Genomic DNA, 57,671 nt, shown 5'->3' with positions numbered 1-57,671 from the left:
GACGAGCCGGATGAACGTGTCGGCGGTCGAGTGGCGGTAGAAGTCACGGGGCGCGATCCTCGGCAGCCCCCGCTCCTGCATGGACCTGAGCACCCGCAGCACGAGCAGCGAGTTGCCACCCATCAGGAAGAAGTTGTCGGCCATGGACACGTCGGCCCTCAGGTGCCGGCTCCAGATGGCCAGTACCTCCGCGGCGAGGTCGTCGGTCGCGGCCGGGCCCGGCGGGGTGGCCCTGACCTGCTCGTCGGCCCGGCCCGGGGCGGTCGGCGGCGGGAGCCGGTCGAGGTCCGGCTTGCCGTTGGTGGTGAGCGGCACCGCGGGGATCCGGGTGAGCGTGGCGGGGACCATGTAGTCGGGCAGGATGCGGCGGGCGTGGTCGAGGATCCGTGCGGTGTCGGCGTCCCGGGCCTCCCCCGCTGCCCCGGCCCTCCCTGCTGCCTCGGCCTCCCCTGCTGCCCCTGCTGCCCCGACCTGCCCGGCCGCTCCGGCCAGGACGACGTACGCGTCGATCCGGCTGCTCGCCGGATCGTCGGGAGCCGCCGCGGTGGCGACGACGACGGCCTCGCTCACCGCCGGGTCGGCGGCCAGCACGGACCGGATCTCGCCCAGTTCGATCCGGTGTCCGCGGATCTTGACCTGCTGGTCCAGCCGTCCGAGGTGGTCGAGGCGGCCGTCCGGGCGCAGCCGCCCCTTGTCCCCGCTGCGGTAGAGGCGTTCGCCCGTCACATCGTCGGTGACGAACCGCTGGGCCGTGAGCTCCGGCCGGCCCAGGTAGCCCGCCGCGAGTCCCGCGCCGCCGACGTGGATCTCGCCCGCCGCCCCCGGTGGCAGGACGCGTCCGCGCGCGTCCCGCACGGAGACCGACCAGCCGGGCAGGGCACGGCCGACCGACCGGGAACCGGCCGCCAGCTCGGCCGGGGTGATCGTCTGGGCGGTCACGTGCACGGTGGTCTCCGTGATGCCGAACATGTTCACCACCCGGCACCGGGTGTGGGAGTGCCCGGCGAACCAGGGGGCGAGCACCCCCACGTCGAGCGGCTCTCCGCCCAGCACCAGCAGCCGCACCGACAGTTCGCCCTTCCCGGCCCGGTCCACGCGGACGAGCTGGGCGAAGGCCGACGGGGTCTGGTTGAGCACGGTGACCCGCTGCTCGACCAGGAGCCGGTGGAACTCCTCGGGGTCGCGCGCCGTCCAGTGCGGGACGACGACGAGTCGTCCGCCGCTGAGCAGGCAGCCCCAGGTCTCCCAGACCGAGAAGTCGAAGGCGGTGGAGTGGAACAGCGTCCACACGTCGTCGGGGCGCGGTGCGAAGTCCGTACCGGTCGCCGCGAGCAGGGCGGTCACATTGCGGTGCGGGACGACCACGCCCTTGGGGCGGCCGGTGGACCCGGACGTGTAGATCACGTAGGCGTCGTCGGCGGGGGTTCCCTCCCGTCGGTCTCCACCGCCCCCGGGCACACCACGGGCACTCAGCTCGTCGAGGCCGACGACCCGGACGTCCTCGACGGCGGGAAAGGACTCCGCGTCGCCGACGACGAGGGGCAGTCGCGCGTCCTCGACGACGTACCGCAGCCGCTCCGCCGGGTAGCGGACGTCCATCGGGACGTAGGCGCACCCGGCTTTCAGGACGCCGAGCATCGCGACGACCACCGAGGCGTCGCGGTCCAGGCAGACACCGACCTTGCTCCCCCGGGCGACCCCGAGGGCGCGCAGGCCTGCCGCGACCCGGTCGGCGCACTCGTCGAGCTGCCGGTACGTCAGCTCTCCGCGCTCGTCGGTCAGCGCCACCGCGTCGGGGCGCCGGCGCGCCGCCTCCTCGAAGCACTCGTCGATCCGCCGGTCGGCGCCGGGGCCCGGAGCCCGGCCCACGCCTCCCCGGCGCAGGACCTCCGCCTCCTCCTCCGGGGTCAGGAGCGGCACCGTGGCCGGTACGGTCGCGCCGGAGTCCGTCGCGAACCGGGCGGCCAGCCGCTCGACCGCGGCGCAGAAGGTGTCGGCCACGTCCGGGGAGAGGACGCCCTCGTCGAACCAGCAGGACGCCTCGACCGCGCCGTCGGGGTGCTCCAGGAGGTGCACGGTGACCGGGAAGACGGGGGTTAGGCAGGGCAGGTAGGTGCCACCGGCCCAGGCCTCGGCGTGGACGACGCCGACCGCCGGGAGCGCCGGCCCCGGGGCCGCACCGGGTACGGAGTCGAGTTCGGCTTCGGCTTCGGCTTCGGCTTCGGCGAGCCGGTCGGCGACGCACTGCTGCTCGTCGATCTGCCGGACGCTCAGGCGCGCGCGCTCCGCCCGTCCGCGCGCCACGTCGAGGTGCCCGATCGCCACGGTGTCCGTTCCGGCGTACCTGGCGGTGGTGAGGGCGAGGGCCTCCAGGAGCAGCCGCGCGGTGCCCCGCTCGCGGCCGGGTACGGCGAGCGGGCGGGCGCTGACGGTGCCGCTGCGGTGCCGGTCCCCCAGGCCCCAGTCGGCCGGGGCGACGGGGGCGGACGGGGCGGTCGCGGCCCACGGGGCGGACGGAGTGGCCGGCGCGCCGGCGGACGGCGGCTCCACCGCCGCCCCGGTGAGCAGGGCCTCGGCCACCTGCTCCAGCAGCGCGCGCGGCACGACGTGGCGCAGGGCGACCAGGACCAGGTCCGCGGTTCCGTCGGCGTACGTCAGCCGGACGGCTCGGAGCGGGGACCGTTCGTCGCGGACCGGGCGCAGCAGCTCCCGCCGGGCCCGGGCGGTCGCCCGCGGGTCGTCCCGGGTCGTCGGGACCCTGGTCTCCCAGAGCCGGGGCGAGCCGAGCTCCGGCCGACGGCGGGCGGCCTGCGCCAGCCGTCGGCCGGTGTCGTCCGGGCCGGGGGTTCCGGGCGTGCCGGGGGTACCGGGCGTGCCGGGGGTACCGGGGGTACCGGGCGTGCTGGAGGTACCGGGCAGCCGGGCGATCACCCCGTGGCAGGCCCGCCCCTGCGCGGGCAGCCGCAGGCCGGACGGCGCTCCGGGATGCGTCCGGTCGTGGCCGGCTCCGGTGCGCGGTCCGGCCACGGGCGGGGGCGGTGTCGCTTCGGTCTGTGCAACCACGGTCGGCCTCCTGCCGAGCTCTGAGCGGTCCGGTGCCGTCACCGGGTGGTGAACCCGCCGTCGACGGTGAGCACCGTTCCGGTCACCCGGCGGGAGTCGTCCCCGGCCAGCCAGAGCGCCGCCCCGGCCACGTCGGCGGGTTCGACGAGGGCGTTCATGGGCTGGTCGCGGAGGAACGCCTCCTCGTGGCCCTCGGCCGGCAGGTCGAGCGAGCGGGCGATCTCGGTCAGCATCCGGCCCTCGACCAGCGGGTCGTCGCGCACCGAGCCGGGGCAGAGCGCGTTGACCCGGATCCGGTGGGGCGCGTAGTCCAGGGCCGCGGCCTTGGTCAGGCCGATGAGTCCGTGCTTGGCGGCGACGTACCCCGCGAAGTAGCGGTAGCCGACCAGTCCGGCGGTCGAGGAGACGTTGATGATGCTGCCGGACCCCTGCTCGACCATGCCGGGCGCGACCGCCCTGATCATCCGCCAGGCGCCGGAGAGGTTGACGTCCAGCATGAGCGCCCAGTCGCGCTCGCTCGTCTCGTGCACCGGGCGGCCGGACGGTGCCGCGATGCCGGCGTTGTTGACCAGCACGTCGATCCGGTGGAAGCGCTCCAGCGCCTCGTCGACCGCCGCCTGCACGCCCGCCGGGTCGCGCAGGTCGACCGCGGCGGTGACGACCGCGCTGCCGTGCTCCTCGCACAGCTCGGCCGTGTGGTCCAGCTGGCTGCGGCTGCCCAGGGGGTAGTCCACGCCGTCCAGGTCGTCGGCGAGGTCGAGGAGCACCAGGTCGGCGCCCTCGCGGGCGAAGCGGACGGCGCACTCGCGGCCGAGCCCGCGGGCCGCTCCGGTGATCACGGCGGTCCGGTCCCTCAACTGCATGCCCGCCGCTCCTCCGTCCCGTGCTCCGTCCGGCCCCGGGCGACGGCCCGCAGCAGGGCTTCGGGCGAGTCGACCAGGTACATGTGGCCGCCGGGCAGTTCGAGGTAGCGGAACTCCCCCTTGGTGACGTCCTGCCACTGCCGGGCCTGCTCGGCGGTGACCAGGACGTCCTCTGCGCCCCGCAGCGAGGTGACCGGGACGCGGAGGGGCTCGGTCGAGCTCGGCGTGTAGTCCTCGTGCATGGCGACGTCGGCGCGGAGCACCGGCAGCAGGACCTCCCGCAGGTCCGGGTCGTCGAAGGCCTCGTGCCGGTAGCCGGCGAACTCCTGGACGCGGGCCAGGAATTCGGTGTCGTCCAGCCCGGTGGCGCGGGCCTCGCGCCCGTTCGCCGGGCCGGGGGAGCCGCTGACGTACAGGTGCTCCAGGCCGCGGTCGCCCTGTCGGTCGAGTTCGAGCGCGATCTCGTAGCTGAGCACGGCGCCGAGGCTGTGGCCGAGGAGCGCGAACCGCCGGCCCCCGGTGAGCTCGGCGACCCGGGGGGCGAGCAGGGCGACGGCCTGGGCCACCTCGGTGAGCGGATCGTCCAGGAACAGCTCCTCGCGCCCGGGCAGTTGGAGCGGCAGCACCGTCAGGCCGGGCACCGCGAGGTCGGACCAGGCGCGGTAGAACCCGGCCCCGCTCCCGGCGAAGGGCAGGCACACGAGTGGCAGTTGCTCGATCGACATGGTCTCCTCGTTCTCGGGTCAGGGCTCGAACCCCGGAAGCCCACGGCTCGGGGCACGCAACGCACGGCTCCAAACGCCGGGCTCCGGTTCAGCAGGTCAGGAAGGCTCCGGCGCCCCGCCGCCGCCCGTGCTCCGGACGCCCCGGCTTCTCCACGAACCTCCTGAGGTAGTTCGCCCCCTCGGTGCCGCCGGATCCGGTGAGTTCGGGGGTCAGGTACCGGACGGCGAAGCCGTAGTGCCGCCCGCGCCAGCGCCGGAGCACCCGTAGCAGCGCGTCGAGGTGGTGCGCCACCTCGGCGTCCCCGGCGGCCCGCAGCCGGGCGCCCTGCTCCTGCCACTCCTCGGCGAGGACGCCGCGCAGCTCGGCCAGGTGCCGGTAGCCCCCGAGGACCGCGTCCTTCTCCGGGTCGAGGCCGTAGAGCACGATCTCCATGGCGTGGTAGTTCATCGACTGCACGGCGCTGGCGTCCCCGGTCTCGGCACGGAACTCCATGAAGCGCTCGGGCGACATCGTCCACAGTGCGCTGAACACGCCGTTCAGCAGCTCGGCCGTCAGGGTGGCCTGCCGGAGCCTGGTGCGGGCCTCCCGCCGGTCGTCCGCGCAGGTCTCGGCGGCCCGCAGCACCAGGGAGCGGACCAGGAAGAAGACCATCTCGCAGGCGTGCACGGAGCGCAGGAAGAGGTGCTCGTCGTGCTTGTCGGACTGCGGGAAACCGGTGCACTCGGCCAGCACGAAGCTGTTCCAGCGCGCCCGCGGGTCGGCCTCCCGGGCGCGCAGCACCTCCTCCAACGGGACCTTCCCGTCGGGGTCGAAGGTGAGGGCGCGCACCCGGTCGAGCGGGGCCCGCAGCCGGTGCCGGCGCTCGGCCGAGGTCGCGGGGTCGATCGCTCCGGCCGGGGCGGCCCGCTCCACTTCGAGCAGGGCGGTCAGCGAGACCGCCAACGCCTCGGCGGCGCCGGTCAGTCGGTCGTCCGGCCGCTGGGCCAGGAACCAGTCGAAGACGTGCAGGTCGGTGTAGCGGTAGTACCTCGGTATCTCGGTCGTCCGGCTGAACGGCCGGGTCAGCAGTGCGAGCAGGTCCGCCTCGCCTTCCGTCTCCCCGTCGGCGGGCGCCGGGGGCCGGTCGTAGGACCCGGCCAGCTCGTCGAGCCGTTCGGGTGCGAGCGCCGCGCGGCCGTGTGCCCGCTGGATCCTGACGATGTGTGCGCAGCGTTCCGGTAGGCGCGGTTCCACGGGGTCACCTCCTTTGGTTCGACGAGGGGTTGGAGCCGGGCTCGGACGGGGTCTACGGTCGGCGGGCCGTCACGAGGTGCTTGTCGCCGTCGGAGCGGCGCACCTCGCAGGCGGTGAACCCGGCGGCCTCCAGCAGTTCGGTGTACTCCCGGGCCGAGCGGTGCCGCCCCTGGGTCTCCACGTGCATCGACAGGTTCATCACGGCGGCGCCGAGCGGGCCGTCGCGGTCCTCGTCGAAGAGCCGGTCCATCACCAGCACCCGGCCGCCGGGCGCGCAGGCCCGGTGGGCCGAGCGCAGCAGGTCGAGGCAGGTGGCGTCGGACCAGTCCGACAGGACGTAGCCGAAGGCGAAGCAGTCGCCCGGGGGCAGCGGGTCGCGGAAGAAGTCCCCGGCCCGGAAGTCCAGCCGGTCGTCGAGTCCGTGCTCGCTCCGCTTGGCCTTGAGGAACGGCTCGACCTCGGGCAGGTCGAACACGGTGGCCCGCAGGGCCGGGTGGCGGCGCAGTGCGGCGACGGCGAAGGGCCCGTTGGCCCCGCCCACGTCGACCAGCGTGGTCGCCGTGCCAAGGTCGGCGAGTTCGGCCAGGCGCTCGGAGGCGTGGTGGCTCAGCTGCCACATGGCCGCCAGGAACCGCTCGGTCGACGCGCCGTCCCGGTGGATCCGGCTGAACGCGTCCGGGAGTTCCGCGTCCACGGCGTCCTTGCCGCGGGTCAGGTACGCGTCCAGCAGGTCCAGCTGACGGGAGGCGTCGGTGACCAGGTGCTCGACGAAGCCGCCCAGGTACCGGGGGCCGTCGGGGGCGAGGAAGTCCGCCGTCCCGGCGGGGAGTTGGTACCGGCCGCCACCGGCGTCGGCGAGCACTCCGGAGACCTTGAGCAGCAGCATCAGCCGTTCCAGGGTCTCGGCGTCGAGCCCCAGCTCGGCGGCCACGGCCGGCGCGGCGGCCGGGCCGTGGCGCAGCAGGTGGGTGAAGACGCCGTGCCGGTCGGCAAGCCGCAGCGCGTGGGTGCCGTGGATGCCGTAGAGCGCGTTCTCCAGGGGAGGCGGGATCATGTCGTCACTCCGATCGTCACTCCGAAGAAGTCGTCGACCTCGGCGGCGATCCGGTCCAGGGCAGGCTTGCGGAGCAGACTGCCGTGATTGCCCTCGACCCGCCGCAGGGTCAGTTCGGCGGGCAGGCCCTGCCAGCCGTTGTGCTCGTCGTCGAACAGCGCCGGGGCGACTTCGTCCCGGTCGGTGGGCTTGAACAGCAGGACGGGGAAGTCGACCGCCGTCGCGCGGTTGGCCCGCAGCAGCCGGTCGCTCTCCCGGGCGTCCTTCTCCATGAAACGGTCGAAGTGCTGGCCGTTGCGGCGCTGGTGTGCGAGCACCTCGTCGATGTCGAGGGCGGCGAGCGCGTCGGCGCGCGGCCCCCAGTTGTGGGCGTCGAGGATCACGACTCCGGCGACCGGCTCCCCCGCCCGCTCCAGGGCCTGGCCGATCTCGTAGGCCAGCGTTCCGCCGAAGGACCAGCCGAGCAGCCGGTACGGGCCGGCGGGTTGCCGGGCCCGCAGCAGCCGGGCGTAGTCCTCGGCCATCTCGCGCAGCGTTCCGTAACGGTGCTCCAGGTCGTCGAGGTGGGGGTGGTTGACGCCCACGCAGGGGGTGGCGGGGAGCAGCTCGGCCAGCGGCTGGTAGCAGTAGGCCGTGCCGCCGGCCGGGTGGATCATGAAGACGGGCGGTTCACCGGTGGCCGGTGCCGTGGCGGCGCCGTTCCCGAGGTCGAGCAGGACGGGCAGTCGCGGCGGACTGCCGCCCGCCCGGCCGACCAGTTCGGCGAGCCGCTCGACGGTGCGGCTGTGGAAGACGTCGGCCACCCGGACCTCCGGGCCGAACTCCCGCTGGATCTCCCGGGCCAGCCGGACGGCGAGCACCGAGGTCCCGCCGGAGGCGAAGAAGTCGTCCCGCAGGCCGGGCGCGGCCCCGCCGAGGACGGTTCGCCAGAGCCGCCGCAGCGCGTACTGGACCGGGGTCATCATCACCGGGTCGTCCGGCCGGGCGGTGGTCGTCCCGGCGGCCGCCAGTGCGCGCAGCGCGGCGGTGTCCACCTTGCGGTTCGGGGTGAGCGGCAGCTCGGCGAGGACGAGGTACTGGGACGGTCGCAGGTACTCGGGCAGTTGCTCCTCCGCCCGGCGGCGGGCGGCGTCGGCCAGGCCGGCCGCGGCCGGGCCGGCCTGCTGGAGGAAGGCGACCAGCCGGGCGTGCGCCCCCGAGCCGACGGCGGTCACCACCGCCCGTTCCACACCGGCCAGTCGGGACAGCGTCGCCTCGACGTCGCCCGGTTCGATCCGGAAGCCGCGGATCTTCACCTGGGCATCCCGGCGGCCGAGGAACTCCAGGGTGCCGTCGGCGCGCATCCTGGCCAGGTCCCCGGTCCGGTACAGCCGCTCGCCGGTCTCCGGGTCGGTGCCGAAGGCCGCCGCGTCCAGGTCGGGGCGCCCGAGGTAGCCGACCGCGAGCCCGGCCCCGGCCAGGTGCAGCATCCCGACGACGCCCCGGGGCACCGGTCGGCCGGCGGCGTCCAGGACGGACGCCCGGGTGTTGGGCAGGGGGCGGCCCAGGTGCACGCGTTCGTGCCGGACCAGCCGGGCCGCCGTGCTCCAGATGGTGGCCTCGGTGGGGCCGTAGACGTTCCACGCGGTGTCCGTCAGCTCGGTGAGCCGGTCGGCGAGCGGCTGGGGCAGGGCCTCGCCGCCGACGACCGCGGTGAGGCCCGGGGGCGCGGCCCATCCGGTGTCGAGCAGGCCCTGCCAGGTGGCCGGGGTGGCCTGGAGGACATCGGCACGGTGGTCGTCCAGCCAGGTCCGCAGGGTCTCCGGGTCCCGCTGGGCCTGCTCGTCCGCCACGATCACGGTGCCCCCGGCGGTGAGCGGGAGGAGCAGTTCCAGGACGGAGATGTCGAAGGCGGTGGTGGTGATCGCCAGCAGGCGGTGGCCCGGGCCGGTGCCGAGCACCTCGGCCATCGCCCGCAGGGTGTTGGCCAGGCTCCGGTGGGAGACCGCCACGCCCTTGGGGCGGCCGGTGGAGCCCGAGGTGTAGATCGTGTACGCGACGGCGTCGGGCTCCGGCCCGGAGAGCCCGGTGAGTCCGGTGAGTCCGGTGAGTCCGGTGGCCCCGGGCGCCCCCGGCGCCCCGTCGGCCCGGGTGAGGTCCGCCCAGCTGACACCCGGCAGCCCGGCGGCGCCCGGGTCGCCCAGCGCCAGGCGGGCGCCGCAGTCCTCGACCACGTGCGCCGTGCGCGCGGCCGGGTGGGCCGGGTCGACGGGGACGAAGAAGGCGCCGGCCCGCAGGATCCCGAGCAGCGCGGCGGGCAGCCGGCGGTCCCGGGGCAGGGCGACGACCACCGGGTCCCCGGGGCGCACGCCGTGCCGGTGCAGGCCGGCGGCGACCCGGTCGGCCAGCTCTGACAGTTCGCGGTAGCCGAGCCGCCCGGTCGCGTCCTCGACGGCGGTGCGCCCGGGGTCGCGGCGGACCCACCCGGCGACCAGGTCCGTGGTCAGCTCGGGCCCGTAGTCGCGGACCGGGCCGGTGCCGAGGTCGCGCAGCGCGGCGCGGCCCGCCGGGGGCAGCAGGTCGAGGTCGCGGACCGGGCCGTCGGGCCGGGCGACGACGGACCGCAGGAAGGTCTCGAAGCCCTCCAGCCACTGCGCCACGGTGTCCGGCGCGAGGATCGCGGTCGCGTGGTCGGCCCTCAGGTAGGGCCCGTCGACGCCGCCGGTCTGGACATGCAGGGACAGGTCGAACTTGGCCGTGTCGGCGTCCAGGGTGAGCAGTTCGGCGGTGGTCCCGGCCAGGTCGAGCGGCTCGGGGAGCCGGTCGGCGAGGGTGAACATGGTCTGGAAGACCGGGGTGCGGCCGAGGTCGCGGGCCACGTCCAGGTGGTCGACCAGGAGCTCGAACGGCAGGTCCTGGTTCTCCTGGGCGGTGACGACGGTGTCCCGCGCCCGGGCGACCAGGTCGACGAAACGTTCGGTGCCCTGGTGGCGCAGCCGCAGGGCGAGCGAGTTGGCCATCAGCCCGACCAGCCGGTCGCTGCCCACGTAGTGCCGGCCGGCCACCGCCGTGCCCACCACGACGTCCTCGCTGCCCGCCATCCGGCCCAGCCACACCTGGAACGCCGTCAGGTACAGCACGAACTCGGTGACCCCGCGGTCGGCGGCCAGCTTCCGCAGCGCCGTGCTGAGGTCCTGTGCCAGCGGGCGGGTCACGGTGGCGCCGCGGTAGTCCTGCTCGGGCGGCCGGGGGTGGTCGGTCGGCAGGTCCAACCGCTCGGGGGCGCCCGCGAGTTCGGCCTTCCAGTGGACCAGCTGCTGGTCCAGCCGGTCGGAGCCGATCTCCCGCTGCCAGCTGGCGTAGTCGACGTAGCGCAGCGGCACCGGCGCCGGCTCCTCGCCGCGGGAGAGCACGGCCAGTTCCGACAGCAGTTGCTCCACCGACCAGCCGTCGACGGCGATGTGGTGCAGGCAGAGCAGCAGGACGGCACGCTCCTCGCCCAGGTCCACCAGCCGGGCCCGCAGGTTCTCCCCGGCCGTGAGGGCGAACGGCCGGGCCAGGTCGGCGGCGGCCAGGCGGCGCCACTCCCGCTCCCCGGCCGCGCGGTCCAGGCCCCGCAGGTCGCTGACCTCGACCCGGACCGGCTCGGCCGCCAGGACCCGCTGGACGGGCCGGCGGTCGGTCTCGACGTACGCCGTGCGCAGCACCTCGTGCCGCCGCACCAGCGCGGTCAGCAGCCGCCCGACCTCCTCGGCCGACACCCGCCCGGTGAGCCGGAGCGCCAGCGGCACGTGGTAGGCGGGGTTGCCGTCGGTGAGCCGGTCCAGGAACCACATCCGGGCCTGGGCGAAGGACAGCGGCCACTCCGGCCGGTCGGTGGCCCTCGGGAGGGGCTCGGCCGGTGCCCGCCGCTGCGCCGGGTCCACGGCGTCCCGGGCGGCCAGTGCCTCGTCCACGGTCTCGGCGAGGTCGCGCAGCGTGCTGCGCTCGAAGAGCCGGCGGACCGGCAGGTCGACGCCGAAGCGGGCGCGGATCGCGTGGCCGACCTTGACCACCAGCAGCGAGTTGCCGCGCAGCAGGAAGAACGAGTCGTCCGGGCCGACCGTCTCCACGCCCAGCAACTCGGTCCAGATCCCGGCCAGTTCCCGCTGGGTGGCGGTGCGCAGGGCGGCGGCGTCCGGGCCGAGCAGGCTGTCGGCCCCGGGCCGGGGCAGGGCCCTCGGCTGGAGGGTCAGGCTGCGCGGGTTCAGCGGCAGTTCGTCGAGCAGCACGTACGCCTCGGGCGCCAGGTGGGGCCCGAGCCGCTCGGCGAGGTGGTCGCGCAGCTCCAGCCGCAGCCTGGCGCGGGCCTCCTCGCCGCCGGGACCGGCGGGACCGCCGGGACCGCCGGGACCGCCGGGACCGCCGGGGCCCACGGGGCTTGCGGGGACCACGTAGGCGGTGAGCCGGGGGCCGTCCGGGCCCGCCGCGTCGGCGGTCACGGCGGCGGCACGCACCTTCCGGTGCGCCGTGAGGGCCCAGGCGATCCGGTCCAGGTCGACCCGGTGACCGCGCGGCCCGGTCCGGTCGCCGCGGCGGCCCTCGAACACCAGGTTGCCGTCGGGCAGGAACCGGCCCAGGTCGCCGGTGCGGTGGATCCGCGCCGGAGCCCCGTCCGGGCCCTGCGAGCGGACGGTGGACCGCTTCGCGTCCTGGTCCGGGCCGTTCGGGTGGCCGGGCGCCAGGCCCTCGCCGGACACCCCGATCTCACCGACCGCACCGGGCGGGAGCGGGCGGCCGTCCTCGTCCAGGACGTGGATCCCGACGCCGGGCAGGGCCGTGCCCACCGTCCGGGCGGGGAACCCGGGCCGGTGGACGAAGCTGGTGCTCGTCACGGTCGACTCGCCGACGCCGTAGGTGTCGGCCACCACCGGCACCCGCGCCGCCCACCTGGTCAGCAGCTCGGGCGGGCACGGCTCGCCCCGCAGCAGCAGCACCCGGACGGTGGGCAGCGCGTCGTCGGGCAGCGCCCCGGCGAGGGAGGGCGGCAGGGTGACCACGGTGGCCCCGGGCTCGCGCAGCGCCGCGACGATCTCGTCCGGGCGGTCGTGGACGTCGCGGGTCGGCGGGAGCCGCAGTGCGGCGCCGTTGGCGAGCGCGCCGGTCCACTCCCCGGCCGAGGCGTCGCAGGTGGCGGCGGCGAGCTGGAGGACGACCGCGCCCGGTCCGACCCCGAAGGCCTCCCGGTGGTGGGCGGCGAGGTTGGCCAGCCCGCGGTGCGGCAGCCGGACTGCCTTGGGCGGCCCGGTGGTTCCGGCGGTGAGCACGAGGCAGACCGGGTCGTCGGGGTCGACGTCCAGCCCGAGGTCGGTGCCGTCCAGCGCGGCCAGTTCCGGTTCGATCCGCTCCCAGAGCAGCACCGGGACGCCCGGGCCGGGGTCGACCGCCAGGGCCTCGTGCGCCAGCAGGAGCGCGGCCCGCGCACCGGTCGGCCAGGTCTCGCCGTCGGCGACCGGGTCGCCCGGGTCGACGGACCGGTAGGCGGCGCCGGCCTTGGCCGTCGCCAGCCAGGCGACGACCCGTTCGACCGAGCGCTCCATGCGCAGCGCAACGACGTCGCCGCGCCCGACCCCGGCGGCGCGCAGCCTGCGGGCGAGCCGGTTGGCGGTGGCGTTGAGCCAGCCGTAGTCCCAGGTGCGCTCGCCCCGGTGCAGCGCCACCACCCGGGGGCCGCTGGCGGCCCACTGTTCCACCGCCGCGTGGACGGTGCGCGGCCGGAGCGGCTCGGGCCGGGGCCGGGGCCACCCGGCCATCCGGCGGCGCTGCCGCTCGGAGACCAGGGAGGCCGACTCGACCGGCTGGTCGCAGTCCTCGGCCATCGCCGTCAGGCAGGCGACGTAGCTCTCGGCGAACTCGGCGACGGAGTCCTCGTCGTAGAGCTCGGCCGGGTACTCCAGGCGGAGCTCGATGCGGCCGTCCCGCTCGCCGGCGAACAGCATCTGGTCGAACCTGACGGCGATCTCGGGGGCCGGTCGCAGCTCCGTCTCCAGGCCGTCCAGGACGAGCGGCGGCCCGCTCTCCCCCCAGGTGAACAGCGTCTGGCAGAGCGTGGGCACATGGGTCTCGCGCTCGGTGGCGACCGCGTCGACGATCTGCTGGAACGGCACGTCGGCGTTGCCCATGGCGCTCAGCAGCCGGTCGCGCACCTGGGTCAGGGCGTCGGCGAAGCTGGCGCCGGGGGCGAGGGTCAGCCGCACCGGCAGGGTGTTGGTGAGCAGGCCGACGGTGTCGCCCAGGCCCGGGCGCAGCCGGTTGACCACCGGCACCGTGCCGAGCACGTCGGTGGTGCCGCCGAAGCGGGCGAGCAGGGCGAGGTAGGCCGTCATCAGCGTCATCGCGGGGCTGGAGCGGCGTTCCTCGCCGAGCCGGCGCAGCCGGGCGCTGAGCTCCGGGGAGAGCCCGAAGTCGTACCGCCGGGCCTGCCCCGACCAGGCGTCGCGGCTCCGTTCGAAGGGCAGGGTGAGGCGCTGGGGAGCGCCGGCCAGGGACTTCCGCCAGAACTCCGACTGCCGGGTCAGGTCGGCCGGTTCGCGTGCGACGTCCTGCGCGAACGGGGTTCCGGGGGGCGGGAGTTCGGGCTCCCGACCGTGCACCGCGGCGCTGTAGGCGGCGGCCAGCTCGCGCAGCAGGATGCCGATCGACCAGCCGTCCACCAGGAGGTGGTGCACGCAGAGCGCGAACCAGTGGCGGTCCGGCCCGGTCCGGGCCAGCGCGGCCCGGACCAGCGGCCCCCGGTCGAGCGCGAAGGGCTCCCGGAAGAACTCGGCGAGCCGTGCCTCCCGGTCCGGTTCGGGCAGTTCCCGCCAGTCGAGTGCGGCGACCGGCACCTCCGGGTCGCCGCAGTCCTCGGCCTGGGGTTCGCCGTCCGCCTCGGGGAACTGCCAGCGCAGCACGGCGTGCCGCCGCAGCAGGGTCCGCAGCGCCTCGGCCAGGGCGGGGAGTCGCGGCGTTCCGCGCAGTTCCAGGAGCACCGGGAGGTTGTAGGTGCCCGGTGCGGGGGCGATCCGCTCGGCCAGCCAGAGCTGCCGCTGGAAGCGGGAGACCGGCTGACGCCGCGTCCGGGTGGTTGCGCCGGTCATCGGGCCTGCCCCTTGTCGTCGATCAGCTGCGCCAGTTCCGCCACCGTGGGCCGGTCGAACACGTCCCGGACCTCCAGCTCCGTGCCGAACTCCTCGTACACGGCGGTGACCAGCTGGACGGCCTTGAGCGAGTGCCCGCCGTGGCGGAAGAAGTCGTCGTCGGGCCCGAGCCGTCGGCCCTCCAGGACCGCCGCCATGAGCCGTTGGAGCCGGTGCACGGTCGGGTCGGCCCCCGGGGAGGCCCCCTCCGGCGCCAGGGCCGCCTCGGGCCGGGGCAGCCGGGCCGCGTCGACCTTTCCGCTCAGCGCCCGGGGCAGTGCGTCGACCTGGCAGAGCCAGGCGGGGACCATCGCGTCCGGCAGGGTGGCCCGCAGCCGGTCCCGCAGTGCCTCCGGGTCGAGCGGGACGGCCGCGACCAGGTAGCCGAGCAGCCGGACCTCGCCCGACCCGGCGTCGGTGACCACCGCTGCCTGGTCGACGCCGGGCAGGTCGAGCAGCCGGGCGCGGACCTCGCCGGGCTCGACCCGGACGCCGCGGACCTTCACCTGCTCGTCGAGCCGGCCGAGGAACTCCAGCAGGCCGTCGGCCGACCAGCGGCCCCGGTCGCCGGTGCGGTACAGCCGGGTGGGGCGGCCCCCGATCACGGTCTCGACGAACGCGGCGGCCGTCTCGCCGTCCCGCCGGTGGTAGCCCTCGGCCAGTCCGACGCCGCCGATGCAGATCTCGCCGCTGCTGCCGGGGGGCACCGGCCGGAGCCGCTCGTCGAGCAGCCGGACCTCGGTGTTGCGCACGGGCAGCCCGATGGTGGCGGCGCTGCGCCGCCCGTCGACCGGGAAGGCCGTGGCGGTGACGGTGGCCTCGCTGGGCCCGTAGAAGTTGAGCATCCTGGCCCGGCCGGACCACCGGTCGATCAGGCTCTGCGGGCAGCTCTCCCCGGCGACCACCAGCACCTGGAGGTCGGGCAGGGCGTGGGCGGGCAGGGTGGCCAGCACGGTCGGGGTCAGCGCGGCCAGGTGGACCGGGGGGTGCCGGTCCGGGTGGTGCAGCCGGTTGACCACCTCGGCGGCGGCGTCCGCCACGATGCTGAGCGTCGCCCCGTTGAGCAGCGCCGTGGTCCATTCCCAGACCGAGCCGTCGTGCCCGCAGGACGCCAGTGAGAGCACGTGGCGGCCCGGCCCGACCTCGTAGTGGTCGTGCTGGGAGAGGGCCAGGTTGACCACGCCGCGGTGCCGGATCCGCACGCCCTTGGGCTCGCCGGTGGAGCCCGAGGTGTGGACGATGTAGGCCAGGTCGTCGGGGCCGGCGGCGGCGGGCAGGGGGCCGTCGTCGAGGTCGGCGGCCGCCCCTTCGTCCAGCACCAGGCGGGGGCCGTCGGTGCCGACGGCGGCGTTGTGCCGGTCGGTGACGACCAGGTCGGGCGCCAGGTCGGCCAGCAGGGCGGCGATCCGGGCGGGCGGGTTGCCGCCGTCGATCGCCGCGTAGCAGCCGCCGGTCTTGAGCACGGCCAGGTAGGTGGCGAACAGTTCGGCCGTCCGGCGCATGCAGATGCCCACCACCCGCCCGGGTCCGGCCCCGCCGGCGAGCAGCAGCCGGGCGATCCGGTTCGCCCGGGCGTCCAGTTCGCGGTAGCTGACGCTCTCCCGGCCGTCCTCGCCGGAGCGGATCGCGCACGCGTCGGGGTGCAGCCGCGCCATCTCCTCGAAGCGCTCGGCGACGGTGAGTTCCGGCAGCGGCCGGTGCGGGCCCCGGCGGCCGCCGGTGCGTTCCTGCTCGGCGGCGTCCAGCACGGCGGCGAGTTCGTCGAGAGTCGCCCCCGGGTCGGCGGCGGCCGCGTCCAGCAGCCGGAGGAGTTCGTCGAGCCAGCGCTGCGCCGTCCCGGGCCGGAAGAGGCCGGTGGCGTACTCGACGGTGAGCTCCCAGCCGCCGCCGCGCGGCCGCAGCAGCACGCTGACCTCGTAGCGGGCGACGGTCGACGCCAGCGGTACCGGGACGGCGCCGGGCAGGGTGGCGGCCCGGTCGGCGGTCTCGTGCACGAAGGTGGTCTGGAAGAGCGGGTGCCGGCCGGAGCGGCGGTCGAGGCCGAGCGCGTCGACCACGCTCTCGAACGGCACCTCCCGGTGCTCGTGGGCGGCCAGCAGCCGCTCCTGCACGGCCCGGGCGTGCTCGCCGAAGCTGCTCTGCGGCGCCCGGTCGACCCGCAGGGCCAGCATGTTGGCGAAGAAGCCGATCAGCCGTTCCAGGTCGGGGTGGTGCCGGGAGTCGACGGGGGTGCCCACCACCAGGTCGTCCTGGCCGGTGCTGTGGGAGAGCCAGGCCGTGTAGGCCGCCAGGTGGAAGGCGAAGGGCGTGACGGCGAGGGTGCGGCAGTGCTCCTCGATCCGGGCGGCCAGTCCGGGCGGCAGCGGCCGGCTGACGCTGGAGCCGGCGAAGTCCTGCCGGGCGGGCCGGGGCAGGTCGGCCGGCGGCACCGAGGTGGGCGGCGCCCCGGACAGCGTCCGGCGCCAGAAGTCGACCCGCGCGGTCGCCGCCCGCTGGGTGCCGGGCTCCTGCTGCCAGGCCGCGTAGTCGGCGTACTGGAGCGCCAACTCGGGCAGTTCTGGGGCCTGTCGGTCGCGTTCGGCCCGCTGGGCGAGGTCGAGTTCGGCCGCGAACACGCCGACCGACCAGCCGTCCGAGACGATGTGGTGCAGCGCGCTGAACAGCAGGTGGCGGTCCTCGGCCAGCCGGAGCACGTGGAACCGGAACAGCGGGCCGTGGGCCAGGTCGAAGCGGTGCCCGGCCAGTTCACCCAGCCGCCGGTCGGCGTACGCCCGCCGCTCGGCCTCGTCGGCGCCCGGGCAGTCCTCGACCTCCAGGTCGACGGGCATCCGCGCGTGGACGACCTGCTCGATCCGCCCGTCGGCGATCCGGAAGGTGGTCCGCAGCACCTCGTGCCGGTCCACGATCCGTGCCACGGCCCGGCGCAGCAGCGGCCAGTCCGTCGCCCCCTCGATCAGGACGGCCGAGGGCATCGCGTAGACCGCGCCGCGCAGTTCGGCCGGGGCGAGCTGCTCGGCGAACCACAGGCGCTGCTGGCCGGAGGAGGCCGGCGCCCGGGTGGCCGAGCGCCGCCGCAGGGCCGGGGTCCGGTCCGCCACCGCCGCCGGGCCGTCGGCACGCGCGGCCTCGATCAGCCCGGCCTGCCCGCCCACGTCGGGGTGCAGGAAGATGCCGCGCAGTTGGAGTTCCACCCCGAAGACCTCCCGGACGCGGTTGAGCAGGAGCGTCGCGGTCAGCGAGTGGCCGCCGAGGGCGAAGAAGTCGTCCGCCGGCCCGGGCGTGACCCCCAGCAGCTCGGCCCACAGCTGGGCGACCGCCTGCTCGGTGGCGTCGTACGGCCGCCCGCCGCCCCTGGGCCGCGCGGGCCGCTCCGCCGCGGTCGCGGTGGCCGGGGCGGGCAGCCGGCCGCGGTCGACCTTCCCGTTGGGCGACAGCGGCAGCTCGCCGAGCACCAGGTAGTGCTCGGGGACCATGTACGGGGGCAGCCGGCGCTCCAGCTCCGTCCGGGCCAGCCGGGCGAGCACCCGGCGGAACGGGACGGCCTCGCTCGGCCGCTCGTCGGCGCGCTGGGCGTCGGCCACCGGCCCGGCGAAGAAGGCGTGCAGGACCTCGCCGCCGCCGGCCACCGCCCGGACGATCCGGTCGCCGGTCGGGTCGAGTTCACCGATCGAGCAGCCGCCGAGCCCGTAGCGGTGGCCGGTCTCGGCGAGCCGCTGCACCAGCCGGCCGGCCGCCAACGCGGGCGCCCCGGGCGTGCGGTCCGCGGGCGGGCGGTCCCCGGGCGCAGCGCCTTCGGCGGCGCGGCCGAGCAGGAACACGGCGGCCGCCGCGCCCTGGTAGATCGACCAGTTGTCCGGGTTGGTCAGGTCGGGCGCGGGCTCCGGCCCGGCGAAGCCGACCCACCGACCGCCCTCCCAGCGGTGCCAGCCCGCCGCCAGGCCGCCGACGGCCCCGGCCGGGACGGCGTTCGGCCTGACGTGCACCAGCACGGTGAGGCCGTCCGGGAGCACCTCGTCCACGGCGCCGTCGGCCGCCTCGGCCGCCTCGGCCGTCTCGTCCGCCGGGCCGGGTTCCAGCACGCCCAGCAGCCGGCAGTCGGGGCTCTCCAGCACCAGCGGGGCCAGCCCGCCCGCCTCGCGGTCCTGCCGCAGCCGCCAGGCCGCCCCGGTCGCGTCGCTCACCAACTGGGCCATCGACCCGGCCTCGACGGCGGCGTAGAGCGGGCCCCGCTCGCCGTACTGCGGCTCGATCGCCGAGCCCTTGGCCACCAGCAGCAGGGCCGGCCCCCGGCCGCCGTGGGCGGCGCGCCAGGCGGCGGCCGCCTCGCCGGAGCCCACCCGGACCCACCCGTGCCGGACCGGGTCGAGGTAGAACACCCCGGCGGCCAGGTCGGCCGTGTCGCGGTCACCGACCAGGTAGGTCCGGACCGGGTACAGCGAGCCCGCCGACCCGTAGCGCCGCCTGGGCAGCGCGGAGCCCTCGACCGTGCGGGCCAGCAGCGGGCGGACGGCGGCGGCGACCGAGCGGTCGTCGCCCGGCGCGGGGCGGGGTGCCAGCGCCCCGGTGAGCCAGTCGGCCAGTTCCTGCGGGTCGGTCTCCCCGCCCTCGAAGACCCGGAAGCTCTTGCGCGCGCACAGCGCCGCGTCGGCGTCGGCGTCGGCGGTGTCCGTGCCGGTGCCGGTGCCGAGGGGGTGGAGTTCCCCGTCGAGGGCGCGCAGCCCGGGCTGCCCCAGCCGGAACCCGACCGCCGCGGCCTCGGCCCGCTCGTCCCGGTCCGGCAGGTCGACGTGCAGGTAGGCGGCGAGCCGCGGGGTGCGGCCGTCCGGCTTGAAGACGTGCGCCAGGCCGTGCCGCACGCCCGGGATCCCGGCCAGGTGGTGCTCGATCTCGCCGAGCTCGATCCGGTGGCCGCCCACCTTGACCTGGAGGTCGTCGCGGCCCAGGAACTCGATGTCGCCGTTCGGCAGGTAGCGGCCCCGGTCGCCGGTGCGGTAGAGCCGCTCGCCGGTCTCCGGGTGGACGACGAAGGCCGCCGCCGTCCGCTCCTCGTCCCGCCAGTAGCCCCGGGCCAGCCCGGTGCCGCCGATGTAGAGGTCGCCCGGCACGTGGTCGGGGCGGGGCCGCAGGGCCCGGTCCAGTACGTGGAAGGTCTGGTTGCGCAGCGGTCGTCCGTACGGGACGCTCGCCCACCCCGGGTCGACCCGGTCGATCTCGTGGGCGATCGACCAGATCGAGGCCTCGGTGGCGCCGCCGAGGCCCACCGTCCGCGCGTCGCCGAACACCTCAGACACCCGGCCGGGCAGCTCGGTGGGGATCCAGTCCCCGCTGAGCAGCACCAGTCGCAGACTGTGCGCCAGCCGCTCCCGGAACTCGTCCGGGCGGCCGCTCACGGCCGCCGTGAACATCTCCATCGACATCGGCACCGTGTTCCACACCGTGACCCGGTGGTCGAGGACCCAGTCGGCCCAGCGCGCCGGTTCGCGGACCTGGTCGTCCGGCGGGACGACCACCGCGCCGCCCGCGGCGAGCAGACCGAAGACGTCGTAGACGCTCAGGTCGAAGCCCAGCGCGGAGAGCGCCAGGACCCGGTCCTGCGGGCCGATCCCGTAGCGGTCGTTGATGTCCAGGACGGTGTTCACCGCGCCCCGGTGGTCGATCATCACGCCCTTGGGCTCGCCGGTGGACCCCGAGGTGAAGATCAGGTAGGCGAGGTCGGTGGGCGTCCGGCACACCGGGGGGCCGGTGACGTCCTCGCCCTCGGCGACCGGGGCCAGCAGGTCCTCGTCCACCGGCAGCACCGCGGCGCCGCCCGGGGTGCACCGCCCGGCCGGCCCGGCGACCCGGGCGAGCTGGTCCGGGGCGGCCAGCACCCCGCCCACCTCGGCCTGGCGCAGCAGGCCCTCGATCCGCTCCTGCGGCGACCCGGCGTCGACCGGCAGGTAGGCCGCGCCCGCCTTGAGCACCGCCAGGCAGGCCACCACCTGGCGCCAGCCCTTGCCCGCGAGGACCGCCACCCGCCCGCCCGGCTCGACGCCCGCGGCCGTCAGTCGCCGGGCGGCCCGGTTGGCGGCGGTGTCGAGCTGCCGGTACGTCAGGGTGCGGTCCTCGGCGACCACCGCGACGGCGTCCGGGCCGGTCGCGGCCCGGTCCTCGAAGAGCTGGTGGAGCAGCCGGTCCGGCTCCGGCCCGGCGGTGTCGTTGACCACGGCCCGGCACTCGGCCTGCGCCTCGGGGAACGGGGTGAGCCGCGCGCGGCCCCAGGCCCGCTCGTCGCGGGCGAGGGCCCGCAGCGCGGCGCAGTACGCCTCGTGCATGTCCCGCACCAAGCCGTCCGGGAAGAGCCCCGCCACGTGGTCCCAGCAGAGCACCAGCTCTCCCCGGGACTCGTAGACCTGGTGGTCCAGCCAGACCTGCGGGGTCTGGGTGATGTTGAAGACCTCGTCGGGGAAGAGGCTCTCCCAGCCGTCCGCGCCACCCTCACCGCCCAGCAGGCAGGTGAACACCACCGGCATCAGCGGTCCGCCGTCGAGCCCCCGGGTGCGCGCCAGTTCGCGCAGGACGCGGACCCCGCCGAAGTGGCGGTGGTCGAGGTCCTCCCAGAGCCGGCCCTGGGTCCGGACCGCGCGCTCGGCGAACGGGACGTCCGGCTCCGACCAGTCCAGCTCCAGGAGGTTCACCGAGGTGAAGTCCCCGGCGATCGCGTTGATCCGGGGGTGGACCGGCAGCCGGTTGAAGAGGGTCGTGGTGACGGTGAAGTGCGGTTCGGCGCTCCAGGTGGCGAGGGTGTCGGCGAAGGCCGCCGCCAGGACGGCCGACAGCGAGAGGCCGCGGCGCTCGGCGCGTTCGCGCAGGGCGCGCAGGTCGGCGGCGGCGAGCCGGCGCTGCACCCGGTCGAAGCGGCGCGGCCCGGTCGGGGCGGTCGCCGCCAGGGGCAGCGCCGGGGCGGCGGGCAGGGTGTCCAGCCGGCCCGTCCAGTAGTCCCGGGAGCGGCGGAAGGCCTCCGTACCGGCGAACTCCCGCTCCGCCAGCACGTAGTCGCGCACGCTCAGGTCCAGCGCGGGCAGTACGGCGTCCTCGTCGCGGTAGAGCCGGGCCCACTCGTTGAGGACGAGGTTCAGGCTCCACGCGTCGAGCCCCAGGGCGTCCAGGCTGAGGTGCAGTCGGTGCCGGTCCGGCAGCCGGCTCACGGCGATCTCGAACAGCGGCCAGCGCTCGCTGGGCAGCACCTGGTGCGCCATCCGGTCCCGGGCGGCCGCGAGCGCCCGCTCCGCCTCCTCCGGGCCGTGCCCGGCCAGGTCGGCCACCGCGATGCGGTACTCCGGAACCTCGGGCAGGATCCGCTGCCGGCCCTCCGCCACCACCAGCCGCAGCGCCTCGTGGCGGCGCACCAGCCGGTTGAACGCCCGCTCCAGCCGGGGGACGTCCAGGTCCGGCACGTCGTACTCCACGTAGCAGTGGACCGAGACCTCGCCGAACTCCAGCGCGCCCGTGCGCCCCACCCAGTAGGCCTGCTGCACGTCGGTCAGCGGGAAGGGCTCGTACCGCCGCTCCGGGTCGGCGACGATCCTCGGCAGCGCGGAGCCGTCCGGGCCGGCGGGCCCGCCGGCCGCCGCCCACGCCTCGTCCAGCCGCCGGGCCAGCGCGGTGGCCGTGCCGCACTCGAACAGCGCGCGGACCGGGCAGTGCCGGCCGGACCGGTCGGCGATCCTGGCGGCGGCCTGGGTCGCCAGCAGCGAGTGCCCGCCGTGGTCGAAGAAGTCGGCGTCGGCCGGGACGGAGCCGACGCCGAGGATCTCGGCGAACACCCCGGCGACCAGCTTCTCGGTCGGGGTGCCCGGCTCGACCCCGGCGGCGGCCTCCACCGGACGCGGCGCGGGCAGCCTCTCGTGGTCGACCTTCCCGTTGGCGGTCAGCGGGAACGCGTCCAGCAGCACCACGTGGGCGGGGACCAGGTGGAGCGGCAGCCGGGCGCGCAGCGCGCCGATCAGGGCGGCTTCGGTGGTCCCCGGGGCGACGTCGGCGTCGGCTCCGGGCTCCGCGGCCCCCGGCTCCGGCACCACGTGGGCGACCAGCCGGCGCCCCTCGACGGCGGTGACCAGCGCCTCCCGGACCCCGGGCAGGGCCAGCAGCGCGCGCTCCACCTCGCGCAGCTCGATCCGGTAGCCGCGGATCTTCACCTGGCGGTCCTTGCGGCCGACGAACTCGACCCGGCCGTCGGCGGTGCACCGGCCCAGGTCCCCGGTGCGGTAGAGCCGCTGCGCCCCGACCCCCGGCAGGACCGCCTCGAAGAACACGGCCGCGTCCAGCTCCGGCCGCTTCCAATAGCCCCGGGTGAGCCCCTCGCCGCCGAGGCAGATCTCGCCGACCGCCCCGGGGAGCACCGGCCGGCCGCCCTCGTCGAGCACCACGACCAGGCTCCGGCTGTGCGGCACACCGAGGTCCACCGGATGCGAGCGCTTGGTCACGGGGTCGTGGACGAGCCGGTGCGCCGTCCACACCGCCGCCTCCGCCGGGCCGTACTCGTTGTACAGCGCCACCCCGTCGAGCAACGCCCGGTGCCGCTCGGCGAGTTCCTCGCCCCACGCCTCGCCGCCCACGATCACGGTGTGCAGCCGGAGCCCGTCCGGGACGCCGTGCCGGGCGAAGTGGTCCAGCAGCTGTTCGTAGGCCGCCGGGGTCTGGTTGAGCACGCCGACCCCGTGCCGCACCAGGTGTCCGGCGAACTCCTCGGGGGCCCGGGCGACCGTCGGCGGGACGGGGCTCAGCGCGGCGCCGTGGCTCAGCGCGCCCCAGATCTCCCAGACCGAGAGGTCGAACGCGCAGGAGTGGAACAGGGTCCAGCAGTCGTCCGGCCCGAAGGCGTACAGCGGATCGGGGTCGGGGAAGAGCCGGGTGACGTTGCGGTGGGTGATCGGCACGCCCTTGGGCTCGCCGGTCGACCCGGAGGTGTACACCAGGTAGGCCATCGCGTCCGCGCCGACGGACACCCCGAGGTCGGCCGACCCGAGCTCCTCGATGCCCCGGCGCACGGCCGGGTCCGCGGGGACCAGGGCGTCGGCGCCGGCCGCCACCGTCGCGCGCAGCCCGGGCGTGGTGACCACGACCGCCGCGCCCGCGTCGGCCAGCACCGACCGGATCCGCTCGGCCGGGTGGTTCACCTCGACCGCGACGTACGCCGCCCCGGTCTTCACCACCGCGACCATCGCGGTCACCAGCTCGGTCCCGGTCGGCAGCGCGATCCCGACCACCTCGCCGGGCCCCGCGCCGCGCGCCACCAGGGCCCGCGCCAACCGGTTCGCCCGCTCGTTCAGTTCGCGGTACGTCAGGTCGCCGTGCTCGTCCCGGAGCGCCGGGGCGTCCGGCGTGCGCCGCGCGAACCGCTCGACGTACTCGTGCAGCAGGACGTCCCGGTCGTGCGGCAGGTCCGCGCCGCTCAGGGCCCTGACCCGCGCGGCCACCACCGCCGGCTCCTCCAGGGGGAGTTCGCCCACCGGCCGGACCGGGTCGGCGACGGCCCCGGCCAGCAGCCGCGCGTAGTGCTCCGCCATCCGCCGGACGGTGGACTCGACGAACAGGTCGGTGGCGTACTCGAACTCCAGGGCGTAGCCCGCCCCGGTCTCCTCGGCCACCAGCGACAGGTCGAACTTGGCGTGGCCTGTCACCGGACGGCGCCCGGTCGCCGTCACCCCGTCCAGTTCCAGTCCGCTGCGCCCGGCGCCCAGCGTGGAGCGGCCCTCCTCCAGCAGCACGAACAGCGTCTGGATCAGCGGGCTGCGGCTGAGGTCCCGGGCCACCCCCAGCTCGTCGACCAGCAGGTCGAGCGGGATGTCCTGGTGGTCGTGGGCGTCCAGGGTCGACTGCTTGACCTGCTGGAGCAGTTCGCGGAAGCCCTGGGCCCGGTCGACCCGCAGGCGCAGCGGGACGGTGTTGGCGAAGTAGCCGATCACGCCCTCGGTCTCCGGCTGCGAGCGGCCCGCCGTGGGGACACCCACCACGACGTCCGGGGACTGCGCGTAGCGGTGCAGCAGGACGGCGTACCCGGCCAGCAGCACCATGAAGGGCGTGACACCCTCGCGGGCGCCGAGGCGGCGGACCTCCTCGGACAGCGCGCGGGGCAGCCGTGTCCCGAACAGCCGGCCCGCGTCGGAGGCCACCGCCGGGCGCGGCCGGTCCGTCGGCAGGGCGAGCAGGTCGGGGGCGCCGTCCAGCCGTTCCTTCCAGAATCGCAGCCCGCGCGCCAGGCGTTCCTCCGACAGCTGCTCGCGTTCCCAGAGCACGTAGTCGCCGAACTGTATCTCCGGCTCGGCGAGTTCGGCGAGTTCGGCGGCTTCGGCGGGTCCAGCGGCTTCGGTGGGTCCAGCCGGTCGGCCGGCGGCGGCCCGCACCGCGCGGTTGTAGTGGTGCCCGAGCTCCCGGGTGAAGATCCCCAACGACCAGCCGTCGCCGACCAGGTGGTGGAACACCGCCGCGAGCACGTGCTCGCGCGGCCCGACCCACAGCAGGCGCACCCGCCACAGCGGGCCGGCCGCCAGGTCGAAGGGGCGCCCGACCAGTCGCAGCAACTGCTCGTCGACATCGGCCGCCGCGGGGACCACCGCGAAGTCCACCACCGCACGCTCGTGGACGAGTTGGCGCGGCTCACCGGCCCGGTCGGGGAAGGTGGAGCGCAGCGCCTCGTGCCGGTCGGCGACCTCGCCGAGCGCCGTGCGCAGCGCCTCCTGGTCCACCGGGCCGTCCAGCGTGACGAACAGCGGCAGGTGGTAGGTCGCCCGCCCCGGGAAGAGCTGCTCCAGGAACCACAGGCGCGACTGGGCGAAGGACAGGGGAAGGACGTCAGGCTGCATCGGGCGTCTCCGGTCGTCGCGTGGTGTCGCTCGGTGGGGTCATCGGGCAGCCCGCCGTCGGCGCTGGATCCGGGGGCGTTCGGCCGCCCGGTCACCGGCGGGCGGTTCGCGCCGTTCGATCTCCGCGGCGAGCCCGGCCACGGTGGCGGTGGCGAACAGGTCGCGCAGCAGCAGGTCCCGGGCGAAGGCCCGGTTGACCCGGGTGATCAGCTGGGTGGCCAGCAGGGAGTGGCCGCCCAGCCGCACGAAGTCGTCGTGCACGCCGACCCGTTCCACCCCGAGCAGGTCGGCCCAGAGCTCGCACAGCCGCCGTTCGGCGTCGTTGCGCGGCGCCACGTACGCGTCGCCGGCCGGCGCCGTTCGGGGGTCGGGCAGCCGCCCGCGGTCGACCTTGCCGTTGGGGGTGAGCGGCAGCGCCTCCAGCAGCACCAGCTGGGTCGGCACCGCCGCCTCGGGCAGCTCGGCGGCCAGCGCCCCGCGCAGCTCACCGGCCAGGCCGCGCTCCAGCTCCGCCAGCAGCGGGGTGTTGGTCGTACGGTCGCGGCGCGGCGCCGCCGGGAGGTCGGGCACGCCCGCCAGGGTGCGCGGGACGAAGGCCACGTCGAACGCGCCGAGCGGGTACTCGGCGGCCCAACTGGCGTGGGCGCGGTAGCCGTACCGCTCCGCGAGGGCGCTCAGCACCTCGACGTCCGCCTCCGGCAGCCCGGCGCCGTCGGCCCCGCCACCGAGGAGGACCCGCTCCCGGGCCAGCCGCGCGTTGGCGACCCGGCGCAGGCCGAACGGTGCGCCGGTGCCGAAGTGGCGCTCCAGCTGGGCGAGTTCGAGCGGGCCGGCGCCACCGCCGCTCCGGTCGATCCGGTCGATCCGGTCGATCCAGTCGACCTCGACGGTCGGGGCGGTCCCGCCGACGTGCAGCACGGCGTCGTAGCGGAAGCGGGTCAGCTCGTTGTGGACGGCCCCCCGGCGCAGCAGGACCTCGGCCCGGGTGACGCCGAGCTCCGCCAGGTCGGTGAAGTAGCCCGGGGCGAGCAGAAGTTCCTTCTCCTGTGACCGTCCGTGCGCCACCACCTCGTCGACCGTCGAGCCGGCCAGGGTGCCCCGGTGGTCGGCGACCGACAGGTACATCGCGGCGGCCAGGTCGAGGTGTCGTACGTCACCGACCAGCACCCGGCCCGACCCGTCGAGCACCGCGACGGCCCCGGCGAGCACCTGGTCGAGGTAGGCGCGGCTGGGGAAGTACTGGACGACCGAGTTGAGCACCACCAGGTCGAAGCGCTCGTCGCCGAGCCGGCTCAGGTCGTCGGCCGGGGCCCGCACCAACCGCACGTCGCAGCCCGCCAGTTCGGGGGCGGTCAGCACCGCCGCGCGGACCCGGTCGAGGGCCGCGGCGGACACGTCGGTCCCCACGTAGCGGTCGCAGTGCGGGGCCAGGCGCCCCAGCAGGAGGCCGGTGCCGCAGCCGATCTCCAGGATCCGTCGGGCGCCCAGCGACCGGATCCGCTCGACCGTGCCGTCGATCCATTCCAGCATCTCGCCGTCCGGCATCGGCCCGCCGGTGTAACTGCTGTTCCACCCGGCCAGGTTGAGCAGTCCGGCGGCGGCCCGGCCGGTGTCGGCCCCGGCGGCGGCGTCGGGGCCGGTGTCGGCCCCGGCGGCGGCGTCGGGGCCGCCGTCGGTGCCGGGGCCGCCGTCGGCGCCGTCGTCGGTGCCGGAGTAGACCGAGGACCAGACGTCCTCCCAGTGGGCCACCTGGGCGCGGTGCAGTTCGGCCGAGCGCCGGGCGAGCGCACCGGCGGCGAGCGTGACGTAGCCGACGAGTTCCCCGCCGCGCTCGGGGTGACGGTGCAGCGCGGCGATCCCCTTGCCGACGTCCGGGTGCCGTTCGAGGAGGTTCTCGACCTCGCCGAGTTCGATCCGGTGCCCGCGGACCTTGACCTGGTGGTCGAGGCGCCCGAGGTACTCGATCCGGCCGTGCTCGTCGATCCGGGCGAGGTCGCCGGTCCGGTACATCGGGCCGCCGTCGGCGGGGTCGCGGACGAAGCGCTCGGCGGTCAGGTCGGGCCGGTTGCGGTAGCCGGCCGCCACCCCGCCGCCGGCGATGCACAACTCCCCGGCCACACCGCGCGGTACGGGCGCCAGGTGGGCGTCCAGCACGTACATCCGGGTGTCGGCGGTGGGGGTGCCGAGCCGGACCGGCTCGCCCGGCTCGACCCGGGCGCAGGACGACCAGACGGTCGTCTCGGTGGGGCCGTACATGTTCCACAGTTCGCGGCAGGCGGCCCGCAGCGGTGCCACGAGCGGGGCGGGCAGCTGCTCACCGCCGCACAGGGCCCTGAGGTCGGCCTTCCCGCGCCAGCCCGCGTCCAGAAGTTGGGACCACTGGGACGGGGTCGCCTGCATGACGGTGATGTCGTGCGCCTCCAGCCGATCGGCCAGGGCCACCGGGTCCCGCGTGACGGCCTCCGGGGCGACCACCACCTGGGCGCCCTGGCGCAGCGGCAGGAACAGCTCCAGGGCCGCGATGTCGAAGCCGACGGCGGTGGTGGCGAGCAGCCGGTCGGCGGCCCCGAGGCCGGGGCTCGCGGCCATCCCGGCCAGCAGGTTGTCCAGGTTGCGGTGCCGGACCAGGACGCCCTTGGGCCGCCCGGTGGAGCCGGAGGTGTGGATCAGGTAGGCGGCCGACTCCGGGTCGGGGGTCGGGGCGGGTACCGGCCACGGGGAGCGCGCGGGCGCGATCCCGTCCAGGTCCAGCGTGCGGGTGCCCGCGGGCAGCGTGCCGCGGGTGTCCGCGTCGCAGAGCACCAGGGCGGCCCCGCCGTCGTCGAGCAGGAAGCGTTCACGGTCGGCCGGTGCCCGCCCGTCGAGCGGGAGGTAGGCGGCTCCGGCCGCCATGACGCCCAGCAGGGCCGCGGGCAGCCGGGCGTCCCGGCGCACCTTCACCCCGACCACGTCGCCGGGGCCCGCGCCCGCCTCCCGCAGGGCGGCCGCGACGGCCGTGGTCAGTTCGGCCAGCTCCCGGTAGCCGAGGGTGCGCGTGCCGTCCGTGACCGCCGGGGCGTCCGGGGTGCGGGCCGCGTGCTCCCACACCCGGTCGAGCAGCGGGGCCCGGTCGGCCGGCGGCGGGCCGGCCAGCGCGAGGCCGTCCCGTTCGGCGGCGTCCAGCAGGGGCGCCTGGTACGGGGCGTCGCCGGAGCGGGCCATGGCCGTCAGCGCCGCCAGGTAGTAGCGGCCGAACTCGTCGACCTGCTCGGCGGTGAAGCAGTCCGGGTCGTGGGCGAGGGTGAGTTCGCTGTCGTACGGCCACCCGCGGTAGAAGGTCGCGCAGAGCGCGAAGTTCATCACGTCGCGGTGCTCCATCCCGCGGATCCGCACCGCCCGCAGCCGCTCGGCGGCCCGGGTGTAGACGTGGAAGTCCACGTAGTTGAACGCGACGTCGAACAGGCCGCCCGAGACGCAGTGCCGCTTGATCTCCGAGACGGGGTAGCGGCGGTGCGGCACGACCGCGAGCTCGGTGTCCGCGACCGCGCGCACCAGGTCCCGCCACCGGCCGCCGCGCAGGTCGAGCCGCAGCGGGACGGCGTTGAGGAACAGGCCGACCACCCGGTCCGCGTCCAGGGTCTCCGGACGGCCGTTCATGACGACCCCCGAGACCACGTCCGTCTGCCCGCAGATCATCGACAGCACCCGGAAGTGGGCCGCCAGGAAGAGCTGCCGGACCGGCACGTCCAGCTCCGCGGCGAGCGCGTCCAGCGCGCCCACCAGCTCCCGGGGCAGCGCGTACCTGCGCAGCTCCCGGGTGCCGAGGCGGTCGGCGTCCCGCAGCGGGCGGCGGGTCGGCAGCCGTACCGTCTCGGCGTCGCCCAGGTAGGAGGACCAGAACGCCCGCTGCTCCGGGTCGGCCGCCGCGGCGCGTTCCAGCGCGACGAACTCGGCGTAGCCGGCCCTGGGCGCCGCGACGGGGCCGCCCTCCCCGGTGAGCCGCCACTGGTAGTCGAGCAGCAGCTCGGTGACCATCGACGCCAGACTCCAGCCGTCGGCGATCGCGTGGTACAGCCGCAGCCCGACGGCGAACCGGTCGTCGTCCAGGAGCATGACGTCCACGGTGAACAGCGGCGCCCGCTGGGCGTCGAAGGGCACCGAGAGGTCGTCCCGCCAGTCCGTCAGGCGCTGCCGCTGCACGGCGGACGGCACCGCTCGCCAGTCCGCCACCGTCAGCGCGGGCTCGACGGACCGCTCGACCAGTTGCAGCGGCTCCCGGAAGGCGGCCAGCTCGAAGCGGGCCCGGAGGAGCGGGTGACGGTCGACCAGCCCGGCGAGCGCGGCACGGAACGCCTCCGTCGCGAAGCGGCCCTCGATCCGGTAGACGAAGGCGTCCCAGTACATCGCGCCGGTCCGGTCGAGCTGGGTGTGGTAGACCATGCCGGACTGGAGGGCGGTCAGCGGGAACGCGTTCTCGATCCCGTCCGGGAGGGCGCTCCGGTCGGCCTCCGTCAGCAGGTCGAAGCCGGTGCGGCGGGCGTGCTCGGCCGGGCTCGGCCCACCGGCGGGGGCAGGGCCGCCGGCTCCGGTGGTCGTCCGGCCGGCGGTGGCCGCGAAGTCGCGCAGCCTGGGCGTGCGGAGCAGGTCGCGCAGTTCCACCGTCCAGCCGGCCTCGCGGGCCAGCGCCAGCACCTGGAGGCTGAGGATGGAGTCGCCGCCGAGGGCGAAGAAGCTGTCGTCGCGTCCGACGGCCTCCGCCCGGAGGACGTCGCGCCAGATCCGGGCCATCGCGTGCTCGGCCTCGGTCCGGGGGCGGGCGTCGGCGGGGGCGGGCGGTTCGGTGCCGGTCGCGGGATCGGCGGCGGTGGCGGTGGCGGTGGCGGTTGCCTCGGGTTCCTGCTCGGAGGGCGCCCGGGCGTCGAGCGCGCCGAGGTGCTCGACCGTCCCGTCGGGGCGCAGCCGGGCCCGTTGCCCGGTGCGCAGCAGCCACGGCCCCTCGGCCCACGGCGCCTGCACGAGCTGCCCCGCCGGGTCGTGGCCCGCCGACTCCTGGCCCGCCGCCGCCGTCCCCGCCGCCTCCTGGCCCGCCGGTACGAGCCCGGCCAGGCACAGCTCGCCCGGAGCACCGTGCGGCACAGGCGCCAGCTGCCGGTCCAGCACGTACAACCGCGCGTTCCCGGGGGGCTGTTCCGCGTCGCGGACCGGCACACCGGGCAGCTCCGGGAGGAGGTCGGAACCACCGTCCGCCCACAGCCCGATCAGGCGCTCGAAGAGTCCGCTCACCCCCTCCGCCCGGAAGGCGCTGACGGCGCCGCGCGCGAAGGTGAAGAGCACCTCGCAGCCGCCGTCCCGGCCCTCCAGCACGTTGACGGTGACCGGGTACTCGGTCGTCTCCAGCGTCTCGCTGGCGACCACCGACAGCCGCCCGACGGTGAGCGGGGTCCATTCCCGGTCGAAGGAGAGCAGGCAGTCGAAGAGCAGGCGGTCCGGGCCCGCCCCCGCCATCCGCTGGAGGTCCTTGAGCGGAACGTGGTCCAGCTCCGCCGTCCGGGCGTTGGCCTCCTGTACGAAGCGGGCGACCTCGGTCAGGGAGCCGTGGGCGCCCGGGACGACCGCGACCGGCACGGTGACCACGAAGGTGCCCACCGCCTCCTGCGCCCCGGCCGGCTGGAGGCCGCGCCCGCCCTGGGTCAGGCCGTGGACGACCCGGTCGGCCTGGGTGTAGGCCTGGGCCACCCGGCACCAGACGGCCTGCACGAGGCTGCTCGGCGTGATCCCGGCCCGGCGGCAGCGCCGGACGACGGCGGACCAGCGGTCCGGGTCCAGGTGCAGGGCGGTCGACCGGTGCGCACCGTCGGTCCCGTGGCCGTGGCCGCTGTCGGCACCGCCGTCCGGCAGGTCGGCCAGCAGCGACGCGCCCGGTTCCCCGCCGTTCCCGCCCAGGTGGTCCCGCCAGAACGCCTGCGCCGGCTCTCCTGCGGGGCGGCGGGCCCAGGACACGTACGCGCCGAACCGCAGGACCGGCTCCCCCGCGACGGCCGGGTCGCCGTCGTACCGGCGCAGGACCCGCCGGAGCAGCAGCGGGATGCTCAGGCCGTCGAGGAGCAGGTGGTGGAAGGTGAGCAGGAGCCGGGCGGCCCCGCCGCCGAAGTCGATCAGGTCGAGTCGCAGGGGCGGTGCCCCGTCGAACTCCAGCCCCTCCTCGAAGCGGGCCGAACTCAGCTCCTGGTAGGCCTCCTCGGCGGCCCGCCGCCCCGACTCCCGCCAGTCGTGGGCCTCCCAGCGCAGCCCGGGCCCGGCGAGTACGGCCTGGAACGGGAACGGACCGTGCCACGCGAAGACGGACCGCAACAGGTCCTGGCTCGCGACCTCCTCCTCCCACGCCCGGCGGAAGGCCTCCTGGTCCAACTCCCCGCGCAGGTCGCACAGGATGCGGATCAGGTAGTCCCCGCTCTCCGGCGCGGTGAGCGACCGCACCAGCATGCCCTCCTGGACGGAGCTGAGCGGGTACGCGTCCTGCACCTGCGCGACGTCCAACCCGCCGCCGCGCAGCAGCTGTTCGGCGTTCGGCAGCTGGGCGAAGCGTTCCGGGGCCCCGGTCGGCGCCCCGCCGTCCCCCGGCGCGGCCCCGGGCAGCGCCAGGCCGGTCGTCACCAGCTCCCGGACGGTCGGGTTCGCGAACAGTGCCGACATCCGGTAGGAGATGCCGGCTGCCCGCGCCCGGCTCACGGTGCGGACGGCGAGCACCGAGTTGCCGCCGCTGGCGAAGAAGTCGCTCTCCGCGGTCAGGTCGGGTTCGTCCAGGACGTCCCGCCAGATGTCCAGCAGCGCCGCCTCGACCGCGGCCGGCCCGTCACCGGTCACGCCGGGCGTCCGGTCCGTGGCGCCGTCCCCGGTTCCGGCCCCGGTTCCGGCCCCGGTTCCGGCCCCGGTTCCGGCCGCGGTTCCGGCCGCGGACGCGTCGGCCGTCCGCCGGTCGAGGAGTGCCAACAGGGCCCGGCGGTCCACCTTTCCGGTCGTGCCCTGCGGCAGGGCCGCCACCTCGGTCCACAGCGCGGGCACCATGTACCCCGGGAGTTCGGCGGCCAGCGCGGCCCGGACCTCGGCCGGGGTCCGTCCCGCCGGGGTGTAGAACGCCGCCAGCCGTACCGGGTCCCCGTCGTCCACCACGACCTTGATCTCGTCGACGAGCCCGAGCGAGCGCGCGGCCTCCTCGATCTCCCCGAGCTCGATCCGGTGGCCGTGCACCTTCACCTGGTCGTCGACCCGGCCGTGGTACAGCAGGCAGCCGTCGGCGTTCCAGGACGCGAGGTCGCCGGTCCGGTACCGGCCGCCGGCGAACTTCTCCGCCGTCAGTTCCGGGTTGTCCCAGTACCCGGTCGCCAGGTGCGGGCCGCCGATGTAGAGCTCGCCGGCCCGTCCGGGCTCGGTGATGGGCGTCCCGTCCTCGTCCTCGATGGTCAGCTCCACCTCCGGGAGCGGCGTGCCCAGGTGCACGGCGTCCCCGGCGCGCAGGTCGGCCACCGACACGACGACCGTCGCCTCGGTGGGCCCGTAGGCGTTGAACACCGTTCCGCGCTGGGCGAGTTGCTCCATGAGCGAGGGCGGCATGGCCTCGCCGCTGGACAGCATCCGCATGTCGGGGCCGCCCTGCCAGCCCACCAGGAGGAGGGAGCGCCACTGGGTCGGCGTGGCGAAGGTGGCGTTCAGCGCGCGGGACTCCAGGAGGGCCCGCACCTCGTCCGGGTCGCGGCGCTGGGCGTCGGAGGCGACGAAGGTCCGGCAGCCGAGGGCCAGCGGCAGGAACAGGTCGAGGATGCTCGCGTCGAACGCCACCGAGGACTGGGCGAGGAAGCGGTCCCGCCCGCTCAGCCGGAAGACGTGCTCGAAGGCCGCCAGGCGGGCGGCCAGCGCCCCGTGCGGCACCACGACGCCCTTCGGGCGGCCGGTGCTCCCGGAGGTGTAGATCATGTACGCCGGGTGGGAGCCGGCCGGCGCGAAGTCCGGTGCCCCGTCGGCGCCCCGGTCGTCGACGCCGACCAGCGGTTGACCGGAGGGGAAGCAGTCCCGCCGCCCGTTCTCCCCGTCGCAGACGACGGCCGAGGCCCGGGCGTCCGCCAGGATCGCGCGGATCCGGTTGTCCGGCCACGAGACGTCGATCGGCACGTAGACCGCACCGACCCGCAGCGTCGCCAGGAGCGCCACCGCGATCTCCACCCCGCGGCCGACGATCATGGCGACCCGGTCGCCCGGGGCGACGCCCGCGCCGCGCAGCGCGGCGGCCAGTTCCCCGCTCCGGACCGCCAGCTCCCGGTGGGTCAGCCGGCCCCCGTCGGACTCCACGGCGGTCCGGTCGGGGTCCAGGCGGGCGTGTGCGAGGACGGCATCCACGAAGAACGGGTGACTCGTTCCACGGCCAGGCAGTCGCATTCTCTCTCCTCGGCCGAGCTCCGGCGCTGACGAAGGAACGGGCCCGCCGACGGAGTTCGCGGCGAGTTCTGCCGGAACGCCGTGGCGGGTTTTTCTGCGCGCGAATGTCACCCGGGTCGGCGGCGGGTCGGAACGCCGTTTCCCGGGGGTGCACCGGACCGTCAGACGGAGAAGTCCTCCGAGGATTCCAGCAGCTTCGCGCCGCGTTCGGCGAAGGTTTCCCGCACCCGTTCGGTGACCGGTCCGGGGGCCGCCGGGAGCGCTTTTCCGTCCACCAGTCGAATCGGCTGGACGTCCCTCGTGGTGGAGGTCAGGAACGCCTCCTCGCAATTCCCGAACTGCTCGATCGGCAGGTCGGTCTCCTCGCCGCCGCACCATTCCAGGACGAGTTCCCTGGTGATTCCGGCCAGGCATCCGGACGAGAGCGGCGGGGTCGTCAACCTCCCGTCCATGACGACGAAGACGTTGCTGCCCGTCCCCTCGCAGAGGTTCCCGGCCAGGTTGGCGAAGACCGCCTCGCCGGCCCCGCGGTGCCGCGCGTGGTCCAGGGCCTTGACGTTCTCGCCGTACGACGTGGTCTTCAGGCCGACGAGGGCACCGTTCTCGCACCGGGGCCACGGCACCACGGCCACGTCCGCGGTGGACGGGAACGACCATCCCTCGGCGACCGCCACCACGGTGGTGGGCCCGTGGTCACCGCGGTTGGAGGCCAGCGGACCGACACCGCTGGTGTGCGTGATCCGGATCCAGCCGACCGGCCAGGCGGGGGCCGCGGCGAGCACGTCCCTGACGCCGCGTTCGACGGCGTCCAGGTCCGGGGCGGGCAGCCCGAGGCCCTCGGCGGAGCGCGCCAGGCGTTGCAGGTGGGGGGTCAGGACGAAGGGTCGACCGTGCGTGGCCCTGACCGTCTCGAAGACGCCGTCGCCCACGATCAGGCCGTGGTCGTACACCGATACCGAAGCTTCTTCCGGATCGAACAGCGCGCCGTTGATCCACACCTTCATGACCCCATGACCCCACTTTCGCTCAGGATTCGACATGTGCCGGAAATCCGATACCAAATGAAGTACGACGGTCGGACCAGAAGGGCGGTTCACGACTCGCCAGTTCCATGATCTTCAATAGATTAACATTCATGACCATGTCAGTCAATCCCGATACATCCCCCACCACCCGGCACACCCGGCTAACCCTCCCCCTCTCAGGAGCCGTCAGGAACCCCACGGGTCACCGCTGTTGCCGGAGTCACCGAGGCCACCGGAACCGTTTCCCGCGACAGCAAACCCGGGACGACGGCCACCGGCCCGAACTACAATCACCACGGGCTCGCTGACCAGCAAAGACGTCGAAATACCGCCGAAATACGAACCGGGCCGCCTTCCCGAAGGAGTCCTCGTTGTCCGATGCACCCGAAGAGCCAGGCACCGCACCGACGTCCCTCCACACCGCCTTCCGCCGCGCCGCCGCCGACCACCCCGACCGCATCGCCGTCCGCGACGGCCACCGGGAGCTGACCTACGCCGAACTCGACGCCCTGTCCGGCGGCTTGGCCGCCCACCTCCGGCGGACGACGCGCGGCCCGTACGTCGGCCTGGCGCTCCGGCCGGGGCTCCACCTGGTCGTTGCCGTGCTGGCCGTACTCCGGGCCGGCAAGGCCTACGTCCCCGTCGATCCCGCCGGCCCGCCGGACCGCATGCGCCTGATCCTCGACCAGTTCCTCGCCCTGCCGCTCCTCGCGGAGGACGAGGCGCTCCCCGGACTGCCCGCGCTGCCCGGCGTCCGGCCGGTCCGGATCTCCGAGGCGATGGCCGCCGCCGACGGCCGTCCGCCGCTCACCCCTGCGGAACTGCACCCGGAATCCCCCGCCTACGTCATCTTCACCTCCGGTTCGACCGGCGTCCCCAAGGGCGTGGTCGTCAGTCACCACAACGTGCTGCGGCTGTTCCGCTCCTGCGCGCGGCACCTGGACTTCCGTCCGGACGACGTCTGGTGCCTGTTCCACTCCCCGGCCTTCGACTTCTCGGTGTGGGAGCTGTTCGGCCCCCTGCTCCACGGCGGCCGGCTGGAGATCGTGCCGCCCGCGACCAAACGCGACCCCGCCGACTTCGCACGGTTCCTCGGCGACCGGGCGGTCACCGTCCTCAACCAGACCCCGTCCGCCTTCCGGCAGTTGTGCACCGTCCTCACCCCCGAGCAGACGCGCCGGCTGGCGCTGCGCCGGGTGGTCTTCGGCGGGGAGAAGCTCGATCCCGGCGCGCTGCGCCCGTGGTACGCCCTGGCCGGGGACACCGTCGAGCTGATCAACATGTACGGCATCACCGAGACCACCGTGCACGTGACCCACGCCAGGCTGTCACCGCGCGACGCCGAGACCGGCGGCCCCGGCACCATCGGCCGGCCGCTCCCGGACCTGGAGGTCCGCGTCGTCGACGAGCTGCTGCGGCCGGTCCCGGACGGCACCCCCGGTGAACTGCTGGTCTCCGGGGCCGGACTGGCGCTCGGCTACCTGGGCGACCCCGCGATGACCGCGGCCCGGTTCCGGGAGGACCTGGAACCCGGCCGCCGCTGGTACCGCTCCGGCGACGAGGTCCTCCGCACCGCCGCCGGCGACCTGGTCTACCTCGGCCGGCTGGACCGGCAGACCAAACTCAACGGCTACCGCATCGAGTTGGGCGAGGTGGAGACCGCGCTCCGCGGCCTGCCCGGGGTCCTCGACTGCCACGTACTGCTCGACACCGCCCCGCCGGCGCCGCGACTGGTCGCCCACCTCGTGCTCAAGGAGGCCGTGCCCGTGGAGACCGTCCGCAGCTCACTCGCGCGCACGCTCCCGGCCTACATGGTGCCGACCGTGTACGTGCCCGTGCCCGAACTCCCGCTCACCCTCAACGGCAAGGTCGACGAGAAGGCCCTGCTGGCCCGGTCGGCCCGCGGGTAGCCGTACGGGCCACGGCGGAGGCTCCCGGACCCGCAGTCGGGTCCGGGAGCCTCCGCACCGCCTCCGGCCTCAGGGGCGGACGGCGCTGACCAGCCAGACGTCCCCGGGGATCAGCACGCCCTCCGGCGTCTCGTGGCCGAGCAGCCCGTCCTTGAGCCCCTGCCGCGTCTGCTCGACGACCTCGTCGTCCGCGTCCTTGAGGTTGATCCGCACACCGCCCTGGCTGAGGATGAACTCGGCGGCGTCCTCGGCGTCCTGCCCGAAGTTCATCAGCGCCCGGACCGGCGCGATCTCCACGCCGTCGAACCCGGCGCCGCCGAGCACCTCGCGGATCCGGTCCGGTTCCAGCAGCGAGTCCATGCCCTGGGCGGTGGGCGCCGGGATCCGCATCAGCGGAACGAGCGCCGACGTGGCCCGCGCGATGGGGCTGTCGGCCGACCCCGCCTGCGGGACCATGAACACCAGTCGGCCGCCCTCCCGCAGCCCGGACCGGATGTTGGCGAACGCGGCCACCGGGTCCGAGAAGAACAGGCACCCGCCCCGGCTCAGCGCCACGTCGAACCCGCCGTCGGGGAACGGGTGGACCTGCGCGTCCCCCTCCTCGAACTCGACGTTCCCGACGCCCTGTTCGGCAGCGTCGGCGCGGGCCCGCTCCAGCGACGCCACCGACAGGTCCACCCCGAGCACCTGCCCCCCGGCCGCCTGCCGCGCGGCCAGCAGCGCGACCTGACCGGTGCCGCAGCCCACGTCGAGCACCCGGTCCCCGGGGCCGATCGCGGCCCCCCGGAACAGCTCCTCGTTGAAGGCCTCCACGATCGCGTTGTACCGATCCGCGTTCTGCGCCCGATGGGCGCCTTCCTCGCCGTTCCAAGCCTCTGCGTGGTGCTTGTTCGCGATGGGACGCATGGTTTCCATCCTCCCCAAGGATCACTAGCGAGATCGACCACCACCAACAAGCTAGAGCATGGACATGCTCAAGGGAATGGGGCCGTCACGCCCCTCCACCGGGCCCCGCCACCACCACTCGCCCCACGGACGGTACGGCCGGGGTACCTTCGCGAGACGGATCGCGGGGCGTGATCGAGTTCCAGCAGCGCGACGAGCGCCGCCCGGCGACCGCCGTCCCGACACCGGCAGGAAGGCCCCGCGCACCATGGCGCAGCATTTCGGTGACTACCAGAACGAGATCTACCTCAACGGGCTCGGCGGCGTGCTGCCGACGATGCCGATGGTCTTCGCGGAGCTGGAGGCGCGGGCGCAGGCCGCGTTGCCGCCGTCGGTGGTGTCGTACGTCGCCGGCGGAGCCGGGGACGAGTCCACCCAGCGGGCAAACGTCGCCGCCTTCGACCGCTGGGGGCTCTACCCGCGGATGCTGGTCGGCGCGAAGGAGCGGGACCTGTCCGTGGAGCTGTTCGGGCTGCGGTTGCCGTCGCCGCTGTTCCTGGCGCCGGTCGGGGTGATCGGCCTGTGCGCGCAGGACGGCCACGGGGATCTCGCCACCGCCCGGGCGGCCGCCCGGACCGGCGTGCCGATGGTCGCCTCCACCCTCACCGTCGACCCGCTGGAGCAGGTCGCGGCCGAGTTCGGCGACACCCCCGGCTTCTTCCAGCTCTACACCCCCACCGACCGCGACCTCGCCGCGAGCCTGGTCCACCGCGCCGAGGCCGCTGGGTTCAAGGGCATCGTCGTCACCCTGGACACCTGGGTCACCGGCTGGCGCCCGCGTGACCTGGCCGCCTCCAACTTCCCCCAGCTGCGCGGCCACTGCCTCGCGAACTACACCTCGGACCCGGTCTTCCGCGCCCGCCTCGCCAAGGCCCCGGAGGAGGACCCGGGGGCGGCCGTCCTGGAGTGGATCCGGATCTTCGGCAACCCGCTGACCTGGGACGACCTGCCCTGGCTGCGCTCGCTCACCGACCTGCCGATCATCCTCAAGGGCCTCTGCCACCCGGAGGACGTCCGCCGGGCCAGGGACGGCGGGGTCGACGGCGTCTACTGCTCCAACCACGGGGGCCGGCAGGCCAACGGCGGCCTGCCCGCACTGGACGCCCTGCCCGGCGTCGTGGCGGCCGCCGACGGCCTGCCCGTCCTGTTCGACTCCGGGGTGCGCACCGGCACCGACGTGATCAAGGCGCTCGCCCTCGGCGCGACGGCGGTCGGCATCGGCCGCCCGTACGCCTACGGGCTGGCGCTGGAGGGCACCGACGGCATCGTCCACGTCCTGCGCTCCCTGCTCGCCGAGGCCGACCTGCTCATGGCCGTCGACGGCTACCCGAGGGTGGCCGACCTCACCCCGGAGGCGCTGGTACGGCTCTGAGGCGGGGACGTCCGGGCCCGGTCGGCCGGGCTCGGACGTGCTCGGCCGGGCCCGGACGCGGCTGCCGCCGGGGCCGGTTCGCGAGGTCCAGGCGCGGCCCGTCCCTGCGGGCGGGGTGCGCACGACGCCCGGCGTTGTCGGCGGCTCCCGCTACGGTCTGCCCATGGACACCGGAGCCGCCCACCTCTCCCCGCACGCGTCCCGCCACGAGCCGTTGCCCGGCCGGGTCGGCCACGTCGCCGGGATCGAGTCGCTCACGCTCGACGGCCGCCGCCACTACTTCGCCTTCGACCACCGCAGCGACCTGGTCGTCTCGCCCCTCATCGACACCCCGGACGCGATGGCCGCGATCGCCGCCCTCCCGGGCAACTGGGGCCTGCTGTTCACCCCCGTCGCCGAGGGCCTGGCCACCCGCACGCCCTGAGCCCCGCCCCTGCCCCGACCGCCCAGCCGGGCGGGAACCGGGCGCCCGGCCACGTGTTCCGGCGGGTCACGGCGCCGCTCCGATCCCGAGGAGGTGGAGGAAGCGGGCCGCGTTCTCCGCGACCACCACCCAACCGCCGTCGCCGCAGTAGAGGACCCTCGGCTCGGCGGGGTCCACCCGGTAGTCCAGCGCGATGGGCATGTCGGCACCGAGGCTGCCGATCAGCAGGGACCGCTCCGGATCGATGCCCGTTCCCGGCACGATCCACAGGTCGCGCTCCTCCTCGCCGACGCGGACCTCCTCCTGCCGGAAGCTCACCGTCCGACGAGCGATCGCCACCGGGTCGAGCAGTTCGAAGAGGTAGCCGTCCTCCTCCGCGAAGACCCCCCGGATCCGCTCCGCGTCGTACGGCAGCCGCACCCGGCCGCCGGCCGTCAGCCGGCGAAGCGGCTCGGGAAGCACCATGCCCGCCACGGTGCCGTCGAGATGCTCAGTCATGCCTCAACCTTTCGCTCGGAATCCCGTCGCCGCCCCGGGCGTGGACGTAGGCGCCCAACTGCGCCCAACTGCGCCCAGCGACGGGCCCGGGCAGGACGGGCATGGTGCGCCGGGCGTCCGCGAGGACCTCCAGGGCGACCAGGCGCCGCGTGACCGCGGAACTGCGGGTGACGGCAGCGCGCCGTCGTTCGTGCGGCACGGTTCGTGCTCACAGTAGAGCCGCCGCGAGTGGACAACCGGTCGACGCCGCCCGTGTGGCGGATCCGGAGCGGCAATTCCGGTATCTGAGCCGTCATCAGGCGACCCGAACATGAAATGTCATCAATTCAACTAACTGAATGGGAGATACCGGCGGACGGAGGTGCGGGACACCCACCCGATCCGACTCCCGGGAGATCCACCTCACCCTCCGCACGTCATGCCGCCGCAACACGGCAGCAATGAAGCCTCAGGTCGTATCCGTACCATCCAACCATGGCTCAACCAGGGTTCCGAAGGCATATCCTGGTGATAGCCTTGCTTTCTGCGAGCGGGTGACCCCACAGACCCCGATGTCGCATCAGCTGACGAACCATCCGCGCACCGCTGAACCTCAGTGCGCACGCTCGGTCCGTTTCCCGAACCCGTTGCCCGCCGCGTCGCACCGGAATCGAATTCCACCGACCGCCGGCTCAAAGATCGCCTCCGACCCGCAGGGCGACGTCGTGCACCCCACGACCTCGCTCCGCCCTCGCACGCCCAAAAGCAGGAATCGATGCCCGTTCAACCGATAGCGGAACTCATACGCTTCGCCCGCCACAACTCCCCCTTCTACGCCGAGCTGTACGCCGGTCTGCCCGACTCGGCCGCGCGGTTGACCGACCTCCCGGTCGTCCCGCAGACCGAGTTCTGGCAGGCCAACACGCCCCGTGACAACCGGCTGCTGACCGGGCCGCTGGAGGAGGCGGTCGTCTTCAAGAGCGGCGGCACCACCGGCTCGCCGAAGTTCTCGTTCTACAGCCGGGAGGAGTGGCGGGAGTTCACCACCTCCTTCGGTGCCGGACTGGTCGACGCCGGGCTGCGCCCGGGGCACCGGGTCGCCGACCTCTTCTACGCGGGCGACCTGTACGCCAGTTACACCTTCATCCTCGACTCGCTGCACCGCTCGCCCGTCTCCAACGTCCGGCTGCCGATCGGCGGGGCGGCGCCCCTGGAGTCGACCGCGCAGACCCTGGAGCAGTTCCGGGTCGAGGTGGTGGCCGGCACCCCGACCACGCTGTGCGCACTGGCCGACCACCTCCTGGCCTCCGGTCGCGAACTCCCCTCCGTGGAGCTGCTGCTGTTCGGCGGCGAGGGCCTGTACCAGGACCAGCAGCCGCTGCTGCACAAGGTGTTCCCCAACGCCCGGGTCTCCTCGATCGGCTACGCCGCCGTCGACGCCGGGCTGCTCGGCCGCCCGGTACCGGGGCCGGACACCCGGGTGCACCGGGCGTTCACCCCGGAGACGGTGGTGGAGATCCTCGACGACCACACCGGCGAGCCGATCGAATCGGAGGGCGTACCGGGCCGGGTCGTGGTGACCGACCTGCGGCGACGGCTGATGCCCGTACTGCGCTACCCCGTCGGGGACCGCGCGGAGTGGACCGACCTCGCCACCGGCCGGTTCCGCATCCTCGGCCGGGCCCAGGAGGGCGTACGGGTCGGGCCGGTGTCGCTGTACACCCAGGACGTGCTCGACCTCGTCCGGGCCGCCGACCCGGCCGGCCGGGTGATCGGCGTGCAGCTGGTGGTACGCCGCTGGGAGGGCCGGGACGGGCTGGTCCTGCGGCTGGCCTACGACGGGGACCCCACCGGGCTCCCCGAACTGGCCGCCACCGTCACAACCGCCCTCCACTCGGCGCGGCCGCTGTACCCGGAGGCGGTCGCCGCCGGCCACGTCCACCCGTTGTCCGTCGCGTGGGTGCGTCCGCACGAACTCGCCGTCAACCCGCGGACCGGCAAGCTGATCCGCGTCCTCGACGAACGGCCGCACTCGTGACGGCGGCCGGGGCTGCCGGGACAGTCGAGGCGGTCGAGGCGACTGACGAGGTCGACGTGTCCGACGCGGCCGCCCGCCGCCTGCCGCTCGTCCTGCGCAACCGGCGCTTCGCCGCCGTCTGGGGCGCGCAGGTCCTCACCCAGGCCGCCGGACGGATGTTCCAGGTCGGCGCGGTGTGGTGGCTGATCGGCTACGCCGCGGGCCCGGACCGGGGCCTCGCCTCGGGCGCCTTCCTCGCCGTCAGCACCCTCCCCGCGGTGGCGCTGGCCCCGCTGGTGGCCGCGCTCATCGCCCGCCGCCCGCACCGCACCGTGCTGGCCGCCTCGGCGGCCGTCGCCGGACTGGTCGCGCTCGGCACGGCGTGCTGGACGTACACCGCGACACCGCCGATGGCGGTCATGTACGGTGCCGCGCTGCTGCTGGCGGGCTGCCAGGCGGTCTTCGACCCCTGCCTGACCACGTCCGTCCCCGAGCTGGTCCGGGACGCCGACATCGAGGCCGCAACCGGCTTCGAACTCGCCACCCAGTCGCTGGCCGGCCTCGCCGGCGGGCTGTTGGGCCCGCTGGTGGTCGACGGCGCGGGCCTGCCCGGCATCGTCGCCGGCTGCGCCGGGGCCTACCTGCTGGCGGCCGCGCTGGTCGGCGCGACCCGCTTCCCGGCGCCCCTCGCCACCCCGGCCGCGCCGGCCGCCCCGGGCCTGGACGGCCCGTCACCCGCCGCCCGGCGGCCGCTGCGCCGCATCCTGGCCGAACTCCCGTTCATCCGCCGGGTGCTGCTCTGCTTCACCGCCGCGAACGTGTTCACCACGGCGGTGTTCGTGGTGATGCCGCTGTACACCCGGACCGTGCTGCACGCCGACGGCTCGACCGTCGCCGCCCTGGAGGCGGCCCTCGGCGCCGGCACCCTGGTCGGCTCCTTCACGGGCGGCCGGCTCCCGGGCTCGCCGACCGCGATCGGCGCCGGCTGCCTGGGCCTGATGGCCGTCGCGCTCGGCCTGCCCGGCCTGGCCGTGGGACAGGCGCCGGCCGTCGGGGCGATGGCGGTCGCCGGCTGGTGCGTCGGCGTGATCGGCGTACGGTTCGTGGCGCTGTTCCAACGGCTGGTACCGGCCGAGGACCGGCCCGGTTTCTTCGCCGTCATGCAGGCGCTGCTCGGGGCGACCTTCCCGGTGTCGTCGCTGGCGTTCGGCCTGCTCGGCGACCACCTCCCGGCGCGGACCCTGTGCCTGGTGCAGGCTGTCGGCGTGCTGCCGGTCGCCGCCGCGCTGTGGTGGACCGGCCGGCGCGCACCGGCCGCACCGGCCGCAACAGCCGCCGCAGCCGCAGCCGCACCAACTGCACCGACCGCACCGACCGCACCGACCACGGACGCGAGCTCCACCGCACAGCCGAACGGGGCCGTGCGATGACCGTGACGATCGCCCCGGCGGTACCGCAGGACGTCGCCCAGCTGCGACAGCTCTACTTCGACGTCTACGGCCACGGCTACCCGGTCGCACTCGGCAGCGACCCCGCCGAGATGCGCCGCCTGATCGACGACCCGCACACCCACTGGCTGACCGCCCGCCCCGAGGGTGCCGGCCGCCTGGCCGGTTCGGTGGCGGTGCAGACCGACCCCGGCGGCCGGATCGGCAAGCTGGTGGGCCTGGCGGTCCATCCGGAGCAGCGCGGCGCCGGGCTGGCCGGACGGCTGACCGCCGCCGTCTGCGCGGACGCCTTCGCCGCCGGCACCCTGGACTCGGTCTACGCGACCGCCCGGGTGGTCACCCCCGGCCCCCAACAGGTCCTTTCCCGCCACGGCTTCCAGGCGCTCGGCCTGATGCCGAACGCCGTCGAGGTCGCAGGCTGCGAGAGCCTCGCCCTGTTCGCCCGGCACGCCGACGGCGTCCTGGCCCGCCGGGAGGACGTCGGCGCGGTGCCGCAGGCGCTGGTCCCGCTGCTGGAGGCGGCCCGGCAGAGCACCGGTGTCGACTACGGCCGCCCCCGCCCGACGGACGCCCCGGCCCCGGCCGTCGGGCGGAACGCGCCGGTCACGGCGCCGATGGAGCTGATCACCGCACCCGGCTTCGTCCGCCGCCGCTTCCTCGAACTCTTCCCCGATCCGGGGGAGCGGTTCTTCCCGCTGCACGTCCCGAACGCCGTACTGACCCCGCCGGACGGCGCGTTCGAGGCGTACGCCGACCTGGACCGGGCCGCGGCGAGCTGCTCGCTGATCGCGGTGCACCCGTCCCCGGCGGCCGTCACCGGGGCGCTGGAGCCGCTGATGGCGGCCGTCACCCGGGCCGGCGCCGACTACGTCGAGACGCTGCTGCCGCTGGCCGACACCGCCGGGCTCGACGCCTTCCTGGCCGCCGGGTTCATCCCGAGCGCCGTCTACCCGGCGATGCGCCGGATCGGCGAGCGGTTCCACGACTACGTGGTGCTGTCCCGCACCAGCCGTCAGATCGACTTCCGGGCCGCGGCCGTCAGCAGTCCGCTCCAGCCGTACCTGCTGGCCTATCTGACCGCCTGGACGTCGACCTACCTACCCATCCCCGAGGTCTCACGATGACTGACCACCTGGCCGACCACACGACCGTCCACACGGACGACCGCACGGCCGACCGCACGGACGACCACACGGCCGACCAACCCGTGAACACCCATCTCGCACCGGTCGCGGTGCCCGACCCGGCCGCGCTCCCGCACGTCCAGCGGCTCTGCGACCTGGCCGCCCCCTACGCCGCCGGGCCGGAGACCGACGCCCTGTTCGCCGCCGCGATGGCCGAGTCCCACGCATGGCACGCGCAGCGCTCGCCGTTCCTCCGCTCGCTGCTGGACGGCCCGGCGGAAACCCCGGCGCCGACCGTCGGCGAGGGGATCCGCACGCCCCTGGTGCACGCCAACTTCTTCAAGCGGCACGAGGTGCTCTCCATCCCCCGGGAGGAGGTGTTCCTCCACCTCACCTCCTCCGGCACCACGGGCCAGAAGTCGCAGATGTTCTTCGACACCTGGACCATCCGCTCCGCGCAGCGCATGGTGGCCCGCATCTTCGACCACTACGGCTGGATCACGCCCGACCAGCCGGTCAACTACCTGCTGTACAGCTACGAGCCGGCCCCGCAGCTGAAACTCGGCACCTCGTTCACCGACAACTACCTCTGCGACTTCGCCCCGGCGAACCACACCACGCACGCGCTGCGGCACACCGGCAGCGGCCACGAGTTCGACGTCCACGGCTGCATCGAGGCCCTGCAACGCTACGCCGAGGAGGGCCTGCCGGTACGGATCCTGGGCTTCCCCTCCTTCCTGCACTTCACCCTGGAGCGCATGCGCGCCCTCGGCCTCCCGCCGCTCCGACTCCCGGCCGGCTCCCTGGTCCTGCTCGGCGGCGGCTGGAAGGGGCACACCGACCGGCAGATCGGCAAGGAGCAGTTCTACGCCGGGGTCACGGAGCAGCTGGGCATCCCCTCGGACCGCATCCGCGACACCTTCGGCTCGGTCGAGCACTGCGTGCCGTACATCGAGTGCGGGCACCACCGCCTGCACGTCCCGGTCTGGTCGCGGGCGGCGGTGCGCGACACCCGCACGCTGGAGCCGCTGCCGTACGGCGAACGCGGCTTCCTCCACCTCGTCTCCCCGTACATCACCTCGGTGCCGGCGCAGAGCGTCGTCATGGGCGACCTCGCCTCGCTGCACCCCGGGCAGGACTGCCCCTGCCCCCTGCCCACCCCGTGGTTCACCATCCACGGCCGCGCCGGGGTCAGCCGGAACCGCAACTGCGCGGCGGCCGCCGCCGAACTCCTGAAGGGGATGTCGTGACCACCGAACCCATGACCGCCGAACCCATGACCGCCGAACCCACCAGCTCCGAACCCGCTGGCACCGGGCCCCACTTCTGGCAGGGCTCGTTCATCGACGACGACGAAGCCGCCCGCCGGCTCGCCGATCTCCCGGCGCTCGCCGCCCGCGTCCTCGCCGAACCCCTGCCCACCGAACTGGTGTTGAGCGCCTGCCAACGCCTCGCCGACGCCCTCACCACGGCGGGCAGCCCGGTCCGCACCCGCCTCCTCGCCGCACTCACCACGGGCGGCGTCGAGGCGGACGAAGCGGCCGCGACGCTCGCCGAGATCACCGGTGCGATCGCCCGCCCGGCCCTGGAACTCAAGCTCCGTCGCGAACTCGGCGGACTTCGCCCCGAGCGGCTCACCCGGCCCGACGCTCGGGAGACCACCTTCGAGGCGTGGGCGCCGGTCGGGCTGCTGGTCCACATCGCCCCCGGCAACGCCGCCGCCGTGGCCCCGCTGAGCGTGATCGAGGGCCTGCTCACCGGCAACCTCAACGTGCTCAAGACCAGCAGCAACGACACGCTGCTCCCCCAGCACCTGCTCGCCGAGCTGGCCGCCGCCGACCCGACCGGTGCCCTGGGCCGCCGGATCGTCGCGCTGAGCTTCCCCTCCGCCCGCGCCGAGTGGCTGCGCCTGCTGTGCGAGCCCGCCGACGCGGTGGCGGTGTGGGGCGGCGAGGACGCCGTCCGCTCGGTCGCCGAACTGGTCCCGCCCGGCTGCCGCCTGGTCGAGTGGGGCCACCGGATCTCCTTCGCCTACCTGACCCGTGACGCCTGGTCGGATGGGACGACCCTGGACGCGCTCGCCGCCGACGTCTGCCGCTTCGAGCAGCAGGCCTGCTCCAGCCCCCAGGTGATCTACCTCGACACCGAGGACACCGCGGAGGGCACCGCTGCCGCCGACCAGCTCTTCGCCTTCGCCGAGCGCTTCGCCTCCCACCTCGCCGAAGCCTCCGCCCACCTGCCCCGCCCCGAACTCGAACCGGCCGAGCACGCCGAGGTCACCACCACCGAACTGATTGCCCGTCTGGAGGAACACCTCGGCCTCACCAGGGTCCTGGCCGCCGAGGACGGCTCCTGGCGCGTCCTCGCCGACACCCGCCCCGCCCTGGCCGCCTCGCCGCTCCACCGCAGCGTCTGGGTCAAGCCGCTGCCCCGCGGCTCGGTCATGACCGTGCTGCGCCCGATGCGCCGCTACCTGCAGACCGCCGCGATCGGCGGCAGCCCGGCCGACGTCGCCCGGCTGTCGCGGGCGGTGCTCGCCGCCGGCGTGCTGCGGGTCACCCCGGTCGGCGGAATGCTCGACAGCTACCACGGCGAGCCCCACGACGGCGTGTACGCGCTCCAGCGGTACAGCCGCCGGGTCAGCGTCCGCGCCGACGGGGCCTTCGCCACCACCGCCTGCCTGGACGACCTGGCGGCCCCCGCCTTCGTCCCCGCCGCGCCGAGCGGCCCGCTGCTGGACAAGGCCGGGGTGCAGGAGCAGCTGCGCACCCTCGCGCCCGAGCACGCCCACCTCCACTTCCGCAGCGGCGGCAGCACCGGGGCCCCGGCCCTCTCCGTGTTCACCAACGCCGACTACGACACCCAGATGCGGGCCTCCGCCGACGGCCTGCTCGCCGCCGGGTTCGACCCGGCCCGGGACCGCGCCGCCAACCTGTTCTACTGCGGCGGCATGTACGGGAGCTTCATCAGCTTCTTCTCGATCCTGGAGCGCCTCAACGCCACCCAGCTCCCGATCGCCGCCGGCCCCGACCACGCCGCCACCGCCGAGGCGCTGGTGACGCACCGGGCGGACACCGTGTTCGGCATGCCCTCCTACCTCTGGCAGCTGTTCCACGACCAGGCCGCCGTGCTGCGCGCGTACGGCGGGATCCGCCAGGTCTTCTACGGCGGCGAGCACTTCACGGCGGAACAACGCCGGGTGCTCACCGAGGAGTTCGGCGTCGAGGTGATCCGCTCGGCGGCGTACGGCAGCACCGACCTGGGGCCGCTCGGCTACCAGTGCACCCACTCCGAGGGCTCGGTCCACCACGTCCTGACCGACCTGCACACCCTGGAGATCCTGGCCCCGGAGGCCGACGCCCCGGCGCCCGCCGGACAGCCGGGCCGCCTGGTCTTCACCAGCCGCACCCGGGCCGGGCAGCGCCTGGAGCGCTACCAGATCGGCGACCTCGGCCGCGCCGTCGAGGGCGTCTGCCCCTGCGGCAGCCACACCCCCCGCATCGAACTCCTCGGCCGCTACGGGGACGTCGTCCGGGTCGGCACCTACTTCCTCAACGTCCGGCGCCTCCTCGCGGTGGCGCAGGAGGAGTTCGGCTACCGGGGCGAACTCCAACTGCTCCTGGACCCGGGCGCGGACCGCGAGCACGCCACCGTCCGCCTCGACGAACGCTACGCCCCGCCCGCGGCCACCGCCCGCGCCGCGTTCCGGACCGCCGTCCCGGAACTGGACTCGGCCGTCGCCGAGGGCCTGCTCGACCTCACGGTCGAGACCGTCGGCTCCGCCGCCTTCGAACGGACGCCCACCAGCGGCAAGCTGCGGACGGTGGTCGACCGGCGCCGGTCCACACCGTGACACCGCCCTGCGCCGGGCCGGTTCAGGCCCGGCGCAGGTCCACCATGGCGAACACCTTGTCGTACCGGCGCTCCCCGACGGCCACGTAGTCCGGCAGCCGCCCGTACTCGGTGAAGCCGAGCGAGTGGTACAGGTGCAGCGCGTCGGCATTGTCGCCGCGGGCGTCCAGGGTGAGCACCTCGATGCCCGCGGCCCTCGCGTCCGCGATCAGCGCCGTGGTCAGCGCCCGCCCGATGCCCCGCCCCTGGGCGGCGGCGGACACCGCGAGCTTCTCCAGCTCCGCGTGCGGACGGTGGGTCGGCCGCCGGTGGCGCAGCCAGTAACCGAACCCGACCGGCCGCCCGCCCAGGTACGCCACCCGCAACGCCCCGTCCCCGACCCGCGACCGCGCCACCACGTCCTCCACCAGCCCCGCCACCTCCTCCCCCGACGGCGGCTCCACCCACCCCAACGCAGCACCCCCCGCCACCAGCTCCGCCAGGATCCGCTGCGCCGCCCCCACGAACTCCCCACCCACCGCCGCCGCATCGACGATCACAACGTCCCCGGCACTCGCGGCAACACTCACGTTCTGGCCCATGCCCGGCAGCCTAACCAGCCCGAACACCCTGGCCGCGCTCCCGGGTGCCGTTCACCCGGGCAGGGCGGCGCCGGCGACGGCCCGGCACACCGGACGGCGAACAGCCGTCATCCGCTCGGACCACCACCGGGGCGCCACGAACCGCTCCTCCGGTTGCGGGGCCCGCGGAGCCGGTGCTCTCCTGCTGGTGTCAAGCAGCGCGACGATCGGAGCCGATGTGCCCTCCCCCGTTGCCCTACCGCCCGAGGAGGCCGCCGACCGGCTGGCCATCCGCCGGCTGGTCGACGCCTACGCCCACTGTGCGGACCGCCGGGACGCCGAGGGCCAGATGGCCCTGTTCACCGAGGACACCCGCTTCCTGGTCCACCTGGACGCCACGGCCCCCGAACCCACTCAGGAACTGCACGGCCGCACCGCCCTCGCCCCGGTCTTCGCCGACCTCAATCGGTATCGCGCCACCACCCACTTCAACGGCCAGAGCACCGTGACCGTCGACGGCGACCGCGCCGAGGGCGAGACCTACTGCCTGGCGCACCACATCTCCGCCGGCCCGGACGACGAACGCACCCTCATGATCGCGTCCATCCGCTACCTCGACCGTTTCGTCAAACACAACGGCGACTGGCTCTTCGCCGAACGCCGCCTCCTGGTCGACTGGACCGAGACCCGCCCCAGCACCCCCTGACACCCCACCTCCCGGGGAACACCAACTCTCCTGCGCAGTAACCAAGTTGAACGATCTGAGCAGCCTCCACTACTCCGCAGACCGCGCCCGGTGGGCAGCAATCAGGTCCCGGTACCAGACGTACGAGGCCCTCGGGGAGCGCCGCTGGGTCGCGAAGTCGACGTGGACGAGGCCGAAGCGCTGGTGGTAGCCCTCAACCCGTCGAACAGGCTGTCATTCTATCCGTGACGGTGGTCCGTCAGGTCGTCCAGGAGGAGGTCGGCGACCACCTCCTCGACCACGGCGATGCGCAATTCGGCCATGGAGTCGACGAGTGCCGAGTCCCACGGTGCGGGCGTGAGGCGCCCCGGGTCGGGACCCGAGGGCACCCGCTGCGTGGCGGCCCGGTAGTCCTCGGCCGACATCCGCCAGGGGGTCGCTCCGGTCTTGGCGAGGACGTGGGCCGCGATGCGGATGCCCTCGCCGTCGAAATCGCCGTGGTAGTGCAGAGCGGCACCGTCGTCTGCGAGTCGGCGCAGCAGGTGGATCACGGCTGTGTTGGGCCAGCCGGCGGTGCAGACCAGGGGCGGGCAGCGGGGGCCGAAGCTCCGTAGGGCCAGGGCGAGCATGCTGGGGTTCTCGGTGATGTGCACCGGCCCTGCGGGAGCGGTGAAGCGGCCGGGTGTGCGGAGTTGGGCGAGGGTGAGGCTGACGGGGTGGCCGGCGTCGGCGCAAGTGCGGGAGATCACGGCGACCGGGCCTTCGCCTTCGGGGCGCAGGCCGACGGCGAGCACGCTGGTTGACAGGTCGTCGTCGGCCACGCCGGCTCGGCTCCAGAGTGCGCGTCGCCCTTCGGCGGCGTCGGGCATGGCGGTGCCGTAGAGCAGCGCCAGGGCGCGCAGGACCACGCCGGACAGCCGGGTTCCGTCGTCGAGGGCGTGGGAGTCGCCGTTGAGGAGGCGGGCGGCGAGGACCGGCAGTGGTTCGCCGTCGGCCGGAAGTGCGGCGAGGACGGTGAGCGCGGCGGTCAGCAGGCCCCGGGTCCGGTCCGGTGAGCGGTCGACGAGGCCGTTGGCGCGCAGGTGGCCGACCCATTCCAGGAGAGCGGGTTGGGCGGTGACGACCTCGTGGCCGGCCAGCCACTCCCACAGGGCTTCGCGCTGGCCGGCCTTCTGCTCGCGCTGGGCGGCGCGGTCCTGGATCGGGCCGAGGACGGCGGTCACCACGTCGCGGACGGGCCGGCCGCAGGCGTCCAGTACGGCACCGTCGAGGACGGCGAGCGGGATGGTCGGTTCGGCGGCGGGGAGCCGGTCGAGTCCGAGGAGGTCCGCCAGCGCCTCCCGGCCGGCGTCGTCGAGCGGTCCGGACCGTATCCGGCTGACGGAGCGGCCGGTCGAGAGGCGGTCGTGCACGGCAGCCCAGAGGGGGCGGAGTTCGGGCAGGTCCAGGGGGTGGCGGTCCGTCATGCCGGTTCCTCCGTGTCGGGTTCGTCCGGCAGCAGGTCGGCACCCGTCCAGGTGAAGCGGGCGCTGGTGACGGCATCGTCGCCGTCGCCTCCGGTGATCAGCTGGTGAACGGCGATCCCGGAGAGCTCCCGGTAGGTGCACCACTCGTGGTCGGAGGTGAGCACCAGGTCGAGGTCGAGCGCCGCGAGGAGGGCGAACACCTGCCCGCGGTTGACGGTGTCGACGCCGACGAAGACCTCGTCGAGCAGGATCAGCCGCGGGGACTGCGGCACCGCCTCGTAGTGAGCGGCCACGGCGGCGAAGAGCGGCAGGTGGAGTGCGATGGCCTTCTCCCCGCCCGACAGCGCGCCGTGGAGCTTCTTGGTGAGCAGTTGCCACCCGGCGCCGTTGGCGCGGTCCAGTTTGACGACGAACTGGTGCCAGGCCGTGTAGTCGAGGACCTCTGCAAGCTGCTCCTCCCAAGTGGCCGCCGTGTTACGGGTCTTGGCCTCCTCGATACGGCCCCGGAAGAAGGCGTGCAGGGCCTCGCGGTCGGCTTCGGTGATCCGGGCCGGGTCCTTGAGCAGCAGTTCACGGGCCGTCCGGGTGCCGGCGGGCAGGTCGGGGTGGATCTGCCACACCAGACGGACCGCCACCCGTGACGCGGTGCGGACCCGTTCGAGGTGGCCGTTCATCCGCTCGACGAGTTCACCGGCCTGGCGGATCCGGGAAGCGAGGTGGCGGCGGGTGTCGCCGGTGAGGGTTCGGTCGAAGAGGCCCCGTTCGGCGTCGGTGATGTCGTCCTGGCTGCGGTCACGGTCACCGGTGAGGATGGCGAGGAGGCTGGTCGCGCCGACGCGGATGCCGTCGATGGTGGCAGTGAGGACGTGGATGTCCTCCTCGGCTTCGAGTTCGAGGTCGGCACGGCTGCTGAGGCTCTGGCGGGCTCGGTGGACGGCCTCGGAGAGGCGGTTCAGGGAGTCGCCGAGGTTCCTGGTGCCGTGCGGCAGGTTGGGCCATGCCGCAGCGGTCTCGCGTGCGGCTTCGAGAGTCGCGCGAGTGCCGTCCATGGAGGTGAGGACGAGGCCGAGGCCGGCGTCCTCGGGGAATCCGAGGACGCACAGGTGCCGGAAGCTGCGGGCTGCCTCGTTCCGGGCCACCACGGCCCTCTCGTGCAGGGCCTCGTCCTGGGTCGTGGTGGCACCCAGTGCACCGATGCGACCTTCGAGCGTGAGAAGTGCTTGGGTTCCGGATTCGATGTCGCGGCGGATCCGGTCGAGGGACGTCCGGAAGTCACCGATGCGGGCGGCCACTTGGCGGTAGTCCTCGCCGACGGTGCTCTCGACCGCCCGGAGCGTGGATCGGAGCCCTCGGGCGGCGGCCTCGACGGTCTCGGCCTCCTCCAGGCTCTCGGCTGCCGCGCCCCTGGACGCCTCGGCGCGGCTGCGCGCGGAGTTCCAGGCGTGCTGGGCGGCCGTCCAGGCCAGGTGGGCGTCGAGCCAGACGTCGGCCTGTTCACGCAGCGCGTCGACGGCCGTGGCGGTCGTGTCCAGGGCGGCGCGTTCGGTCGGCAGGGCGTGCTCGGCCGAGGCGACGGCGAGCGCGCGTAGCGCGTCCGCGACCGCCTCCTCCTGTCGCGCGAGCCGTTCGACGGCCTCGCGTACGGCGTCCTCGCGCGCGCCCACCTCGGACTCGGACCGTTCCCAGACGCGCTTGGCCTGCTCCACTTCCCGGTGGTGCGGCCGGGAGCGGAGGTCGGCTCCGAGGCGCGTCCGGCGGTCGGCGAGGGAACGCAGTAGCGTCTCGTACCCGGTGACGGTGATGTCGGCCTCGGCCAGTTCGGCGGTGAGGTCCGCGATCCGCCGCTGCCTGGCGCGTTCCCGGGCCGCAGCGCCGATGTGGCTGGACTCCTCCTTGGTCCAGGAACCGACCGCCGTCGCCAGCCGCCAGCTTCCGTCGGCCGCCACGGCGGCCGGGTGGCCCGTCGGGAGCGTGGGACCGTAGGCGATGCCTGCGAGCAGCCGCTGCACCCGGCTCGGCGGCACCGGGCCGTCGGGTTCGGGAGAGAGGACGTCGAGCAGCGAGGGACCCGGTGCGGGCACGGCCGCTGCCGGGTCGGCCAGGGTGTCGTGTCCGGTGACGACGAGGCCGCCGTCGGGAGCCATCCAGGCGTCGATCAGGCCGGCCGCTTCCAGGGCCGCTTCGATGCCTGCCTGATCGGCGGGCGGCACGTCCGGCCGGAACGCCAGCAGTCGCCACAGTGGTGCCCCCGGCAGGACCGACCGGTCGGCCGTGCGGGTCCGCGGTGGAACCGGCGGGAGATCGACCGCTGCCGCGGTGCGTTCCAGTTCCCCGACGACCCGGTCACGCCGGGCACGGGCGTCGTCCCGGCCGGCGCGGGCGGTCGTCTCGTCGGCGGTGATGGAACTCTCCGCCGCCCGGGCGGCGGCTTCGACCAGCACGAGGACGTCGGCCTCGACCGCGGCCTGGGACGCGAGCTCCTCGGCGTCGTCGATCGACAGCTCCGCGCAGTCCTCCGTCGCCCAACGGCGCAACAGGGCGGCATGGGCGTCGACGGCGACCTCGTAGGCGTGGGCGTTCCCCTCGCGCTTCGCGGTCGCCCCGGCCAGCCGTTCGCGCGCCGAGTCGAGGTGCTGCTCCGCCGTCGTCCGGTCCGCGAGGGAACGCTCATGGCGCTCCACGGCGGCGCGGACCTCGCCAATCTGGCGGTGCCGCGAGACGACCGCACCACGCAGCAGGCGGCGCGCCGTACGCCCCTGCTCCTCTGTTTCCCCGGACGGACCAGGTGCGGCACCGAGCACCGTCTGCACCTCGGCGCAGACGGACTCCATGGCTGCTCGCCGCGCCGCGCCCCGCGCCTCCTCCCGGGCGGCCCGGGTGTGTTCGGCCCGCTGCTCGGAACGCAGCCGCGCATCGTCGGCACGCCCCGCGTCCTCGTCGGCCGCCCGAACCCTCCGGTCGGCGGCGGTGCGGGCCCGGGCCGCGGCCCGGGCGGCCTGGTCGCTCCTGCGACGGAGCTGGTCGAGCTCCTGCCCCTGCCGGTAGGCCTCGGAGTCGAGCAGCCCCTCGATGGCTCCCTCGGTCTCCTGCCGTCTGTGTTCGAGCTCCTGCTGCGCCCGCTTGTTCCCGTCGCGCTCACGCACGGCCTCCGCGTGCGCCTCCCCGCTCTCCCTGGCGATGCGAGCGAGGTTGTCCATCTCGGTCGTCGCGGAGATGAGCGCCGCCGCCCCGGCGCGCAGGACGCGCTGGGCGTAGCCACGTTGCTGGTTCGCGACGGCGGTGGCCGCAGCCACCTCGTCGTCCAGGGCCTTCAGGTGTTCGCGCTGGCGGTCGAGGCGTTCGAAGCCCTCGGCCAGTTCGGTGATCTCGCCCTGGCCGAGCGGGGGCAGGGCCCGCGAGAGCAGGGAGGACAGCAGCGACGGATCCAGGCGCTCCGAGAGCTTGGGGGTGCGGAGCTGGAGCAGCGCGGTGATCAGGGCGTCGTAGCGCTGCTCGCTCAGCCCGGAGAAGAGCGTGCTCCGGACCGTGTTGCGGTAGTCGGTCGGTGATCCGTGCAGCTCGCCCCGGCCTTGCAGGGCTTCGGCCAGCGCAGCGCGGGTGAGCGGCTGGCCCGCGTCGTTGACCAGGGAGAGACCGCCGGGGCGGTCGATCCGCGCGCCGGTGGTGAAGTAGTCGACGGTGACACCGGTGGTGTGCACGCTGGCCTGGAGTCTGGCGCCGCAGGTGAACCAGCCGGGACCACCGTCGACTTCTCCGTCGTCGCGGACGAACTCCAGCCACACGTACCCGACGCGGGTCTTGCCCGAGGCGCCCTCGCCCATCAGATTCCAGTGCATGGTGCGCTCGGATCCACCGAAGGTGGACAGCCGGTTGGGTCGCAGGCTGGCGTCGAGCAGGAAGGGCAGGAGCACCTCCAGTGCCTTCGACTTACCGGTTCCGTTCTGCCCCCGCAGGAGCAGTCGGCCCTCGTGGAAGGTGAAGACCTCGTCGTAGTAGCGCCAGACATTGAGGATGCCGGCCCTGGAAGGCCGCCACCGCATTGCTGCGGCCGCCGTCGGGAACGCGGAGCGCTGCGGGAGCTGTGTCACGGTCATCGGAAGTCTTCCCTGGTCAGGTTGCGGGACCGTCGGGCACGGTGGTCCGGTACCGGAACGCCGCGGGCCGGGGGACGGTGCGGTCGCCGACCCGGCGGGCCAGGCCGAAGTCGCCGAGGATGCGAACGGCGTCGGCCGTGAGGCGCTGGGCGCCGTCCTCCGACTGGTAGGTCTTCGCCCACTGCGGGAAGCGCCGCAGGAGTTCGTTCGCCTCGACCGCGAGCTGTTCCGGTGTCAGCCCGTCCGGAGCGGCTGTCAACGGTTCGAGCAGGAGCAGGGCGGCCACACGGGCCGTCGCGGAGTCGTCCGGGAAGCGGCTGTCGGTGGCGATCCCGTCCGGGTCCACGAGCAGCAGGCCGTCGGCCCGTTCCTCCAGCACGAAACCGCCCTGCTCGGCGGCGCGCCGGACGATCTGCCGCCCGGTCGGCGAGGTGAGGTAGGCCAGTTCGTCGGCGCCGAGCTCGTCGTGGTGGAGGACGGGATCGTCGAAGAGCCGACGCAGCACCGCGTGCCGCAGCCGGAGGTTGCGCTGCGCATCGGAGGCGTCGGCGCCACCGTACCGGCTCTCGCGTACCGTGCCCCGCAGGAGTTCCTCGAAGCGCAGCGGTACGTCCTCCGCCGACACGGCCAGCCGGGACGGCCCGACGGGTGCGGCGAGAAGACGCATCAGTACGGTGGCATCCACCCGGTAGAGGACCTTGGCCTTCGCCGAGTCGACGAAGCTCTCCGTGAGGCCGTCCACGGTGAGGAGTGCGCCGTACGCCTCCAGCAGCTTGAGGACGTCCACGAAGGCCATGCGCTCGGGCTTGCTCGCCGTGTCGAAGGGCGGCAGCGCCTCGTCGGTGGCACAGGCCTGGACGACCCGGTCGGCGAGCAGGCCGACCGTCGTCACCGGGACCGGGAGCAGCTCGGCCGCGACGACGCACAGCAGGGTGTAGCGGCGGCGGTCGAACGGGGCCTTGCCGGACCGCAGTCGACGGGCGGGGCGCGAGGCGTCAGAGACGGTCCGCATCTTGAGCAGGCGCGCGTACCCCAGACGCGGCTCCACCACCAGCTGCCAACCGCAGTGGTAGTCGAACCACTTCGTCAACGGGTCCTGCCGACGGCGGATCACCTCGAAGGCGGACGGGTCTCCGCGTTCGGTGATCAGTGGCCGGCCGAGGAGCAGCCTGATGCCTCGGGCGACGTCCTGCCGCTCGGCCAGGACGAGTTGGTTCGCAAGGGTGCTCATCCTGCCTCCCGCCCGGCGGGCTCCCGTGTGCTGCCGGCGCTGTGGATCTCCACCAGGTGGTCAGGTCCCTCCAGCTTCCCCCGAGGTGTCCGCAGGACGGCCCGCCCGCCGTCGGGCAGCGGCCGGAGGAGAATCTCGACCCGGCCGTCGGAGGTGACCGCCCGGCGCGTACCGCTGCCGTCCGGTCGTGCGGCAAGCGCCCGGCCAAGGAGGTCGAGAAGCCGCTCGAAGACAGCGTGGTCCAGCGTGCCGAAGCCGGAGAGCCGCACCGGACCGTCAGTGGCCAGGACGTCCCAGGCGACTTCGAGTTCGGCCCGCTCCTTCCGGGCCCGCTCGGCCCGGGCCGTCTTGATCCCGCCGATGTCGCGTACCTTCCCGGTCCGGGTGAACCGCTCGGTGCGGCCGCTGGTGCGCAGCAGGGCCGACACCTCCACCGGCGGAGCCTCGGCCCAGCTGCCCGATGAGGGGACCAACTCCGGGTCCGGGTGGGCGAGATGGGCGTGCCGGGCCGGACCGAGACCGAATGCGGCCGACCACAGGCGGTGCAGGTCGTCCTCGCCGGGCGCCGCGGCAAACCAGCGGGCCAGCTCCCGGAAGTCCTGGACGGCACTGGAGGAGCGGCGCCGTGACTCGGTGATCCGGTCAAGGACCTGTAGGAGCGTCACGATCGCCCGCCGCGCCACGTCGTGCAGCTGCTCCACGCGGGGCCGCGCCCCGTCGGCCGGCCGGAACCAGGCCTGCAGCCCCTCCCAGCGCGCCCGGCGCCGCTCCAGCCAGGCCGGCGCGGGATCGCCGTCGGCGACCGGCGGCAGCTCGGCGCCCCGTAGCGCTCGCGCGTGCAGCAGGCTCACTCCGCACTGCTCGACGCGCTCAACGGCGGAGGCCACCGCCTGACCCCGCTGGTCGAGGTTGACGAGGAACTCCTGGAGATAGCCCACCGTCGCGGCCTTCACCTCCCGGAAGGTCGCCAGGTCCACGCCATCGGCGCGCAGCAGGCGCTGCAACTCGCCGTTGAACGCCTTGGTGTTGGCCAGCAGCGCCTCCAGGTGGCCCTCCAGCTCCTGCAGCGTGGTGAAGACCCGACGGTCCGAGGACGTGGAGTCGCCCAGCAGCCCGTACAGCTCGTCGAGCCGGTCCGTGATCGCCTCCAGCACCGCCGTCTGAAGCGCCCCCGTCGAGGCGAGCACGGACAGAGCGTGCTCGACCCCGGCGAACGCGGCCTCACCGCGCCGGGTCAGCGAGTACTGGAGGTTGCGGCGCTCGTATTCCTCGGCGGTGCGGTAGTTCTCCGCGTGGTTCTGGACGATATCCAGCAGCTGCCACTCCCTGAGCTTGCGCAGCGCCTCCTGGAGGTCGTCGTCATGGACCGCGTTGAGCCAGCCGACGGTCCGCAGCCGGGTGCGGACCTCCTCCAGCCCGAGAGCGGTCTCCAACCGCTCGTTGGCCGCTCCGAAGGCCTGGAGGATCGCACCATAGAATTCGGTCTTCTCCCCCGTCGTGAACCGGAACATCTCCGGCGGCACCCTGCGCAACGGCTCCCCTCCCCTCCGTCGGGCACCACACTACGTGGACGCACCCGCAGCACCGACCGGGACCTCGATAACGAGCATCGGGAACCGGGGGGGGGGGGGGGGGGGGGGGGGGGGGGGGGGGGGGGGGGGGGGGGGGGGGGGGGGGGGGGGGGTGGGGGGGGGGGGGTGGGGGCATTTTCGA

Annotated in this window: 25 protein-coding genes and 1 pseudogene (1 of these 26 running past the window's edge); 9 read left to right on the top strand and 17 right to left on the bottom strand. The window is 74.7% G+C overall.

The genetic code is table 11. The features are described from left to right. The 9 genes from ACZ58X_RS11130 to ACZ58X_RS11090 all read right to left on the bottom strand — a co-directional run. Positions 1–3,063, bottom strand: partial view of a non-ribosomal peptide synthetase gene (locus tag ACZ58X_RS11130; protein ID WP_470333374.1) — the 5' portion only. It extends 81 nt beyond the left edge of the window; 3,063 of the gene's 3,144 nt are visible here — the first part of the coding sequence; it begins with the start codon at positions 3,061–3,063; its stop codon lies beyond the left edge, outside the window. Between the two features lie 38 nt (positions 3,064–3,101). Beyond that, the gene (locus ACZ58X_RS11125) at positions 3,102–3,926 is read right to left on the bottom strand and encodes an SDR family oxidoreductase (protein WP_470333373.1); all 825 of its coding nucleotides are present in this window, start codon (positions 3,924–3,926) and stop codon (positions 3,102–3,104) included. Continuing rightward, a complete protein-coding gene (locus tag ACZ58X_RS11120; protein ID WP_470333372.1) occupies positions 3,917–4,651 on the bottom strand; it encodes a thioesterase II family protein in 735 nt (244 codons plus the stop codon). The genes ACZ58X_RS11125 and ACZ58X_RS11120 overlap by 10 nt, the downstream gene beginning before the upstream one ends. 88 nt (positions 4,652–4,739) lie before the next feature. Beyond that, a complete protein-coding gene (locus tag ACZ58X_RS11115; protein WP_470333371.1) occupies positions 4,740–5,885 on the bottom strand; it encodes a tryptophan 2,3-dioxygenase family protein in 1,146 nt (381 codons plus the stop codon). A 52-nt stretch (positions 5,886–5,937) separates the two neighbouring features. Next, positions 5,938–6,939, bottom strand: a complete 1,002-nt coding sequence (locus ACZ58X_RS11110) for a methyltransferase (RefSeq protein ID WP_470333370.1) — start codon at positions 6,937–6,939, stop codon at positions 5,938–5,940. Then, positions 6,936–14,036 (bottom strand): amino acid adenylation domain-containing protein, encoded by a 7,101-nt coding sequence (locus ACZ58X_RS11105; protein ID WP_470333369.1) that lies wholly within the window; start codon positions 14,034–14,036, stop codon positions 6,936–6,938. The genes ACZ58X_RS11110 and ACZ58X_RS11105 overlap by 4 nt, the downstream gene beginning before the upstream one ends. Further along, positions 14,033–24,919, bottom strand: a complete 10,887-nt coding sequence (locus ACZ58X_RS11100; RefSeq protein WP_470333368.1) for an amino acid adenylation domain-containing protein — start codon at positions 24,917–24,919, stop codon at positions 14,033–14,035. The genes ACZ58X_RS11105 and ACZ58X_RS11100 overlap by 4 nt, the downstream gene beginning before the upstream one ends. Before the next feature lie 39 nt (positions 24,920–24,958). After that, positions 24,959–33,328 (bottom strand): amino acid adenylation domain-containing protein, encoded by an 8,370-nt coding sequence (locus tag ACZ58X_RS11095; protein ID WP_470333367.1) that lies wholly within the window; start codon positions 33,326–33,328, stop codon positions 24,959–24,961. Positions 33,329–33,489: 161 nt separating this feature from the next. Beyond that, positions 33,490–34,332 (bottom strand): aminotransferase class IV, encoded by an 843-nt coding sequence (locus ACZ58X_RS11090; RefSeq protein ID WP_470333366.1) that lies wholly within the window; start codon positions 34,330–34,332, stop codon positions 33,490–33,492. A 392-nt stretch (positions 34,333–34,724) separates the two neighbouring features. On the opposite strand from ACZ58X_RS11090, the gene ACZ58X_RS11085 reads away from it, so the two are divergent. Continuing rightward, on the top strand, positions 34,725–36,263 hold the full coding sequence (locus ACZ58X_RS11085; protein WP_470333365.1) for an amino acid adenylation domain-containing protein: 1,539 nt from the start codon (positions 34,725–34,727) through the stop codon (positions 36,261–36,263). 69 nt (positions 36,264–36,332) lie between these two features. On the opposite strand, the gene ACZ58X_RS11080 is transcribed toward ACZ58X_RS11085, so the two are convergent. Further along, positions 36,333–37,169 carry a class I SAM-dependent methyltransferase gene (locus ACZ58X_RS11080; protein WP_470333364.1) on the bottom strand — a complete coding sequence of 279 codons (837 nt, stop codon included), beginning with the start codon at positions 37,167–37,169 and terminating at the stop codon, positions 36,333–36,335. A 247-nt stretch (positions 37,170–37,416) separates the two neighbouring features. Between ACZ58X_RS11080 and ACZ58X_RS11075 the strand changes: the two genes are divergently transcribed. Beyond that, positions 37,417–38,580 carry an alpha-hydroxy-acid oxidizing protein gene (locus tag ACZ58X_RS11075; RefSeq protein ID WP_470333363.1) on the top strand — a complete coding sequence of 388 codons (1,164 nt, stop codon included), beginning with the start codon at positions 37,417–37,419 and terminating at the stop codon, positions 38,578–38,580. A gap of 163 nt (positions 38,581–38,743) precedes the next feature. Next, positions 38,744–39,004 (top strand): hypothetical protein, encoded by a 261-nt coding sequence (locus tag ACZ58X_RS11070; RefSeq protein ID WP_470333362.1) that lies wholly within the window; start codon positions 38,744–38,746, stop codon positions 39,002–39,004. 66 nt (positions 39,005–39,070) lie between these two features. Here the strand turns inward: ACZ58X_RS11070 and ACZ58X_RS11065 are convergent, their stop codons facing one another. Then, a complete protein-coding gene (locus ACZ58X_RS11065) occupies positions 39,071–39,502 on the bottom strand; it encodes a hypothetical protein (RefSeq protein WP_470333361.1) in 432 nt (143 codons plus the stop codon). A gap of 754 nt (positions 39,503–40,256) precedes the next feature. On the opposite strand from ACZ58X_RS11065, the gene ACZ58X_RS11060 reads away from it, so the two are divergent. From ACZ58X_RS11060 to ACZ58X_RS11040, 5 genes are all read left to right on the top strand, one after another. Next, positions 40,257–41,519, top strand: coding sequence for a phenylacetate--CoA ligase family protein (locus ACZ58X_RS11060; RefSeq protein WP_470333360.1), 1,263 nt, complete (start codon positions 40,257–40,259; stop codon positions 41,517–41,519). A gap of 56 nt (positions 41,520–41,575) precedes the next feature. Beyond that, positions 41,576–42,928, top strand: a complete 1,353-nt coding sequence (locus ACZ58X_RS11055) for an MFS transporter (protein WP_470333359.1) — start codon at positions 41,576–41,578, stop codon at positions 42,926–42,928. Next, positions 42,925–44,070 carry a GNAT family N-acetyltransferase gene (locus tag ACZ58X_RS11050; protein ID WP_470333358.1) on the top strand — a complete coding sequence of 382 codons (1,146 nt, stop codon included), beginning with the start codon at positions 42,925–42,927 and terminating at the stop codon, positions 44,068–44,070. Before ACZ58X_RS11055 ends, ACZ58X_RS11050 begins: the two co-directional genes overlap by 4 nt. Positions 44,071–44,153: 83 nt before the next feature. Further along, a complete protein-coding gene (locus ACZ58X_RS11045) occupies positions 44,154–45,320 on the top strand; it encodes a LuxE/PaaK family acyltransferase (RefSeq protein WP_470333398.1) in 1,167 nt (388 codons plus the stop codon). Next, complete coding sequence (locus ACZ58X_RS11040; protein WP_470333357.1) at positions 45,317–47,923, top strand: acyl-CoA reductase; 2,607 nt, start codon at positions 45,317–45,319, stop codon at positions 47,921–47,923. Before ACZ58X_RS11045 ends, ACZ58X_RS11040 begins: the two co-directional genes overlap by 4 nt. Before the next feature lie 22 nt (positions 47,924–47,945). Here the strand turns inward: ACZ58X_RS11040 and ACZ58X_RS11035 are convergent, their stop codons facing one another. Beyond that, entirely contained in the window at positions 47,946–48,503 is a 558-nt protein-coding gene (locus tag ACZ58X_RS11035) for a GNAT family N-acetyltransferase (RefSeq protein WP_470333356.1), read from the bottom strand. A gap of 217 nt (positions 48,504–48,720) precedes the next feature. On the opposite strand from ACZ58X_RS11035, the gene ACZ58X_RS11030 reads away from it, so the two are divergent. After that, positions 48,721–49,188, top strand: a complete 468-nt coding sequence (locus ACZ58X_RS11030; RefSeq protein ID WP_470333355.1) for a nuclear transport factor 2 family protein — start codon at positions 48,721–48,723, stop codon at positions 49,186–49,188. Between the two features lie 69 nt (positions 49,189–49,257). Here ACZ58X_RS11030 and ACZ58X_RS11025 read toward each other — a convergent pair. The 5 genes and pseudogenes from ACZ58X_RS11025 to ACZ58X_RS11005 all read right to left on the bottom strand — a co-directional run. Then, positions 49,258–49,383, bottom strand: a pseudogene (locus ACZ58X_RS11025) (family 1 glycosylhydrolase); the annotation flags it as partial. A gap of 23 nt (positions 49,384–49,406) precedes the next feature. Then, the gene (locus ACZ58X_RS11020) at positions 49,407–50,633 is read right to left on the bottom strand and encodes a TIGR02679 family protein (RefSeq protein WP_470333354.1); all 1,227 of its coding nucleotides are present in this window, start codon (positions 50,631–50,633) and stop codon (positions 49,407–49,409) included. Beyond that, positions 50,630–54,727: a TIGR02680 family protein gene (locus ACZ58X_RS11015; RefSeq protein ID WP_470333353.1), complete on the bottom strand. Its 4,098-nt coding sequence runs from the start codon at positions 54,725–54,727 to the stop codon at positions 50,630–50,632. The genes ACZ58X_RS11020 and ACZ58X_RS11015 overlap by 4 nt, the downstream gene beginning before the upstream one ends. Before the next feature lie 16 nt (positions 54,728–54,743). Beyond that, on the bottom strand, positions 54,744–55,958 hold the full coding sequence (locus tag ACZ58X_RS11010) for a TIGR02678 family protein (protein ID WP_470333352.1): 1,215 nt from the start codon (positions 55,956–55,958) through the stop codon (positions 54,744–54,746). Further along, a complete protein-coding gene (locus ACZ58X_RS11005) occupies positions 55,955–57,469 on the bottom strand; it encodes a TIGR02677 family protein (protein WP_470333351.1) in 1,515 nt (504 codons plus the stop codon). Before ACZ58X_RS11005 ends, ACZ58X_RS11010 begins: the two co-directional genes overlap by 4 nt. Positions 57,470–57,671: the final 202 nt, after the last annotated feature.

The organism is Kitasatospora sp. NPDC040550, from assembly GCF_055594965.1.
This window is presented reverse-complemented; position numbering and strand designations above follow the sequence as displayed.

Excerpts from the sequence above, each read along its gene's own strand:
- ACZ58X_RS11125 (WP_470333373.1), bottom strand. The coding sequence starts at position 3,926 with ATGCAGTTGAGGGACCGGACCGCCGTGATCACCGGAGCGGCCCGCGGG.
- ACZ58X_RS11120 (WP_470333372.1), bottom strand. The coding sequence starts at position 4,651 with ATGTCGATCGAGCAACTGCCACTCGTGTGCCTGCCCTTCGCCGGGAGC.
- ACZ58X_RS11110 (WP_470333370.1), bottom strand. The coding sequence starts at position 6,939 with ATGATCCCGCCTCCCCTGGAGAACGCGCTCTACGGCATCCACGGCACC.
- ACZ58X_RS11105 (WP_470333369.1), bottom strand. The coding sequence starts at position 14,036 with ATGACCGGCGCAACCACCCGGACGCGGCGTCAGCCGGTCTCCCGCTTC.
- ACZ58X_RS11100 (WP_470333368.1), bottom strand. The coding sequence starts at position 24,919 with ATGCAGCCTGACGTCCTTCCCCTGTCCTTCGCCCAGTCGCGCCTGTGG.
- ACZ58X_RS11095 (WP_470333367.1), bottom strand. The coding sequence starts at position 33,328 with ATGCGACTGCCTGGCCGTGGAACGAGTCACCCGTTCTTCGTGGATGCC.
- ACZ58X_RS11090 (WP_470333366.1), bottom strand. The coding sequence starts at position 34,332 with ATGAAGGTGTGGATCAACGGCGCGCTGTTCGATCCGGAAGAAGCTTCG.
- ACZ58X_RS11080 (WP_470333364.1), bottom strand. The coding sequence starts at position 37,169 with ATGCGTCCCATCGCGAACAAGCACCACGCAGAGGCTTGGAACGGCGAG.
- ACZ58X_RS11075 (WP_470333363.1), top strand. The coding sequence starts at position 37,417 with ATGGCGCAGCATTTCGGTGACTACCAGAACGAGATCTACCTCAACGGG.
- ACZ58X_RS11070 (WP_470333362.1), top strand. The coding sequence starts at position 38,744 with ATGGACACCGGAGCCGCCCACCTCTCCCCGCACGCGTCCCGCCACGAG.
- ACZ58X_RS11065 (WP_470333361.1), bottom strand. The coding sequence starts at position 39,502 with ATGACTGAGCATCTCGACGGCACCGTGGCGGGCATGGTGCTTCCCGAG.
- ACZ58X_RS11060 (WP_470333360.1), top strand. The coding sequence starts at position 40,257 with ATGCCCGTTCAACCGATAGCGGAACTCATACGCTTCGCCCGCCACAAC.
- ACZ58X_RS11050 (WP_470333358.1), top strand. The coding sequence starts at position 42,925 with ATGACCGTGACGATCGCCCCGGCGGTACCGCAGGACGTCGCCCAGCTG.
- ACZ58X_RS11035 (WP_470333356.1), bottom strand. The coding sequence starts at position 48,503 with ATGGGCCAGAACGTGAGTGTTGCCGCGAGTGCCGGGGACGTTGTGATC.
- ACZ58X_RS11020 (WP_470333354.1), bottom strand. The coding sequence starts at position 50,633 with ATGACGGACCGCCACCCCCTGGACCTGCCCGAACTCCGCCCCCTCTGG.
- ACZ58X_RS11015 (WP_470333353.1), bottom strand. The coding sequence starts at position 54,727 with ATGACCGTGACACAGCTCCCGCAGCGCTCCGCGTTCCCGACGGCGGCC.
- ACZ58X_RS11010 (WP_470333352.1), bottom strand. The coding sequence starts at position 55,958 with ATGAGCACCCTTGCGAACCAACTCGTCCTGGCCGAGCGGCAGGACGTC.
- ACZ58X_RS11005 (WP_470333351.1), bottom strand. The coding sequence starts at position 57,469 with ATGTTCCGGTTCACGACGGGGGAGAAGACCGAATTCTATGGTGCGATC.